The organism is Sunxiuqinia dokdonensis, assembly GCF_001270965.1.
Lineage (GTDB): Bacteria > Bacteroidota > Bacteroidia > Bacteroidales > Prolixibacteraceae > Sunxiuqinia > Sunxiuqinia dokdonensis.
This window is the reverse complement of sequence record NZ_LGIA01000146.1, coordinates 1-57,671: the sequence shown is the minus strand read 5'-3', so window position 1 is coordinate 57,671 and position 57,671 is coordinate 1. Positions and strand designations below refer to the sequence as shown.

Below are 57,671 nucleotides of genomic sequence, written 5' to 3'. Positions count from 1 at the left end.
CATTTTGATGGATCGCCAGTCCATGCACCTTATAATTCCGATTTGGTAGAAGATATTTTGATGATGGAAGCCTATGATATTCCGGTCACCGCTTACTGGATCGACCGCCCGTGGGGGCCTGGCGTACGTGGCTTCGACGATTACCTGGTCGACGAAGAGCGGCTACCCAAATTCGAAGAAATGATTGGCTGGCTTAATGCGAAAAAGGTGGAAGTGATGCTTTGGATTGGACCTTTTGTGATGGGCGACATGGCCGATGTGGCGGAAGAACGTGAATATGATTTGGTGAGCAGCGAATGGAAAAATTCGCGCCAGGTTCTCATGGACTTCACCAACGAAGAAGCCTGTCAATGGTGGGCTGAAAACGGGCCGGCCAAGCTCGCCAAAATGGGCGTGAAAGGCTACAAGCTGGATCGCGCTGATGGCGAAAAGCTACGGGACTCACTTCATCTGAAAACGTCGATCGGAACGACTTATCGCGAAAATTTTAACGATTATCCGCGGCAATATGTAAAAGCGGCTTATGAAGCCATTCAACCTGTTTTGGGCGACGACTTTATTTTGTTTCCCCGGGCGCAGTACACCGGTAGTGCCAAATACGGTGCACTTTGGGCGGGCGATACCGGCAACCCCGCTGAAGGGCTGCGCTCGGCCCTCATCGGTATGCAGCGTTGTGCGGTGATGGGCTATCCCATTTGGGGATCAGACACCGGCGGTTACCCCAAAAGAATGGAGCGCGAGGCCACCATGCGCTGGATGGGATTTGCCTGCTTTTCACCCATCATGGAGGTGGGGCCCACCAACAACCTGGGGTTTTGGGGAATGAATTATGAGCCTTCATTTGATCAGGAACTGCTGGCTATTTGGCGCTTTTATTCGAAACTCCGGATGAGCCTGGTGGATTACACCTACCATTTTGCACAAGTGGCTCATGACACCGGAATGCCGGTTGCCCGTCCGCTGTTTTTGGAGTATCCCGATCAGCCCGAGAGTTGGAACGATTGGGCAACTTACCTGTATGGAGACGACTTGCTGGTTTCGGTGGTCTGGGAAGATGGCAAAAGCTCGCATCGGCTGTATTTGCCAGCCGGTGAAACCTGGATTAACCTTTGGACGAACGAGGAATTGGAGGGCGGCACTTATGTTGAGGTTGAAGCACCTGTTCATCAGACCCCCGTGTTTTTAAAAAAAGGCAGTAACTTGGTGCTGCCGGATTTTAATCAGCTGTATGATGAATCAGTCAGAATTACTTCCGTTAAGTATAAAATGAGTGATTTGGAAGCCGGCGAAGGATGGGTAAATTGAAAATAGTCGTAACAACGTAGTATAGGAAAGAAGAAAAGTTGTGCTGAAAAAAGCAAAGGAACATTAACCGAAAACTGAGCCGGAACCGGGCCAGCTTTCACTAATCAAAATACCATGAAAAAAATCTTGCTCTACTTCACTGCCCTGCTGATCCTGTCCATTTCTAGTCAGGCACAAGATTTGCCGGTTTTGGAAACCGGAGCGCAGCAACCAATGCCAGCGGCCTGGATTGATAGGGATACCGGTCATAAGCTTGTTCACCTCACTGATCGTGAAGGTGACAACCGCAGCTTTTATTTTCACAATAATCCATTTCTTCCGGGCACCAGCACCGAAAACGACAAGATGATTTTTTACGGCATGGTGGACGGTGAACGGCAACTATTTTCAGTCGATTTGAAAACCCGCGAAACAGAACAACTCACCAATAAAAAAGGAGTGTCGGGCGAGATTGTCGGTAAGATGAGTCGCCGTGTTTTTTACCAGTGTGGCGACAGCGTGTTTTCAACCGGGGTGGACGACCGCAAAACCCGGCTGATTTATGTTTTTCCTGATAGCATTCGGGCCAATATTACTACCCTCAATGCCGATGAAACTTTGCTGGCAGGCGCGGTGAGCTCTCCCAAAGAACAGGAGCTTTTTCGGCAAAACCCCAAAAAAAGCGACTATTTCAATGTGATTTACGAAGCACGACTGAGGCGTTCACTGTTTACCATTGAGGTGGCAAGTGGAGAATTCAAAAATATTTATTCTGAAAATGCCTGGCTCAACCACATCCAGTTTTCACCAACTGAACCGGAATTGCTCATGTTTTGTCACGAAGGCCCCTGGCACAAAGTCGATCGCATTTGGACCATCAATATCCATGGTGGCGAGCCAAAACTGATGCACAAGCGAACCATGGACATGGAAATTGCCGGACACGAGTTTTTTAGTCCCGATGGAAAACGCATTTGGTTCGACCTGCAGTTACCGCGCGGAGAAGCTTTCTTTTTGGCCGGAGTGGATGTGAAAACAGGCGAAGAAAAACGCTATTCGCTCACCCGCGACGAATGGTCAATCCACTTCACACTTTCGCCCGATCAAACACTGTTTGCCGGCGATGGTGGCGATCCGGGACAGGTAGCCAAAGCCAGCGATGGCATGTGGATTTATCTGTTTTATCCAGAAGGCGATCGTTTTCGGTCGCAACGGCTGGTGAATATGAAACATCACGACTATCAGCTCGAGCCGAATGTGCATTTTTCTCCTGACATGAAGTGGATCATCTTTCGAGCCAACTTTGAAGGTCAGTCGGATATTTATGCGGTTGAGCTGAAGCGGGCGGTTCAATAAATTGTGGGTATCTTACAGGAAATGAAAAAATAAACATTTATGGCAACACGAATAGGACAAACAAAAGCTTCTTTTTTACTGAATGGCTTCGCCATCTGTTTGCTGATTGCGCTGGTCGGCTGCAGTACCGATAAAAGTGGCGCGGAGGTAGAATGGCCTGAAATTACCAACGAAACCAAGCCCTGGACCCGTTGGTGGTGGCACGATAGCGCGGTGAATCCTACCGATTTGACCGCCAACATGGAAGAACTGGAAGAAGCCGGCTTTGGCGGCTTGGAAATTACACCCATCTACGGGGTGAAAGGCTATGAAGACCAGGCCCTGCTTTTTCAGTCTGACGAATGGATGGATGCACTGGAACATACGCTGAATGAGGGCAAACGCCTGGATTTGGGCATCGACTTGGCTAACGCATCAGGCTGGCCGTTTGGCGGGCCGTGGATTTCAGCTGAGGATGCTTGCCGGAACGTGCAGTTCAAGCAATACAGCCTGAAAACCGGGCAACGGCTGAATGAAAAAGTGACTTACATACAGGAGCCGTTGATTCGTGCTGTGGGTCGCCGCGTTGAGATCTCGGAAGTGAAATTCCCGATTAGCAGCAATACCAATTTAAATGAATTGGCCCTGGACCAGATTCGGTTTGAAAAGCCGCTTCCCTTGCAAACACTGATGGCCTACAGCGATGCCGGCGAAGTGCTTGAGCTCACTTCCCTGGTTGACGGCAATGGTCAACTCGAGTGGCAAGCACCAGAAGGAAACTGGAATTTATACGCTGTTTTTCAAGGTTGGCATGGCAAAATGGTGGAGCGTGCCGGACAAGGTGGCGAAGGCAATGTGATTGATCATTTTTCGGAGGAAGCGACACGCAAATTCCTGAAAGATTACGACGACAAAGCTGAGGGCCGCGATTTATCCGGCTTGCGCGCCTTTTTTAACGACTCCTACGAAGTGGACGATGCCAGTGGCGAATCGAACTGGACACCCCGCTTTTTCGAAGAATTTGAAGCCCGCCGGGGTTACGATTTGAAAAACTATTTGCCAGCCTTGTTTGGTAACGATTCCGAAGAAAAAAACAGCCGGGTGCTTTGCGATTACCGCGAAACAATTTCGGATTTGCTGCTGGACGAATTCACCAGAGTCTGGGCCGGTTGGGCCGAGTCGCACAACGCGGTCATTCGCAACCAGGCACATGGTTCGCCTGCCAATATCCTCGATTTATACGAAGCCAGCCACATTCCCGAAACGGAAGGGCTCAACCCCATGCGCATCAAAATGGCGACCTCGGCCGGGCATGTTTCCGGAAAGGAATTGATTGCCTGCGAGGCTTCCACCTGGCTCGACGAGCATTTTCTGGCCAACCTGGGCGATGCCAAGCAAAACTTCGACCGCTACCTGGCGCATGGCGTCAACCACATCGTGTATCACGGAACACCCTATTCGCCTCAGGGAGAAGAATGGCCGGGCTGGTTGTTTTATGCCGCCGTGCATTTTGCACCGACCAACTCGTGGTGGCCCGACATGAAAGCGCTGAACGATTACGTCACCAATTGCCAGTCGTTCATGCAGAAGTCGATCCCAAACAACGACATTTTACTTTATTTTCCGATATATGACACCTGGTCACAGAAAGGGCGCAGTATGTTGGCGCACTTTGGAAAACCGCAGGAGCCGCTAACCCGTGAACTCAGCGAGCTATTTCTTGCTAAAGGATACTCGTTCGACTATATTTCGGATAGGCAAATCCAGAAACTGACTGCCCAAAACAAACTGATTAAAGCGCCGGGTGCCACGTATAAAACCATTGTTGTACCCAAATGCGAACACATGCCTTTGGCAACCATGGAAAAATTACTGGAGTTGGCCGAAGCCGGCGCCACCATCGTGTTTCAGGAGCAACTGCCGGTTGATGTGCCCGGAATGGGCGATTTGAAAAACCGTCAGCAGGCTTATGAGGGGCTGGTAAAATCCATGGAGTTCAATCCGGTGATGAACCTGTCCGTTTATAGTAGAGGCGATGGAAACTTCCTGATGAGTGACGACATGGATGGGATGCTGGAGATGGTGGATGTTTATCCGGAAGAACTGGCACAGCTTGGCTTGTGGTACAATCGGGTGAAACGCGTGGAAGGCACTTGCTATTTTATCACCAACTGGAGCGATCAGCCGGTTGATCAGTGGGTGACTTTGCAGACTTCGGGAGAACATGCCGCCTGGTTTAACCCGATGAACCGCGCCAAAGGGAAAGCCAGCGTTCAGAAAGTTGATGAAAACCAGTCACAGGTTTATTTGCAGCTGGCGCCGGGCGAAACCCTCATTCTGCAATGGTATCCGTACAAAGTACAATTGGATGATTATCCGATGATGACTGCTGCTTCAGAAAAAAATGAATTGAGTGGCGAATGGACGGTGGCCTTTGAAAAGGGCGGGCCAAGCTTGCCGGCTTCCTACCAAACCACCGAACTAAAATCGTGGACCGAACAATCGGATGAATTGAAGAAGTTCTCGGGAACGGCCAGCTACCAAATTTCATTCGACAAACCACAGGCAGAAGCTTCTGCTTACTTGCTCGATTTGGGAGAAGTGCATGAATCCGCTTCGGTTTACCTGAATGGTGAAAAACTCGGAACCTTGGTCGGGCCAAGCTATCAGTTAAGCATCGATCCAAGTTTGTTGAAAGAAACCAACGAATTGGAAGTGAAGGTGTCGAACCTGATGGCCAACCGCATCATCGACATGGATAAAAACGGCGTGAATTACAAGAAATTTTACAACATCAACTTTGCCGCAAACAAGCGCGAGAACGTGGGTCCCGACGGGGTGTTTACGGCCGCACATTGGGAACCGCTTCCCTCAGGATTGCTTGGGCCGGTAAGTCTGACACCTTTAGAAATAAAAAACCAGTAAGCATGAAGCAACGAATTCTTCTTTTATCAATCCTCTCTGTTATGGTGTTGGCTAGTTGCCAATCGAAAAATGAGCCCGAAAAAATTGACCGGCATAGCGTGGTGACGCGCAGCAATGTGTTGGTTGAAGGCTTCGACTCACTGGCTTCGCTGTCTGTTGGAAATGGTGAGTTCGCCTTTACCACCGACCTGACCGGGCTGCAAACCTTCTACTCTGACTATGAAAATGGCGTACCGCTGGGAACCCAATCCAACTGGGGCTGGCATACCAACCCCAATACCGAAGGCTACGACCGCTCCGAAACGCTCAAATATTTTGAAGTGGAAGGCAGGCAAGTGCCCTACCGTCATCAATTGAAAGATGATCCGAGGGCTGAAGCAGCGTGCAACTATTTCCGCGAAAACCCGCACCGCCTGCATTTGGGAATGATTGGCCTGGTGCTGACCAATTCTGAAGGTGAAACCGCGCGATTGGAAGATATCAAACAGGCTACACATCACCTGGACATGTGGACGGGAAAAATCAGCAGTTCGTTTGAGTTTGACGGGCAGCCGGTAAACGTTGAGGTTTATTGTCATCAGGATCAGGACCAGATTTCAGCTAGAATTGAATCGCCCCTGATTGCTGAAGGAAAACTGGCGGTGCAATGGAAATTCCCGTTTGGAGTGGCCGAAAATACCCACGAAGGCTACGACTTTGATTCACCCGAAAAACACCAGTCGGTTTTAGAAGAAGTCACTTCGAATCAAGTACTCATCAATCGTACGCTGGACAACGATCAATATGAGGTCGCCATCGCGTGGAAAGGTTCCGGTTCGGTGACCAAGGCCGGTGAACATCAGTTTGTCCTTCAGCCCGGAAGTAAAGAAGTTCTTGAATTCAACTGCCTGTTTGCTCCGGAAGTTGGCGAAATGACTTTAGCCGATTTCGAGTCAACCAAAACAAACAACGAACAGGCCTGGCTAAACTATTGGGAAAACGGTGGTATCGTTGATTTCACTGAATGTACCGATCCCCGGGCTCAGGAGTTGGAGCGACGCACAATCTTGTCGCAATATCTGATCAAAATACAAAGTACCGGTTCCTTGCCGCCCGCTGAAACGGGCCTGACCTATAACAGCTGGTACGGCAAATATCACCTGGAAATGCACTGGTGGCACATCGCCCATTTTCCGCAGTGGAACCGGGCACACCTCATCGAAAAACAACTGGACTATTACAACGACTTATACGAGCAGGCCCGGCAAACCGCGCAAGATCAAGGGTACCAAGGCGTGCGTTGGCAGAAAATGCTGGGGCCCGATGGCGAGAACAGTCCTTCGTCGGTTGGTTCCTACCTGGTTTGGCAGCAGCCGCACATCATCTGGTTTGCCGAGCAAATGTATCAGGCTGATCCAACGGAAGAAACCTTGAACAAATACAAAGACCTGGTTTTTGCCACGGCAGCTTTTATGGGCGACTTTCCGGTTTGGAACGAGGAAAAGCAACAGTACGATCTGGCACCGCCGCTTATTCCGGCGCAGGAGCATTGGTCGCGCGAAACCACGACCAACCCGCCATTTGAGCTGCCCTATTGGTACTGGGGACTGACCACCGCCCGGAAGTGGCAGGATCGTTTGCAACTGGAACCGGATGGCCAATGGGAGGATGTCCGGCTTAAACTGGCAGCTCCCGATCAGGCTGATGGGGTTTATTTGGGAATTGAAGGTGCAACCGAATCCTACACCGACATGGAGCTCATGGAGGACCATCCGGTGGTTTTGGGCGCTTACGGAATTTTGCCAGCCTGGGACAAACTGGATCCCGAAGTGATGCGCAACACCATGCATCGCATAGCCGAGCGATGGGACTGGCCTTCGACCTGGGGGTGGGATTACCCGATGGCAGCCATGTCGGCCGTCAGGCTGGGAGAGCCCGAACTGGCCTTGGAGTTTCTGCTGAAAGATGTTCAGAAAAACACTTATCTGCGCAACGGGCACAACTACCAAAGCGAACGCCTGCGGATTTATTTGCCGGGCAACGGCGGCCTGCTGACCACCATCGGCATGATGTGCGCCGGTTACGAAGGTTGCGAAACGGAAAACCCCGGCTTCCCCAAAGATGGCAAGTGGAAGGTGAAATGGGAAGACATTAAACCCGTGTTTTAGAGGCTCCCATGAAGGGAGTCGCAATTATAACTCTAACAACCTCTGCGGACCTCTGTGTGCAACTCTGTGAAACTCCGTGGTTAAATTTCGATATTCTAACCACAGAGTAACACAGAAAAATGGTCACAGACTTGCACTGAGTTTTGCGACACGTTTTCGCGGACCTGTTCGCATAGGAAATCTTGTTGGGAAAATGATTACGCATATTTATCGTCCTGCGAGGGGCTTTAATAATATATTTTGAACTATGAATAAGAACATGGAATTTTGTACAATTGTGAAGATCCCTTCTAGGGGATTTAGGGGGCTTTTTCTGATATTGCTATTTCCCCTTCTAGCTTTTTCCTCTCCCCAACAAAAGGAAATCCAATACCTTTCCGGAACCGACAATGAGAACACGGTGACCTGGGATTTTTATTGTACTTCGGGACGAAACAGCGGCGTGTGGAGCACCATCGAAGTGCCTTCACACTGGGAACAGCAGGGTTTTGGCGAATACGACTATGGCCGCGACTACCGGACCTATGGAAAGAAGCACAAGTTTTCGGATGAAACGGGAATCTACAAACACCGCTTTATGGTTCCGCAGGATTGGAAGGACAAAACCATTTTCATTGTTTTTGAAGGTTCAATGACCGACACCGAAGTGAAAATTAATGGCGAGTTGGCTGGTCCTATTCATCAGGGCTCGTTTTATCGCTTTCGATATGATATTTCCGATAAACTGGAAGCCAGACAGGAAAACGAACTGGAAGTCACCGTTCATAAAATGTCATCCAATCACTCCGTCAACCGGGCCGAGCGTTTTGCCGACTACTGGATTTTTGGCGGAATTTACCGTCCGGTTTATCTTGAGGCCGTGCCCGAATCCTTTATCGACCGCGTTGCTATTAATGCCCAGGCTGACGGTAGCTTTTCGATGGATGTTTTCCCGGTCAGGCTCGAAAAGAAACAAACGATTCTGGCTGAGATATTCGATGTGGCAGGAAACCGCGTGCAGAGCTGCGAAACCAAAGCCGGTACCGGCGATTCGCTGGTCACCATGACTTGCCAGGTAGCTGAGGCCAGGCAGTGGACACCCGAGACGCCCAATCTGTATTCGGTTAAAGTGAGCCTGAAAAACGGAAACAAAACTACTTATGAGCTGAGCGAAAAATTTGGTTTTCGAACCATTGAAATCCGTGAAAGCGATGGTATTTACATCAATGGCACCAAAGTGAAAATGAAAGGCGTCAACCGCCACGTTTTTTGGCCCGAAACCGGTCGCTGTGTTAATGCCACCATCGATTTAAATGATGTTCGGCTGATTAAGGCAATGAACATGAACGCCGTGCGTTGCGCGCACTATCCGCCCGATAAGGCTTTTCTGAATTACTGCGACTCGCTGGGTTTGTTTGTGATGAACGAACTGGCTGGCTGGCAAAATGCCTACGATACCGAGTCGGGTAGCAAACTGGTTCGTGAACTGGTGATCCGCGATGTGAACCATCCGTCCATCATCTTCTGGAGCAACGGAAACGAGGGCGGAACCAACAAGGAGCTGGATGATGATTACGCCATGTATGATCCGTCGAATCGCCCGGTCATTCATGCGCACCACCGGCCCGGGAATGATTTTAATGGGGTGGATTGCAACCACTACGAAACCTATTACAGTTCAAAAAAGATATTGGAAGGCGACTTGATTTACATGCCCACCGAGTTCCTGCATGCCCAGGATGATGGCGGTGGCGCTGCTGCCCTGGCTGATTATTGGGAACTGTTTTGGCATTCGGAACGGGCAGCGGGCGGCTTTTCGTGGGTGCTGGCCGACGAAGGTTTGGTCCGCACCGATTTGGATGGCGTGATCGACGTGAACCGCGTTAATGCGCCCGACGGACTGGTTGGTCCGCACCGCGAAAAGGAAGGCAGCTTTTATGCCATGCGCGAAATTTACAGTCCGGTGAAAATTGCGCTGGACAAACTTCCGGCCGGGTTTGATGGCCGTATTCCGGTTGAAAACCGTCACCATTTTACCAACCTCGCAGACGTTCGCTTTGAGTGGCAGTTGGTGAACTTCAGCTTGCCCGAAGAGCGGGGTGTCTATCAAAAAGTCATGAAAGAAGGGAAAGCCGAAAGCCCGGACGTGCTCCCGGTTGAAAAAGGAGAATTGAAGCTGGAACTGCCCGAAGATTACCAGCAGTACGACGCTTTGTTGTTGCGTGCCTTTGCTCCTTCGGGCGACGAGATTTATTGCTGGAGCTGGAAAACCGATGGCAACACCAATGCCGTGGTGCAACTGGTTGAAAAGGAACTGAGCGAAGCGGAGAAAGAACGGCTGAAGAAGCTGAAGGCCCAGGGAATTGAGGAGGATAACATCCTGCCCATCGAGCAGCAGGCCGGCGATGATAAGCTGAGTTCGAAGGTGGAAGTGACGGAAAAAGACAGCTTGCTGACCATGAAGGCGTCCGGGATTGCGGTGACTTTCAACACGAACAGCGGGCTTTTGGTGTCGGTTCAAAACGATTTTGGACTGCCCATTCCCTTTAATAACGGTCCGGTGCTGGCGAGTGGCGAATCGGAATTGATTCGCGTTACGCATGAGGAAACAGCCCATGCCCATGTCGTGAAAATGACTTATTCGGGCGATTTGAAAGAAGTGAACTGGACGATGTACAACAGTGGCTGGCTGCAAATGGATTACGAATACCAGGTGGATGGGGGCCAATATTTTACTGGCGTCAGCTTCGATTTTCCCGAGTCGGACGTGATTGGTGCCAAGTGGCTGGGCCGCGGCCCAACGCACGTGTGGAAAAACCGGTTACAAGGAGTCACGCTGGATGTGTATGAACGTTTGTACAACAACGTATTGCCGGGTGACAACTCCTGGAACTACCCGCAGTTTAAAGGATATTACGCCGATGTATCGTGGATGGAATTCAACACCGTACATGGCAAGTTTACCGTGGTTGCCCAGGAAGACGATCTGTTTGTCCGCCTGTTCGATTTCTACGGAATCTCCGGCCCCAAAAACTACCCGGCCCTGCCAACCGGCAACATTTCCTTTTTGGATGGCATTCCGCCGATCGGAACCAAGCTGGCCATGGGCATCAGCAACGACACGAAAAGCCTCGGGCCAGCGGGTGAGCTGAACGTCATGGACAAACCCGTCAGTCGAACCTTGTATTTTTATTTCGGACTACGAAACGAGTAGGCGATGCTGAAGTTTTTGATTACCATACTATTTGCTGCATTCGTTTGGAGCGTAGGCGCGCAACCCATCGATCCTGCCCGTTGGTGGCAGGGGAAAGAGCGCGAGCTCAGGTACCAGCCCGACGGCGACGAGTTTGTCATTCACAACGGAGACAAGCGCTTTACCCGGGCGATTTACGGAACCAACACGGGCTTTCGTTTCGAAACGAGTGATTTTCCCGAATTTGGGCTGTACATGCCTTATTTGGGCGGAAGCATTTATCTCGCGATTTCTACACCCAAAGAAACTCGCTGGGTAAAAGACCTGGAATCTGTCGAGTCCCGCTTCAAATCGGGGCAGCGAACTTATATTCTGAAAGACAAGAACTTATTGGGAGAGGGCACGCTCACCATTGAGGCCGTGGCCTTGTCTGACGGTGACGGTTTGGTGGTTAGGCACACAGCCGACAAGCTGCCCGCGGGAACTAGAATCCTTTGGGTTTACGGTGGCGCCAACAACAAGCGGTATAGCCGCGAAGGCGATCTGGGGGCCGATCCGGAAGATAGTTTCTACATCAAACCGGGCAATTGCCAGGGAAATGTGTTCGAAATTACCGATCATCAGGCAACCGTTTGGTACGGACATCGGACCAAGCCGGTTTCCGATGACGAAGCCTATGAGCATCCCGAAAGCCGGAACAAGCAGAACGCTCCGTTATCGCAGGTGTATGCCGAATCAAAAAGTATGACCGGCACCTTTCCCCAGGGAACAAATATTCGCGAAGCCGATGGCAACCAAATTGATGATCTGGAACAATTGCTCCAGTCCGAGAAGTCTTCCCGCCCGGTAATCATTGCCGAATACGAAATGGATGCGGAGCCCTTTTACTTCGAATTGCACAACCCGAAGAGCCGTGCGCCTTTTGTCTACAGCGAACTGGCCGATGCTTTTAACAAAGGCACGGCTTATCGCGAAAAGATTGCTTCGACACTGAAATTACATACTCCCGATCCGTACCTGAATACGCTGGGTGGCATTTTCTCCGGGGCTGAGGATGCGGTGTGGGAAGATCCCGGCTATTTGCACGGAGCCATCGGCTGGCGCATGCCGCTTACCGGCTGGCGGGCGGCCTACCTGGCTGATTTGCTTGGGCTGCACGACCGGGCGCGAACGCACTTCAACGGCTACATCAACTCGCAGGTGACCGATGTGCAGGTGACCTTGCCGCACTTGCAGGACGAAGAGCTGAACCTGGCGCGTGCCGCCAAAACGTGGGGAACACCGATGTACAGCAATGGCTACATCTGCCGGAGCCCCAACCGGACGGATATCATGCACCACTACGACATGAACCTGGTGTTTTTCGACGAGCTGCTGTGGCACCTGAACTGGACCGGCGACATGGATTACGCCCGCGAAATCTTTCCGGCCTTGCGGCGCCACCTGGCCTGGGAGAAGAACACCTTCGACCCCGACAACGATGGCCTTTACGACGGTTATTGCAGCATTTGGGCTTCGGATGCCTTGCAGTACAACGGAGGCAAGGCCACCCACTCGTCGGCTTATAACTACCGGGCCAACAAGATGGCGGCGGAAATTGCCAAAAAATTGGGTGAAGATCCTTCACAATACGAAAAAGAGGCGGAGCTGATTCTCACAGCGATGAACCGCGAGCTTTGGATTCCGGAGAAAGGCTGGTGGGCCGAATTCAAAGATAACATGGGGCACGAAATGCGGCACGACAATGCAGCGGTGTGGACCATTTATCATGCCATTGACTCGGATGTTCACGATCCGTTCAAAGCGTACCAGGCCACACGTTACATCGATACGGAACTGACGCACATCCCGGTTTTGGCCAAAGGGCTCGAAGACACGACCAATCACGTGGTGGCCACGACCAACTGGCAGCCCTACATGTGGTCGATCAACAATGTGGCCTTTGCCGAGATCGTCCACACTTCGTTGGCCTACTGGCAAACAGGCCGGCCGGACGAAGCGTTCAAACTTTACAAAGGGGCGCTGCTCGATGCCATGTACCTGGGTTCCGGGCCGGGCAACATCACCCAGATCTCGTTTTACGATGCCGCCCGCGGAGAAACCTACCGCGATTTTGCCGATCCGGTCTCCATGGGCGTTCGGGCGCTGGTGCAGGGCATGTACGGCATTGTTCCTGACCTGATGAACAAGCGGCTGACCATCCGCCCCGGATTTCCTGCGGATTGGGATTTTGCGGAGATCGAAACCCGGAATATGGCGTATGCCTTCAAACGCGAAGGATATACCGACCGCTATACCATCAAACCAAACCTTCTGAAAAAAGATATCCAGTTATCGCTGGAAGTGAAAGCCCCACGGAGCCAGGTGCAATCCATTCGGGTGAATGGCCGCGAAACGGGCTTTGACTTGCTTGATGAAACGGTTTCGGTTCCGCGAATCCGGATTGATGCCGGCGTGGCGCCAGCTTACGAAATTGAAATCGATTGGGCTGGAGAGGAGCTGAATACCGGGAAAGTAACAGCAAAAATCGCCCGCGGCGAAACGCTTCAGTTGGAATTGCCCTTTGAAGCGGAGAAGATCTACGATCCGCAATCGGTGCTTCAAGGTGCACAAATCCGAAACGGCGTGTTGAGTGGAACGGTCTCCGCAGAAAAAGGCAACAAGACTTTGTTTGTTGAGGCTTCATCGGGCGAAATGCGCTTCTGGCTTCCGGTGGAACTGGAGGTGGTGAACCCTGTTGAAATCGCCAATCATCCGGATTCAGAATCGCTTGTTTTCGATCTGCTCAATCAGACCGATCAGCCCCTTGCCGGTGAACTTTGGGTGAATGGTAACAACATGGGGACTGTAAAAATCCCCGCTCAGGGAAAAACCAAACACGAGTTTTCGTCGCCGGTGGCCACCCTGGGGACCAATAAAATTGAAGTGAAGGTCGGAAAGAAAACGCATGAACTGCGGGCCATCAACTGGAACATCGCCAATCCGGCTGCACAGGCGTATCGTGCCGTTGCGATGGCAGACCGCTTTAACGAAAAGGTGCGCGACATCTTCGCTTACGGCAAATACCTGTCGCCGCGCTGGGAATACACCACCTTGCAGGTGCCCACGCAAGGCATGGGGCAGTGGTGCCATCCCAACGACCTGTCGGCGATTGACGACAGCGGAATCCGCTCGCTGGCTGCGGCCAACAACGGCACTTTTACCATGCCGCAGGGTATTCCGTTCGCCACTCCGGGCAGCAAGAATGCCAACAACATTGCATTCACCACTTTGTGGGATAATTATCCGGCTTCGGTTAGCCTTCCGCTCAGCGGCAAGGCTTCGAAGGCGTATTTCCTGGTGGCCGCGTCCACCTATCACATGCAGGCGTATGTGCTGAACGGCCAAATCCGGGTGGGCTACGCCGATGGTACCGAGGACGTGCTCGACCTGGTTTTGCCCGACAACCTGATTCCGCTCGATCAGGATTTGTTTATCGACAACTGGGCCTTTTACACCCGGCAGCCCCGTCCGTGGCGGGTGCGACTGAAAACCGGCGATGTGAGCAAGTACCACGCCGGCGAGTTGGGCGGACGCATGTCGAACGATCCGATTTATGTGGATGGCGGAATGGCGACTTTGCTCGATCTTCCGCTCGATCCGGACAAAGAACTGGTGTCGTTGACTTTGGAAACCATAGCCAACGAAGTGATTATTGGCTTGATGGGGGTAACCCTTGCACGATAGCATGAAACTGATCGGATGACTTCAAGTCATCCGATCAGTACACCATAGAAATTTTTACATCCTGATGGCGATAAATTTCCATCAGGAAGAAAAAATATTTTCATCGGGAAGAAAATAAATTTACATCAGGATGAAAATTTAAGCGGGTACTGATGAAAAAATTGCCCGTTCATTAAAGAAGGAATTGACCATGCAAACACGACGTCATTTTATACAACAAAGTTTGCTTGCCGGAGGGGCGCTGCTGGTGTCGGGCGGCCCCGGACTGGCAGCTTCCATTCGCGATAAAAACTATAGGGAACAAGATATCTCTGCTTTTTCGAAGCGCTTGAAACCGATGGGGCGCATACTCGAACTCGAAGGGTATTACGTTTGGGGCTGTAGCCCGATTGTGGCACCCGACGGCAAGTTTCACGTGTTTTTTTCGCGTTGGAATGCCGGGAAGGGCATGGGCGGCTGGATCAACAGTTCAGAGATTGCACATGCCGTGGCTGATGAGGCGGCGGGCCCTTACCGCAACGTAGAAACCATTCTGGCCCCGCGTGGTGAAGGTTTTTGGGATGGCACCACTTGTCACAACCCACATATCCAGTTGGTTGACGGCACCTATTGCCTGTTTTATATCGGCAATTCGAATCGGAAAACAAATACCAAGCGTATCGGGCTGGCAACCGCCAACTCGCTCAATGGCCCGTGGAAACGGCCGGACAAACCACTGCTGGAGGCAGGACCGGAAGGGGCCTGGGATGATCATTGCACCTCGAATCCTTCCTTTCTGAAACATCCAAACGGACAATATTGGCTGTATTACAAAGGCTGGAACAACGAAGAATATGAAAATCCGGTGGATCCGGCCATTCGCGGAAACCGCAAATACGGACTGGCGATAGCCGAACAGCTGGAAGGGCCGTACGTTCGCTATGCCGAAAATCCCATCATCGACTATTCGGCCTTGGGCAACAACCGCCAGTTGGAAGATGGCAATGTGTTTCGCGAGAACGGGAAGTTCTACATGCTGGCGCGCGATATGGGGCGTTTCGACCATGAGGTAGGCATCATTCTGGAGTCGGACGATGGGATCCATTGGTCTGAACCCAAAATCAGCTATTTCGGGGTGTCGCATTACATCAACCAGCCACCAAAGCCAAAACATTTGAGTAAGTACGGCCGGTTTGAGCGGCCCCAAGTTTTGATGCAGCATGGAAAACCCACGCACCTGTTTGTCACCACGCAAGGCGGAAAATATTGGACATCCACTCCTTTTGTTTTTGAAATTGAAGCGGATGCACATAAGTAAGATATATTGATCGGATGACTCAAAGTCATCCGATCAATAAAAAGATAAACGAAAACGCTTTTGAAATGATAAAATTGATCAGCTTTTTATTGATGACTTGCCTATTGGCTTTCGGGAAAACAAACGCAAACGCCAAGCCTACCATTTATACGATTGGCGATTCAACCGTAAAAAACGGGCGGGGTGATGGCTCCGGTGGCCTTTGGGGCTGGGGTGATCCCTTGGTGCAGTTTTTTGATACCAGCCGGGTTGAGGTGGAAAACCATGCCCTGGGCGGAACAAGCAGCCGCACCTTTCGCACCAAAGGACTGTGGCAACCTGTGCTGGAAAGGCTTCAGCCGGGCGATTATGTGCTGATGCAGTTCGGCCATAACGATGCCGGCCCAATCAACGACGACTTCCGGGCGCGCGGCACGATCAAGGGCGTTGGCGATGAGTCGGAGGAAATCGACAACCTGCTTACCGGTGAGCACGAGGTGGTGCACAGCTATGGCTGGTACCTCCGTCAGTATATTCAGGAAGCCAAAGCGAAAGGGGCCATTCCGGTGGTCATGTCGCCCATTCCGCGTAACAGTTGGAAGGATGGCCGGGTGCCGCGCAACGATCAAAGTTATGGCTTGTGGGCCAAAGAGGTGGCCTTGGCCGAAGGCGTTGAATTCATCAACTTAAACGAAAAAATGGCCTCGGCCATGGAAAAGCTGGGCGAAGCGCAGGTGACGGGCAATTTGTTCTTTGAGCACGATCACACGCACACTTCGGCAAAAGGAGCGGTGCTGGCGGCTGCGCTGATTGTGGAGGGCCTGCGCGAGGCTGAGAACTGCCCGCTGAAAGACTTCCTGTTGGAAAATCCAACCATCAACTTCCCCGAAAAAAAGAAGGTCTTTTTGATTGGCGATTCGACCGTGGCTGGCGGCAGTGGCGAAATTGTCGGTTGGGGGCGCGAACTGCCAGCCTTTTTTGACAGCAGCCGGGTAGAAACCATCAACAAAGCCCGTGGTGGGCGCAGCAGCCGTACTTTTCTGTACGAAGGTTTGTGGGATGAACTTGTTCCGCAACTGGGCAGGGGCGATTTTGTGCTGATGCAGTTTGGCCACAACGATGGCGGCAATATCGACAAAGCCAAATACCGGGGTTCGCTCCGGGGGACTGGCAATGAAACGCAGGAAGTAACCCGTGAGGATGGCTCCAAGGAAACGGTGCACACTTATGGCTGGTATATGAAAAAGTACATCGCTGATGCGCAGGCCAAAGGGGCGATCCCGATTGTCGTTTCCATGATTCCGCGTAACAGGTGGAAGGACGGGAAAGTGGAACGAGCTTCGGACAGTTACGGCAAATGGGCCAGGGAAGTGGCCGAACAAACCGGTGCTTTCTTTATTGATTTGAATGAAGCCGTGGCTGCCGAATACGAAGCAATGGGAGCGGAGGCAGTCAGCGCGTTCTTCCCGGACGATCATACGCACACCAATTCCGCGGGTGCCCTGCTGAATGCGAAAATCCTGGCGCAGCAAATCGCACGAATCAAGGAATGTCCCTTGCGGGGAGCGGTTAGTGTCAGTGGGCAGTCGCATTGATCAGTATTCAGTCACAGTCCCAGTGAACAGTCCCAGTGATCCAGTATCAAGGATCATCAGCAATCCAGTTAGTAACTAATATCCAATAACCAATGACCAATTTAAAATTATTTCTAATCCTGTTCTTACTCGCTGGCTTAACCGCTTCGGCCCAACGCCAGATGGAGCATCTGTCGCGTGGGCTGGTGGCTGTGCAGGCAGGCAAAGACAGCATTTTTGTAAGCTGGCGCCTGCTGCATTCCGATGCCGAAGACGTGGCTTTCAACGTTTATCGGCAGTCTGAAAATGGTGAAGAAGTTCTGTTGAATGACAAACCTGTAACTGATGCGACCTCGCTGATGGATGTTGCCAGCTTGCCCAATGGGATCTACACCTACCTGGTAAAACCTGTCGGTAGTGGAACTGAATCCGAGCCTGATGGTTCCTATCGACTGGTGAAAACCGACGAAGTGCAGCCCTGGCTCACCATTCCCCTGCAAACACCCGAACGGTACTCGCCCGGCGATATCGCTCCCGGCGACTTGGATGGCGACGGCGATTATGAGTTGGTAGTGCATATGACCGGCCGCGGGCGCGACAACAGCCACAAGGGCATGACCTCTGAGCCGGTTTTTCATGCTTACAAGCAGGACGGCACTTTGTTGTGGAGCATCAATTTGGGCAAGAATATCCGCGAGGGCGCTCATTATACCCAGTTTTTGGTGTATGATTTTGATGGCGATGGCCGCGCCGAAGTGGCCATGAAAACAGCAGACGGCACCGTTGATGGCACCGGGAAAGTGATTGGCGATGCCTCGGCCGACCACCGGAATCAGGACGGGCACATTTTGCGTGGGCCGGAGTTTCTCACCGTGTTTGACGGACTGACCGGAGCGGCATTGACTACCGTGCCTTATCAGGCTGGCCGTCACCCCGAGAAAGAAAATCCAACGCCCGAAGAGTTGAAAGCGACTTGGGGTGACAACTATGGCAATCGCTCGGAGCGTTACCTGGCCTGCGTGGCTTACCTCGACGGCGAGCGTCCGTCAATCGTCATGTGCCGGGGCTACTACACCCGGGCGACTTTGGCTGCCTACGACTGGCGCGACGGAAAACTCACCCAACGCTGGCTGTTCGACAGTGACGACGGCACGCCCGGCAATCGTGCTTATCGAGGGCAAGGCAACCACAGCGTGAGCGTAGGCGATGTAGATGGTGATGGCTGCGATGAGATTATTTATGGAGCTGCGGCCATTGACCACGACGGCACGGGCCTTTATTCAACGGGGCTGGGGCATGGCGATGCGCTGCATCTTTCGGATTTGGACCCTTCGCGCCCCGGTTTGGAGGTTTTTACCATTCAGGAACGCTTTGACGATGCTGGAATGAGCTTTCGCGATGCAGAAACGGGTGAGATTTTGTGGAAAGTTGCATCGGTAAAGGCAGCTGATTCGGGTGGTGACAAAGGAGAAGGGCCCGGCCGCGGAGTTTCTTTCAATATCGATCCGCGCCATCCGGGAAACGAGTGCTGGGTTTTTGGAGCAGGCATCAGTGGTTTGTGGAATGCGCAAGGCGAGAAAATCTCGGAAACCAGGCCGCGCAGTTGCAACTTTGCGGTGTGGTGGGATGGTGACTTGCTTCGCGAGCTGCTTGACAGAAACCGGGTCATGAAGTGGGACTGGCAAAACGAGACCCTCACCAACTTATTGGTAGCCGACGGTTGCCAGAGCAATAACGGCTCCAAGTCAACGCCGGCCTTAAGCGCCGACCTGTTTGGCGACTGGCGGGAGGAAGTGGTCCTGCGTACAGAAGACAACCAATCGTTACGGATTTATACCACCACCATTCCTACGCAGCACCGCTTGGTTACCCTGATGCACGACCCCATTTACCGGTTGAGCATTGCCTGGCAGAATGTGGCCTATAACCAACCACCTCATCCCGGATTTTATATTGGAGAGGATATGGAACAGCCTGAAAAGCCCCGGTTGAACCTGATTAAATTTCATCCGGAATCGATCACCAAGAAGAACTCAAAATGAACTGTTTTTATAAGAAAGAAGCTAATCGGATTTAAAAGAGCAAAATAAGCAGTTAAAAGCAACGCAAAAACAAATTACTTATGAACTGTCAATTCTGGAAACAAATCACATTGAGCAGCCTGGTGTTACTCGGGTTGAACCTTGCCGGGGCACTGGCTCAGAAAGTTACTGACTCAACAACTCCACTACACTTGCTACAGCCTGAATATGATACGCCTTATGGAAAGCCCGATGTGAAGGCAATCGAAGAAGTTCTGGAACGGGTGCATGATTACCTGGAATCCACAACGCCGATGAAACTGATTGATCGGGCGTCAGGAGCGGAGTTGGATGACTTCAATGAAATCGACGAAAATACGATTTTTAAACCAGGCGACTATCGTTTGATCAGTTACGAGTGGGGCGTCACTTATGCCGGGATGCTTCTGGCTGCAGAAAGCACAGGCGACAAGCGCTATGCGGACTACACTCATAACCGCCTGCGATTTTTGGAAAGTATCCGTCCGCATTTTCTGGAATTGGAGAAAGAGCAGGCAGGAGTGAAACATGCCATGTACTCGGTCATTCACCCCCATGCGCTGGATGATGCCGGCGCCATGTGTGCGGCCATGATTAAAGCCAAACGTGCCGGATTGGATGCTGACCTTGATCCGATGATTTCAAATTTCATTGATTACATCAGCAACAAACAATTCCGGTTTGATGATGGCACCATGGCCCGCAACCGGCCGCAACCCAACTCGCTGTGGTTGGACGACTTGTTTATGAGTGTGCCGGCCCTGGCGCAAATGGGTAAGTATACAGGCGAGAATAATTATTACGACGATGCGGTGAAGCAAGTGCTGCAGTTTTCGAAGCGCATGTTCAATTACGAAAAAGGGCTGTACATGCATGGCTGGATCATGGGCATGGAAGAGCATCCCGAATTTTATTGGGGCCGCGCCAACGGCTGGGCGGTGATGACGATGGTGGAACTGCTGGAGGTTTTGCCGGCTGATTACCCTGGTCGCGACCAGGTGCTTGACTTATTGCAACGGCACCTGCGCGGCTTGGCCAATTACCAGTCGGGGCAGGGATTTTGGCACCAACTGCTCGACCGGAATGATTCGTACCTGGAAACATCGGCCACCGCCATTTACACTTATGCCATGGCCCGCGCCATCAACCGCGGTTATGTCGATGGCAAAGTTTATGGGCCTGTGGCTTGTTTGGCCTGGAATGCTGTGGCCACCAAGGTGAATGAAAAAGGACAGGTGGAAGGTACCTGTGTTGGAACTGGCATGGGCTTCGACCCGGCATTCTATTATTACCGTCCGGTGAATGTTTATGCAGCCCATAGTTATGGACCGGTTTTGCTGGCCGGCGCCGAAATGATTGAGCTGGTTAAATCGAATGAAATCAGAATAAACGACAGCTCGCTGCAGTTCTACGATCATCAGAATGAAGAAACAACAGGTTGGAAGTTTGATTTAGGCTCTGGAACTTTAAAAGAAGGGTTTATCCAGGTGGATGAGCACTCGCTTTACAGCGCTGAAAGAGGCTTTGGATTCGTCACTGAAAAGCGTTTGAAATCGGTGAAAAGCGATGGAGAAGATGAGCTGAATAGTGATTTTATCACCAGCGATCGTCCCTTTTACTTTGCGGTTGACGTACCCGAAGGACGGTATAAAATAACGCTGACCTTAGGCGATCCCAGCGGGGAATCTGCCACAACAGTTAAGGCCGAATCGCGCCGGTTGATGCTTGAGAATATTCGAACCCGAAAAGGCGAAGTAGTGACTAAAACCGTGGTGGTGGATGTGCGTACGCCCCGAATCAATGCCACTGAAGAAATTCGCAGGAAATCACGGGAAATGACTTATTTGAATTGGGACGACAAACTCACCCTCGAATTCAACGGACCGAAACCTTGTGTTTCCTCCATTGAGATTGAACCGGCAAACGACTTGCCGGTGATCTTTCTGGCCGGAAACTCAACGGTTGTTGATCAGGAACATGAGCCCTGGGCGTCGTGGGGACAAATGTTTCCACGCTTTTTAAAGCCGGAGATTGTCGTGGCCAATTATGCGGAATCAGGGGAAACACTGAAAGCTTTTCAGCGGGAAAAACGCCTGCAAAAAATACTGAGCGTGATGAAACCGGGCGATTACCTTTTTATGGAGTTTGCCCACAATGATCAGAAACCGGGCGGAAACCATGTGGAGCCGTTCACCACTTACCAGGATGAGCTGAGGAATTTTATCAGCGAAGCCAGAAAGCGCGGTGCGCATCCGGTTTTGGTGACTTCGACCAATCGCCGAAAATTTGACGAGCAGGGAAAAATTGTGAATACGCTTGATGATTATCCCGAAGCCATGCGCCAGTTGGCGAAAGCTGACAACCTTCCGTTAATTGACCTGAATGCCATGAGCAAACAGCTTTATGAGGCACTGGGTGTGGAAGACTCGAAAAAGGCGTTCGTGCATTATCCGGCCAACACCTATCCCGGACAGGATAAGGCCCTTGCCGACAATACGCATTTTAGTACTTACGGGGCGTATGAATTGGCGAAGTGTGTCGTTCAGGGTATTCAGGACAACAAGATGGCGTTGGCCGATTATGTGGTGAGTGATTTTGATGGTTTTGATCCATCAATACCAGATGATTGGAAAAGCTTTTTTTGGCCCGAAAGTCCGTCAGCCGAAGTTGCCAAGCCCGATGGTAATTAATAGTTCCCGGCAGATCGGTTAAAAAAACAGGAGAGATATTAGGAATCGAAATGAATCATAAATGTTCTAAAATCAAAATGATATGAATAAGTTAATTGCGATGTTGCTGTTGGCGTTTGTGGGTTTGTCTGCATGTGCCAATAAACTTCCTTCCAAGGAAGAGATCATGGATAAAATGGTATTGACGAATGCCTATTTGATGAAAAAATGGCCCGACCCGGGCGTGAATGTCATTACCAACCGGGAGCGTCCGAGTAACCTGTGGACCCGTGCGGTCTATTACGAAGGCTTGATGGCTTTGTATGCGCTAAATCCGGATCAGAAGTATTACGATTACGCCGTTACCTGGGGAGAAGCACACAACTGGGGATTACGCAATGGGGTAGAAACCCGCCACGCGGATAACCATTGTGCCGGCCAAACTTACCTCGATTTGTACGAAATGGATGCCCAACCCGAGCGGATCCGGGATATTAAGGCTTCGATCGATTTGATGATGGAAACCGAAAAGATTGATGATTGGGACTGGATTGACGCCCTGCAAATGGCGATGCCGGTTTTTGCCAAACTGAGTGTGATAACCGGCGATCAAAGCTATTCGCAGCGCATGTACGATATGTACATGGATACGAAAGTCGCCCAGGGCTTGTGGAATCCCGAAGACCAGCTTTGGTGGCGCGATAAGGACTTTTTGCCACCGTATCAGGAACCGAATGGTGAAGATTGCTATTGGTCGCGTGGGAATGGCTGGGTGGTTGCTGCACTGGTGCGTGTGCTCGAAATTCTGCCTGAAGATGACCCTCATCGCGACGAATATCAAAACACTTTGTTACAAATGCTCGAAGCACTGGTTCCGCTGCAGCGCGAAGATGGTTTTTGGAGCGTTAGTCTGCACGATCCCAGCCATTTTGAAGGCCCTGAGACTTCAGGAACAGCTTTGTTTGTATACGGCATGGCCTGGTGCGTCAATCAAGGGCTGCTGAAGGAAAAGAAGTATAAGCCCATCATCACCAAAGCCTGGAATGCCATGGTAAACGATGCCGTTCACCCCAACGGGTTTTTAGGCTACTTGCAGGGAACCGGGAAAGAGCCCAAGGATGGGCAGCCGGTGACTTACACCTCCAAACCCGATTTTGAAGACTACGGCCTCGGCTGTTTCTTACTGGCTGGAAGCGAAGTGTACCGAATGGCGAAATAGTCGCAAATAGCACAAAGTTAAAGGAAACTCCGGGGGCTTTTATTCCCGGAGTTTCTTACCTTTCGTTTACGATTGGTCGATCGTAGTTGATTGATGGCTGTAAGGAATGTTTGAGAGTATTGGGGTTGAACAGGAGTGACCATCGTGGTTTTTGAAATTGATTGTGATGAAGCAGGACGAAAAATACCTATTTTCTCAACTGAGATCCGGAAACGAAAAGGCTTTCGAGTACTTTTTCAAAACCTATTTTGAGCAGCTTTATCAATATGCCTTTCAAATAACCAAGGAGCAATTTCAGTCCGAGGAAATTGTAGAAGATACCTTTGTCATGCTTTGGGAAAAGCGCCGGAAAATAGATTTGCATGGCACACCAAAATCTTACCTGTTCCAAATGGTTTATAACCAATGCCTCAATTATTTCAAGCACAAAAAAGTAGGCGATAAATACAGAGAGTTGTTCTTGTATCACCAGCCGGTTTCCGACCTTTCGGGTTCTCAGTCCGGCTATCCTCTGGAGACTTTGATCAATCAAGAATTTCAGGAGGTAGTGGAAAAATCTATCCAGAAGTTGCCCCCGCAGTGCCGCCAAATATTTATCATGAGCCGACTGGAAGGAAGAAAAAATAAGGAAATCGCGGTGATTTTAGGAATCTCAGTAAATACCGTTAAGACGCAGTTGTTGAGGGGATTGAAGTCTGTTCGATCTGATTTGATAGATTTGGTTATTCTTTTTTTTCTGAAAAAGTAAGTTTTCTTGTCACCCTTTTTTTTGCTCAAGTTGTCCTAGTTTACATACGCAAGAAATGTCTGATTGCTGACCAATGGATGAACTGATTTTAAAATGTTTGCAAGATGAAGCTTCCGCAGAGGAACAACGGGAAGTTTGGACTTGGTTGAAAGATCGCAATAACTTTGATCGATACCAACGCTTGCGTGATTCGTGGCTGGCAAGCGGGATGATTCAAAAAAATTCTGCTTTTGACCTCGAGCAGCGATATAAAAAAGTACAGGTACGTATTCACTCCAGGAATCAGGTTGCTCACTATTTTAGACTGAAACCATTAAACTCAATATGGAAAGTTGCTGCCCTTTTTATTTTTGCTTTTCTGCTTGGTTTTTCCATTACCCAACTTACCTCCAGCAATGATTTTGTTGGTTTGGCCGAAAACCAGTACCATATTGAAGTTCCACGAGGAGCCAAAATTAGCCTGGACCTGGCCGACGGCACCAGCGTATGGTTAAATGCCGGGAGCCGCCTTAGTTACTCCAATGCATTCAACCTGGAAGACCGCACGGTTCATCTGGTGGGTGAAGGCTATTTTGAAGTGGCAGAAAATAAGCAAATTCCTTTTCTGGTGAAGGCTGACGGCGTCGTGGTAAAAGCCATCGGAACAGCCTTTAATGTCAAGGCCTATCCCGATGAGGCGTTGGTAGAAGCTACCCTGGTGGAGGGAATTATCGACGTGTCAGAAGGCCGGCAAACCATCCGGCTCGAACCCAATCAAAAAGTGTCCTTTATTCGGAATTCAGCCCATTTAGTTGATCAGACCAATGCTCAGGGAGAAAATGAACAGCTTGCAGCAGATTCGCAAAGCATCCGAACGGTAAATATTATTCACACCAGAAACATCAATCCCAATTTATATACCTCGTGGCGGAGCCAGCGCTGGATTTTTGAGCGTGCGAAACTGGCTGAATTTACCAAAATACTGGAACGCCGCTACGATGTGAAGGTGTATGTGATGGACAACGAACTGAACGACTATAAAATTTCCGGATCCATTCATCAACAAACATTGGATCAACTGTTAAATGCCGTTCGACTTACAGTTCCGATCAACTATAAAATCATCAACAATGAAGTGCTTTTGACATTGGACGAACGACTGGAAAAAGAATATAAAATGCTTATGAATAAATCTACGAACTAAATAAAAAGAGATGGGAGAACGAATTCTCCCATCTCCGGCATGTTTTAATTAAACCCTTTGGGAGTTTCTTGGCAGTTGGTCCCAAAGTAGTTGTTTAACTATTAACGAAGTAAAACTATGAAAAAAAAACAAATGAACGCTTCTCTATGGATAAAGAGAAGGTTAAAAACACTGTTGCTGACTATGAAGCTTACAAGTTTATTTCTTTTACTGGCGGTTATTCATGTTAGTGCGAGCACTTACTCCCAAAACACCAAGTTTAGTCTTAAACTTACAGAAAAGACCGTGAAGGATGTTTTGTTGGAAATTGAAAACCAGAGTAAATTTCATTTTTTGTACAATGATGAGTTTACGGATCTGAGTCGGAGAGTTTCCATTGACGTTGACGATGTCCAGGTTGATGATATTTTGGATGAGCTGTTTTCCGGGGCTGACCTGACCTATAAGCTAATGGATAACAACTTGATTGTGATTACGCCCTCCAATACAGAGTTGGCTCAGCCATCGCGTGTTACCGGGCGGGTAGTCGATCAGTCTGGTACTCCGTTGCCGGGGGTTACGGTGGTTGAAAAAGGAACAACCAATGGTACGGTCACTAATCTGGATGGGAATTATACCATCAATGTTTCCGAAGGTGCCGTGTTGCATTTTTCGTTTGTTGGCATGGTGCCAGTCGAAGTGGCAGTTGCAAACCAAGGCGAAATCAATATCACCCTCGAAGAAGACATGATGGGCATTGATGAAGTTGTGGTGGTTGGTTATGGAACCCAAAAGAAAGCTGATATTATCAACTCGGTGGCCTCCATGGATGCTGAAAAGCTCAATGAACGACCGGTGAATAAAGTAGACCAAGCGTTGATCGGTCAAATGTCGGGGGTACGTGTAAAGCAAACCAGTGGTTTGCCCGGCCAGGGATTTAGCATCCAGGTTCGTGGTACCGGATCCATTACAGCCAATAATGAACCGCTTTATGTGGTTGACGGTTTTCCAATGGAAGTATCTCCTCAATCATCAAGCGGTAGCTTCTCCGGAGGTAACCCGCTGACCAATTTGAACCCCAATGACATTGAGTCGATCCAGGTGTTGAAAGATGCTGCTGCCGCTTCCATTTATGGATCACGCGGATCAAACGGGGTAGTGATCATCACGACCAAAACCGGGAAGAGCGGAAAGCCGCAAATCTCTTTTAATTCGTATTTTGGATGGAACGAGACCGTGAAAAAGCTGGATGTGCTTTCGGCTGAAGAATTTGCCGAACGTCAGATTGAGCACATGAACTATTTTTGGGTTCGTGATCATGCCGCTGATCTGGGAGCAACCTCATCACAATCAAATGCCGAAAGGCGAGCACTTTTAGGACTCGACGCAGGGGAATACAACACCAAATACATGTGGGACGATCGTTGGCTTCAGGATGGCCACCCCGGACTGGATTATGTCGATTGGCAGGATCTGTTCTTCCGGAAGGGGTTGGTTCAAAGTTACCAGCTCTCGGCTACCGGTGGAAATGAAACCGTGAATTACTATGTCTCCGGCGATTATCTCGATCAGGATGGAATTGCCATTGGCGTGAATTACAAACGATACAGCGCCCGAGCCAATGTGGAGGTCAGCCCGAACGATAACCTGCGTTTTGGTTTAAATATTGCGCCTTCGTACAGCGAAGAACTCGACCCAAATGTGGAAGGAAAAGATGCCATTACACACATTGTGGTTGGGATGAACCCCATTGTAGAATCATCAACCGGAGCCGAGGGAACCAATGTTGGCGAAAATACCAGCTACGCCTGGGGAACCTCTCGCGTGAGCCCGATTGCCGAAGCCAAGAATGTGGACCGCATGAGTCAGACGTTCCGGAACATTACCACCACTTTTGTGGAATACCAGCTGATTGACGGATTGAAATTCAAAACGAATATCAATTTTGACGTGCATAACAACGAAGCCAAGCGTTTTACGCCGGCTTTTATTACCCGAAATCGTACTGCAAGTGCCAGTCGGTCAGGTTATAATCGGGTCAACTTTGTCAATGAGAACACATTGAATTATAACAAGTCAATTGGCGATCATAATTTTGATTTGCTGGCCGGTTATTCTTATAGTACGTTCAAACTTGAAACTTACAGCATTAGCGGAACGGGCTTTGCCTCGGATGCTATTCCAACTTTGAATGCTGCCTCCAGCACCAGTGGAACATCTTTTGAAACAAAGAATACATTGATTTCCTATTTTGGTAGAGCACAATACAATTACAAGAGCAAATATTTGGCGCAGGTCAGTCTTCGTCGTGATGGTTCGTCCAAATTTGGAGCCAACACCAAGTGGGGGGTGTTCCCCTCAGCTTCAATCGGATGGCGTGTTTCTGAAGAAAGTTTTATGGATGATGTCACTTTCTTCGATAACCTGAAACTTCGTGCCAGCTGGGGACTTGCGGGTAACAATGGTGTAGGCGATTACGACCAGATTGCCCGGTTGACTTTTGCCAACTACAGCAATGGAGGAAACCTGGTCAATGGTATGGTTCCATCAAATTTTGCCAACCCCGATTTGAGTTGGGAAACCTCAGAAACCTTCGATGTAGGGCTTGATTTTAGCATCCTTTCCAATCGGGTGAATGGTTCGTTCGATTATTACACAAAACGCAATACCGACCTGCTGTTGAATATTCCGGTGCCCACGGCCAGTGGATTTGGAACCGCTTTGACCAATATCGGAGAAGTGCTGAACAAAGGTTGGGAGTTTGAAGTAACAACCCGAAATATGGTGGGCGACTTTAAATGGCAAACGATGATCAATTTGAGCCACAACACCAATGAAGTGAAAAAACTGGGACCAAACAATACCCCGATTTTTGGCGGTGGATGGGATATAACGCACAATGTTCTGGAGGTTGGACGCCCGATGTACACGCTATATGTGGTTCAGCAAAATGGGCTGCTGACAACCGCTGACATTGAAAATGGCTATCCCGTTTACGGAAACCAGCAAGCCGGTGATCCAAAATATGTTGATCAGCTGACAGTTGACACCAACGGAGATGGCGTCCCAGATCAGGCTGATGGCATCATTGACGCCGACGACCGTACTTATTCGGGGCAGCCCAACCCGGACTATGTGTGGGGGATCACCAACAATTTTGCTTACAAGGGCTTTGATCTTTCCGTGCTGGTACAAGGACAGTGGGGTGGCGTACTCTACTCGACCTTTGGACGGGCCATGTACCGAACGGGTATGGGAGCCAATGAAAATACCCTTGGAATTACCCGCGAGAGGGTAAGATGGGAAGAAGACAAAGTTTATACCGAAGCCGACTTGGCCGGAAAAACAAGGAAGTCACCCTCTGTATTCGGGCGGATCAAAAATACCGACTGGCTTTATCCAAACGATTACTGGCGGATTAGGAACATTACTTTAGGTTATGATTTAGGCCGTCACATTCGCTCGCATGTGATTAGTGGCGCCCGAATCTATGTCACTGCTGAAAACTGGTTTGGAGCCGACAAATACGATGGTGGTTTTAACCCGGAAGCCGTAAATAACAGCGGTGATGACTATGGTGCTTTCCCGCTGTCTAAATCGATGGTGTTTGGGGTAAACTTGAAATTTTAACTGCTAGAATTAAATCGTTATGAAAAAAATATGTTTATTACTGATCAGTTTGGTACTCGTTTTCACTGCTTGTGAGGATGACCTTGACCTGGCTCCGATTTCAGAGCCTAGTGCTGCCAACTTTTATAACAATACCGAAGACTTTGAATTGGCTATCAACGGAGTTTACAATGCCTTGGGCGATTATCCGGCCAATCATTTGTACCTGTCCGAAGTTCGAAGCGACAATATTTATTCGCCCGGAACCGGAGTGAGGGAATGGAACCCGGTGAATAATTTTGAAAGAACCTTACAGACAAATCCGCTGATGGCTACAGCATGGAATTCATCCTATCGCGGAATTTTTCTGGCGAACATGGTATTGGACCAAATCAGCGAAGAGAAGGTGGAAGATACTGCTACCCGTTCGAGATTGATAGGCGAAGCCAAGTTCCTTCGCGCTTTACTCTACCTTGATCTGGTTCGCTTTTTTGGTAAAGTGCCCATTTATGATAAAGCCTATTCGCCTACCGAAGCGCTTGAAATACCGCGCTCACCGGTGTCCGAGGTATATACGCTGATTACGCAGGATTTGCAGGATGCAATTGGCAGTTTACCTGCTTCATACAATACACCGGGCAAAGCAACTTCGCACGCAGCTCGCGCTTTGCTGGCCCGCACCTATCTGACTATGTCGGGTCCTGACTATGGAATTGAAGGTCCTGGATTGGGAGAAGATCATTATAGTGAAGCACTCACGCTGCTCAACGAAGTAATTTCGAGCGGACAATACGGTTGGGTGACTGATTATGCTTCCATTTTCAGCTATACCAACGAAAATAATCCAGACATTGTCTTCGATATTCAGTTCATCAACGATGGAGCAACTGGTGATCGTGGTATTGGTACTATCTTACCAACCTTAATGTATCTCGAAAGCTACGCACGTATTACGCTGCCCTTTGCGGGTGGGGTTCCCAACGATGGAACCGGTGGTCTGGATCCTTCAGACGATTTGGTTAACTCCTTCGACGAGGCCGATGTGCGGGATGATGCCTCCATTTTGATGTCATTTATCGATCAAAACAGCAACCCGGTTAATCACCCGCAGTACGTTAAATTTTTAAGTTTGAACCATATTCCCGCTGACCGCTTTAACTGGGGAATTAACTTCCCGGTGATTCGCTACACCGATGTACTGATGATGAAAGCCGAAGCCTTGCTGCAAACTGGCGGAAGTCAAACTGACATTGATGATATTGTGAATGATGTCCGCGAACGAGCCGGGTTGACTCCCGTGTCCAACGTCGATTTGGACATGCTCCTCGAAGAGCGCCGCAAAGAGTTCATGGCCGAAGGCTTACGATGGCATGACTTGGTTCGTACAGGAAAAGCGATTGACGTGATGAATGCTTTTGCTGCCAGTGACGACGATGCTGATAAAATTAGTACAGTAGTGGCTAATGACTTGATTTATGCCATCCACCAAGATCAGTTGGAAGTAAAGAGAGGCTTGTACGAGCAAAATCCGGGATATTAAAAAAATGACCCTGCTTTAGTTCGACCAGAGCTTAGGTTTGATGAGGAAGACCCCGGCAATTTTGTCGGGGTCTTTCGATTGTTCAATTACCGGCTCAAAGTCACACTTACCTTTTCAATCTGCCCACCCATAGGCGGGTTCATCTTCGATATTTTGACTGAAGCCTTGTCAATAGCCGGAAGTTCAGCAAAAAGCTGATCCAGAATACGGGTGGCCACGTGCTCCAGCAAATCCGAAGGAATGGCCATTTCCTGCTTAATCAAGCTGTACACTTTTTGGTAGTCCAGCGCATCTTCCAGCCGGTCCGACTTTCCTGCAGTAGCACAATCCGTTTGAATGCTGACATTCAGAATAAATTTGTTGCCTACTTCTTTTTCAATCGGATAATGTCCGTGGTATGCAAAAAACTCCAGTCCTTCCAAATCAATTTGTCCCATTTTTGCTTGCTTTTAGTGTGAAATGAAAGGGTCAAAATTAATTTTTCTTTTTCAGAAATGGATTTTATTGAACTTAAAACCCTTTGTGCAGAATCATTTTATATTTTTGTGGGCTATACATTAATTTAAAACTTCTATGAGCGATAAAACTCCTGAAAAAGAACCGGTAGTGAAAAAGAATTTCATTCATCAAATTATTGAAGAAGAACTGAAAGAAGGGAAAAATGACGGAAGGGTGCATACGCGTTTTCCGCCCGAGCCGAACGGCTACCTGCACATTGGGCATGCCAAATCCATTTGCCTGAATTTTGGGACCGCTCAGAAGTACAATGGGTTGACAAACCTGCGTTTTGATGATACCAATCCATCGAAAGAAGAGACCGAATATGTTGAGTCGATCAAGGCCGATGTTCACTGGCTGGGCTTCGACTGGGGCGATCGCGAGTTTTATGCTTCCGATTATTTTGACCAGCTGTTTGAGTTTGCCGTGAAACTAATCCGCGAGGGGAAAGCTTATGTGGATGATCAGGATGCAGAAACCATCAGTAGTCAAAAAGGAACACCGACCCGCCCGGGGACAGAAAGCCCGTTTCGAAACCGGATACCGGACGAAAACCTGGATTTGTTTATGCGCATGAAAGCCGGTGAATTTAAGGAAGGAGAGCATGTGTTGCGTGCCAAGATTGACATGGCTTCACCCAATATGCACATGCGCGATCCCATCATTTACCGGGTGATGCATGCCCCGCACCATCGCACGGGTAACAAGTGGTGCGTGTATCCGATGTACGATTTTGCGCACGGACAAAGCGACTATTGGGAGGGAATCACCCACTCGATTTGCACTTTGGAATTTGAAGTGCACCGGCCACTGTACAACTGGTTTATCGATCAGTTGAAAGATGGCGAATACCGCCCGCGCCAGGTGGAGTTTGCCCGCCTGAACTTGACTTATACCGTGATGAGCAAGCGTAAGCTGCTCGAACTGGTGAAAGACAAGCATGTGAATGGATGGGACGACCCGCGGATGCCGACCATCTCCGGCTTGCGTCGCCGGGGATACACGCCCGAATCGATCCGAAACTTTGCCGAGCGTATTGGCGTGACCAAAGTGGATGGGATGATTGACGTGGCTTTGCTGGAGCACAGCGTTCGCGAAGACCTGAACAAACGGGCGCAGCGCGTGATGGGCGTTTTGAATCCGCTGAAAGTGGTGATCACCAATTATCCGGAAGGACAGGTGGAAATGATGAGCGCCATCAACAATCCCGAAGATCCGGAGGCCGGACGAAGAGACGTTCCATTCACCAAAGAAATATACATTGAGCGCGACGATTTTATGGAAGATCCGCCGCGCAAGTTTTTCCGAATGGCGCCCGGACGCGAAGTTCGTTTGCGCTACGCCTATTACGTGACTTGCACCGATGTGGTGAAAGATGAAAACGGCGAAATTACCGAGCTGCATTGCAACTACGACCCCGAAACCAAAGGTGGCAACTCAGCCGACGGCCGCAAAGTGAAAGCAACCATGCACTGGGTTTCGGCCACCGAAAATGTGGAAGCCGAAGTTCGGTTATACGACCGCTTGTTCTTGGATGAAGATCCGCTGGGTCACAAGGAACGGGATTTCAAGGAATTTATGAATCCGGATTCGTTGACTATTCTCGATAAATGCTACATCGAACCTTTTGTGAAGCAAGCCAAACCGCTCGACTCATTTCAGTTTGAACGGCTGGGCTATTTCAATGTCGACCTGGATAGTTCGGATGAAAAACTCGTGTTCAACCGCACCGCTCAGCTGCGCGACGATTGGGCCAAATTCAAAGGAAAATAAGGAACTGAATAACGATTTGAAAAGGCAAAGCTCTGGTAGTTTTGCCTTTTTTCTTGTTTGATTCTTGCTTCTTACCGATAATTCACCCGTATTAACCGATCCTTTTTTCACTGCCGTTTTGGTAATGCCTAGCTTTATCCCGAAAATCAACAGGAGGCTGAGATGGAAAATCGATATGAAAATCAGAATTGCCGCCCCGCGCATGAACGAAAATCGGGTGGCTCATTTTTAGGCACCATTTTAATTGTTATTGGTGTGCTTTGGATTTTGAAGGAAATTGGTTGGCACGTCGGCTTGCCCGGCTGGCAAAGTATGCAACAGGCCGGATCAAACCTGATGAACCTCTTTCATTTTGGAGCCATCAGCATAAGTTGGCCGGTTATTATTTTGATTGCAGGTTTACTGGTGCTTGCTGGCCGGCGGGTGATTGGCGGCTTGTTGGTTTGCCTGGCCGTCTTCTTAATTCTTCCACACTTTGTCATTATCCCCGGCATTTTGGCCTTGCTGTTTTTTCCCGTCATCTTGCTGGTGTTGGGTATTATCCTGATCAGTAAAATTCTGTAAAAGGGAGGATTGCGGCAGTTCTTTTTTGAGGAATGCGGTTTTGAGGATTGGTATGAAATGAATTTGACTATTTTAGTTGCGATAAACACAGAATATTATGGAGAACAAGGGGAATAAACGATTTTATTTTGGGATTACACTGATAGCGATTGGTGGAATCCTGATTCTTGAGCGGTTGAATTTGATACCCTGGAGTTTGGCTGATCTGCTCATCTCGTGGCAGATGTTGTTAATAGCCATTGGCGTATTTTCATTGATTGGCGGTAACCGGACCGGCGGCACCATTCTGATTGTGATTGGTGGCTTTTTTCTGGTGCCTGAAATGATTGATGTACCCAACGAAATCAGGCGTTTGTACTGGCCCATGATTCTTGTGGCTATTGGAGCTGCGTTACTTTTCAGGCACAATGGCTGCCAATCGCGCATGGAGCGGGGAACAGGGGGTGAAGATATCAATCAGTTCGATGATTTTGTGATTTTTGGCGGCCGCGAAATTTTTATCAATGCCCAGGAATTGAAAGGCGGTCGCGCAACTTCTATTTTTGGTGGAATTGAATATGATTTTCGCCAGGCCAAACTTTCTCCTCAGGGTGCGTTTGTCGATACGATTTCGGTTTTTGGCGGTTGCGGCATTAAAGTTCCGCTCGACTGGAATGTACGCAATGAAGTAACGACCGTATTTGGCGCCTTTACCGACAAGCGAGGCGATACCTTTCAGCACAGCCAGTACGATCCGTCCAAGACCATTGTCATCCGCGGGTTTACCATTTTTGGCGGTTTCGAGGTTAAGCACGTCTAACGCTATTTTATGAAGCATCCGTTTCTCAATAACAAGAAAATACTACTTTACTACGGTTTATTCTGGTTGGTTATTGGCGTGGCCAATGCCTTGGTACAGTACCTCTGGTATGGAACCGATTTGAGCGCGGCCTTTCTTTCAGCCCTTACTTTCTTTGTGCTATATCCGGTTTTGGGTGGTAGTATTTGGTTCATTATCAAATACAATAGTTTGGAAGAAAACGACTTGTTGTGGGTGATGCTTTATCATTTAATTGGAGCGAGTATTCTGAATGGAATCTGGATTTATGTCACCTTTATTCTCACAAAGATTATTGCTCCTCCCCATTTGCAGGAACTATACGATACCCTGCCCGGGAAAGTTTTTTCCGGTTATGTGCTTTATGTGCTTTACGTGCTGTTTTTCTATTCAATCAACTATTACCAAACACTGAAGGAAAAAATTCAGAAAGAATCGGAGCTTAAGGCCCTGATTCGCGAAGCGGAGCTCAGCGCGCTAAAATCACAAATCAACCCACATTTCCTTTTCAACAGTCTCAACTCGATTGCTTCGCTCACCATCAGCTCACCCGAAAAAGCCCAGGAAATGGTGATTAACTTATCACGGTTTATGCGCTACTCGCTGCAACATGATCAGGATGAAACCGTTTCGTTAAAAGATGAGCTGGAAAATATCAAGTTGTATTTGAGCATCGAGAAAGTGCGGTTTGGCCGGAAGTTGAATCCCGTTTTCAATATTGAAGAAAGCTGCCAGGGGGTTCAAATTCCGAACATGATATTGCAACCTTTATTCGAAAATGCCATTAAATATGGTGTGTACGAAGCGACGGAGCCTGTGAGTATCACCACAAAATGCAAGAATGAAAAAGGGCATGTAACCATTTGCATTGAAAATGATTATGATGGCGAATCGTCGCGAAACCGGGGCGAAGGCATTGGCTTGCGAAACATCCGGCAGCGTCTGGAGTTGATTTACGGGTCGGCTGAACTCCTTCGCATCACCGATCAAAAAACGAGTTTTAAAGTTGAATTATTACTTCCAAAAACAATACCGGCATGAAAAAAAGTTTAAAAGCATTAATCATTGAAGACGAAGAGTTGGCCCGCAACTTGCTTAAGTCGTACCTGAAAGATCACCCGGTGCTTGAAATCATTGGCGAATGTGAAAATGGCTTTGAAGGCGTTCAGAAAATTAATGAGCTGAAGCCGGATGTTGTTTTTCTGGATATTCAGATGCCGAAAATTACCGGCTTCGAAATGCTCGAACTATTGGAGCACAAACCCGAAATCATCTTTACCACGGCATACGACCAGTACGCCTTGAAGGCCTTTGATTACAATGCAGTGGACTATTTGCTCAAACCGTTTTCGAAGGAACGCATGCTCGAAGCGGTTGAAAAAGTGGTGGACCGAATCGGAAACAATGAAAATACGCACAACAAGCTGGAGCAACTCAGCAGCTATGCCGTGAATGAATACCTCAACCGGATTGTGGTGAAAGACCGGCACAAAATCAATATCATCCCGGTTGAACGTGTCCGGTACATCGAGTCGCTCGATGATTACGTATTGATTTACACGCCCGACGGCCGGCACATGAAGCAAAAAACCATGAAGTACCTGGAGTCTCACCTCAATCCCAAGGACTTCATTCGTATTCATCGTTCCTATATCGTTCATGTGGATCACATTGCCGAAATTCAGCAATACGAAAAAGAATCCTATGTGGTGATTTTGAAAGACAGAACGAAACTCAAAGTGAGTAAAACGGGCTATAAGAAAATCAAGGATGTGCTGCATTTTTGAGTGGTGAATCCAACGAATAAGTAAAAACTCCCAAGTCCTGTTTTATTGCAGGACTTTCTTATTTTTACCAACTCAACGCTGTACCATGAAGAGAGTCGTTTTCCTTTTTCTATCGCTTGTTCCACTGGGTGTTGCTGCCCAAAACGAAGTTGCCCCCGAAGGTTATAAACTGCTTTGGGTGGTTGTGATTTCGGTAGCCATTCCCGTGGTTTACTATTTCATCAAAAAAATCCTGCAAAAACCCGGAAGCCGGAAAGGTAAACCTGTTTCCGTTTCAAGGAGAAAACTAAAAATTGACCTGCTGAAAGACCGGACCTATCGCCCCAACGTGCTGACCCTGAATATTACCAACAATAGTAAAAAAGACATCGATCTGGAAGCCCCGGTTCTCTGTTTCCGGAAAATTTGGAGCAAACGCAAATTCAAACTGAAGGGAATTAACCGTTACGAAATTTATCCGCTTTATCTTGAAGCTGGCAAAACACATGAACTACGCATCGATCTGGGTGTTTTCTTTAATCATGACCGGACACTCAAACGTTTTTACTGGGCCAAGATCCGGGTTTGGGACACCAAAGGAAAGAAATATTCATCCTCGTATATCACCCTGCGAAAAAGCTTGTTTTCATAAATGAGAAACTGGCAATTTAATCATATCGATTTTTCAACTTACCCCTATTACGGGGGAAATGATTTGGGCGTGCAATATCATCCGGAGGGCTTGCAGGTGAAAGTGTGGGCGCCGACAGCCGAAGCGGTTGAACTGAAAATTTACCAGCGAAGTACCGGAGGAAAGGCCATTCGGGTCGAACAGTTTAATGCACTTGCTGACGGCGTTTGGCAAGTTCAGCTTAAGGGCGACTTCAAAGGATTGTATTATACCATCCGGGTGAATGACGGGGAGTGGCTGAATGAAACGCCAGGTGTGGATGCCCGGGCGGTTGGAGCCAACGGCAAACGCGCCCTGATTTTTGATCCGAAGGAAACCGAGCCCGAAGGCTGGGAAAATGATCAGCCCATGGTGTTGGACAGTCCGGTGGAAGCGGTTTTGTATGAATTGCATGTCCGCGATTTCTCCATTTCGCCGGCGTCGGGAATGAAACACAAGGGCAAATTTTTGGCTTTTACCGAACCGGACACCAAAACCCAAGCGGGACTGGCTTCCGGAATCAGCCATTTGAAAGAGCTGGGCATTACGCATGTTCATCTGTTGCCGGTGTTCGATTTTTATACGGTGGATGAAAATCATCCGGACGAAAAATACAACTGGGGCTACGACCCGCTCAACTACAACACCCCCGAAGGGAGTTATGCCAGCAATCCGGATGATACCTCGCGGATTACGGAGTTCAAACAGCTGGTGCAAAGTCTGCACAGTGCGGGCATTGGCGTGGTGATGGATGTGGTGTACAATCACACCGGCTACACGCGCCGGTCGTATTTCAACCAAACCGTGCCGGGATATTATTACCGGCAAAATCGCAACGGCAACTTTTCGAATGCCAGTGGTTGTGGCAACGAAATTGCTTCGGAACGGGCGATGGTGCGCAAATACATGATTGACTCACTGAAATATTGGGCTTCGGAATTTCACCTCGATGGCTTTCGTTTCGACTTGATGGGCATTCATGACCTGGAAACCATGAATGCCATCCGGCACGAGCTCGATCAGTTGCGGCCGGGCATCTTGTTGTATGGTGAAGGCTGGGTCGCCGACTACAGTCCGATGGACGAAAAATACCGGGCGGTGAAAACGAATGTTCAGAGATTGAATGGGATCGGCTGTTTTAATGACGACATGCGCGATGCCATTAAAGGCAATAACTTTGACGCGAAAAACCGCGGCTTTGTCAATGGGCGAACCTTGAACGAGGAAGCCGTTAAATTTGGCGTGGTGGCTGCCTGTCATCATCCGAAGATTGTGTACAGCTATGTGGAGAGTTCGCACGAAGCCTGGGCCAAAGAGCCCTGGCAGTGTGTCAACTATGTGTCGTGTCACGATAATTTTACCCTGTTCGATAAGTTGAAGCGAAGCTGTCCGAAAGCGACCGGAGACCAACTGCGAAAAATGCAGAAGCTGGCACTGGCCTTGATTTTAACCTCGCAGGGGATTCCGTTTCTGCACGCGGGCAGCGAGTTTTGCCGGACAAAGCAGGGTGAGCACAATTCGTACAAATCGCCCGACCACATCAACCAAATTGACTGGACGTTGAAGTCGGCGTACCAGGATGTGTATGATTATAGCCGAAAACTGATCAGGCTTCGGAAAGAAGTGGCAGCTTTTTGCATGCACTCGGCCGATGAGATTCGCAGGCACCTGCATTTTTCTGAAAACTATGAGCCGGGCGTGTTAGCCTATTCCATTTTAGATTTTCCCAATTCTTTTGGATGGAAGACCATTCAGCTGGTTTTTAATGCCCGTCAGGAAGCGACCACGATGCAGCTTGACGAGCACAACTGGCAAGTGGTTGCCCGTGATGATGAAATTGAACTTAATGGGATTGATTGTCTGCTGGATAAGAATGTCACCGTTCCTCCGCTATCCATGATGATTTTGGTGAAGAATGACTAAAAAATGGCCAGCAACAGGTCAATGTCTTTACAGGGCAGGTTCAGCTTTTCACCTAAATCCTTGTTGGTCAAAATGCCATTGTAAATATACACGCCACGCCGGATTCCGGTCGAGCTTTTGATGTAATTCTGAATACCTCCAATTTCGCCTACCGAAATAATAATGGGTGTCAAGACGTTGCTTAGGGCAATGGAAGCGGTGCGCGAAACCATCGAAGCCATGTTGTGTACGCAGTAGTGGATTACCCCGTGCTTGATGTACGACGGATTTTTGAGATCGGTCGGTTTGCTGGTTTCAAAGCAGCCGCCCTGGTCAATGTTCAGATCAATAATCACCGATCCGTCCTTCATGTCTTGCACCATTTCTTCGGAAACCTGGAACTTGGTGTTTGAGTTAAACGACATGGCGCCCAATACCACGTCAGCCGATTTGAGTGCTTTTTTCAACACGTTGGGATAAAGTACTGAAGTAAAAATCCGCTGACCCAGCTTGTCTTCCAGCGCCTGCAAGTTAAACATGTTGTCGTCAAAAATTTTCACCGTCACGCCCAGACCGAGGGCGGCACGTGCGGCATATTCGGCAGCTGTTTTCGCTCCCAAAATCACCAGTTCAGTCGGCGAAATACCGGTGACACTGCCCAGCAGAACCCCTTTCCCGTTTCTGGAGTTACTTAAATATTCGCTGGCAATGGTGATGGCTGTCGAGCCGGCAATCTGGCTCATCAGGTGAACAACGGGCAAATGCTTTTCTTCATTTTCCATGTACTCATAAGCAATGGTAGTCACCTTCTTTTTCATCAGTTTCTGAACCGTTTCCTGGCAGTGGTTGCTCAGGTGCATGTTCGAGATCAGGGTTTGGTGCCCCCGCAGCAGATCCACTTCGTCGGCATCAAAAGGCGCCACGCGGATAATCACATCGCATTGGAACACTTCTTCGCGCTTTTCAACAACCACAGCACCGGCCTCGCGGTATTCTTTGTCGGAGTAGCTGGCTGCCTTGCCGGCATCTTTTTCAATGTAAATTTCGTGACCGTAGGAGACCAACAATTCAACAGCTTCGGGGGTCAATGGAATCCGGTATTCAATTTTGGAGAAATCGGAAGGAATGCCAATGGTAATTTTCTTGCCGCGGCGGCGAATTTCCAGCATTTCTTCTTTCGGCAGAAGCAGGGATTTAATTTCCGATTGTTGCTCTTTTTCAGTCATTCAGCAAAAATTAATTGGTCAATTTACTTTTTATATCGATTCTTTCAAAAAGAATCACACGATATTTGCGGTAATCCTGCGTGCCGAACTGTCCAACACCTCAATTTCGACCTTCACAATTTTTTCAGGAAGCAGGTCTTCAATATTTTCCGGCCACTCCATCATGCAGTACTTTCCGCTGTATACATAGTCGTCAAAGCCAATATCCAGCGCTTCTTCGATATTTTTAATCCGGTAGAAATCGAAATGAAAAATCCGTTCGTTGCCGGCGGTGCTGTATTCGTTGACCAGGGCAAAGGTGGGGCTGGTAATGGGGTCGGTTGATCCCAGCGCGCGGCATAAGGCCTTGATGAGGGTGGTTTTACCGGCTCCCATTTTTCCGTAGAAGGCAAAAATGCGCTCGTTTTGAAAATGCCTGAGAAATGCTTCGGCTGCCTGCGGCAGCTCCTCAATGGTGTTGATCTGAATTGAAAACATGTTTTTTACCGTCTTGGTTGCTGCAAATTTAGGTAAAGTTCATTTTAAAAAACACAAAGGCTGCGCTTTGTTCGATTTCTGTTTTCGAAAAATGTATTACTTTTGAAGAAATCACAACTCAAGCTATCATTATGAATTTGCCAGAAAACTTAAAGTACACCAAAGAACACGAATGGGTTCGTGTTGAAGAAAATATTGCATCCGTTGGAATCACCGATTTTGCGCAAGGCGAATTGGGCGATATCGTGTTTGTTGAAATTGAAACGGAAGGCGAAGAGCTGGACAAAGGCGAAACCTTTGGAACGGTTGAAGCCGTGAAAACGGTATCCGACTTGTTTATGCCCGTTGGCGGGAAAGTGCTCGAATTCAACACCGCACTGGAAGACGAGCCGGAACTGATTAACAAAGATCCCTACGGAAAAGGCTGGATGATTAAAATTGAAATGAGCGATGCCGCCGATTTGGACGACCTGATGGACGCCGCCGCTTACCAGGCCATGCTCGAAGCATAATTTGAAAGCTTGATCCTTTGTCTGCCAGCCGAATAGGCCAATGCCTCCTGTACTTTCATTGATCGAAAAGCCATTGGTTGTCATTCAATAGTCATTTGTTGTCATTCAGTTGGGCCACTCACGATCAAATGATCTGAAACAACAAGCATTACGGCTTAATAGAGAATAGATAGTCAGCAAATAAACAACTAAAATAAATACGATCCCCGGAGAATGATTTCTTCGGGGATTTTTTTTGATTGGATATATTGGTGGAGGTGATGGATTAGGTTTGTTACCCCAACGATTGGCTCGCAGACCTAATGAAATAGGTTCCGGATCGAAGGGAATAGTCTCCAGACTTATGTGAATAGGTCGCGAACCTAAAAAAATTGGTAAAAGACCGGGTGAAATTGGTGTCGAACCTATTAGAATCAATCCAGGACCTGTCAGAATGGGTTTTGCACCTAAGTGAATAGATCCGGAACCTATTTGAATAGGTTGGGAACCTACTGGATTACGTTAAGTAACGAAGCGATTAGTAAGGCCCACATGGTATTGAAACCGAATATCGGGATCCGTCATAGGCCGGGCAATCAAAATAACCGGCGACTGGCAAGTTCTGACCCACCCTGCCGTGGCGAGCCACGGCTTCCCTCCCTTGAAAAGGGAGGGCCAGGGTGGGTCAGGCATTTATGGGTTGAAGAAACAACCAAGGGTGGTGAAATTTTACAATTCGTTATATCGTAATACAAAAGGGCCATCCCCAACGCCGGGAATGGCCCTTATATATGGCGAAAGAGAGTCATTGGATTATTTCCCGTATGGAAATAATTTCTTCATATCATTGTAAATCGTAATGGCGCTGCTATCCTGCTCCATGGCGTGGTAACGTACCGAACGGTAAAAGGCCAGTACATCCTGATAGTTGTCGTAGTCGAGCAGGATTTTGATGTCGCTAAGCTGGCGTTGCAGGTCGGTAATACCGATTAAGGTCTCGCCAATGTGCAGGCGTGCCTGGTAGTCGCGCTCAAATTCCTCTGCATCCACAAAAGCCGGCACAAAAGCTGGATATTCAGCCATGTAAGTACGTCCTTTGTCGATTTTTAATTTGTTTAGTTCGGCAACAGAACCGTATTCACGGCGTTCGTCGGTGGAGAGGTTGGGTGCTTTCGGTTTGATAATATCCTGAATTGTTTTCATGGCATCTTTCAGGCTTGTTTTTTCTTCTTCGGAAAAAACGATTTGGATTAAATCATTGTTGATCATAGGTTTTTGTTTTATTAGTTTGTAATTTTTTAAACGTTAGTGACGAAACTGCCGGATCAACTGGCTGTTTATTAGAGAGAGCCTTTACCCTGGCAGTAGTATGATTCAGCCATATGTTTGTATATTCCGATTTCATAAAAAAGGTAACCTTGAAAAGTAATAATTATTGATCAATAATTTATATTGTATCTTCGAATCCGATCAATTAAACTTATGGCAGGAATGGTTTTCGCCGTGGCGGGCTCATTTCGAAGTTTGGGAGCCAGGGAAAGTAGGCCCGGCCTATTTGTAAAAATGATCGTCTTTCCCTGTCCTGATCACCAGGTACATTCCCTGTCGCCATATTTTGTATTTCCCGTCATACTCGATCCGGATGACATCCCTTTCCGGGCATCCTCTACGTGTACACATAGCAGGCCCGTCGATCTGTACGGTATCTTTCGACACAAACTCATAAGGTGTCGAACAGCCATTGCAATCAATGGCAAACCGGAGACGCCCATCCCGGAATTCCAGGTAATGGTATTCGTCGATAAATTGAGTTCTTTTGGTTTCCAGATTTGTGATTTTGTCCAAAACCCATTGTTTGTTTTCTATGCGGGGGTTTTGGGAAAATACCTGCGCTGTTAGTAGCGAAAATGTGAAAATCAAAAAGAAGCGGATGATTGGGTTCATGGTTTTTTCTGCAAGATAAGTAAAATCCGACTGCAATTTGATATGCTTTTTCTGAACCGAAGTATTGACTTTGCAAAGAGGATTCGCACCTTTCCTGTCGAGATGGGTTCCTGCCAGGCTATGATTGACTATTCGTTATTTTTGAGCTGTAACCCTGATGATCCACACATCCTGCTGTGGTTTGCCATTTTTTACTTCACCGGGAACATGCTCCAGAATTTCATGCGTATCGATTAATTTTTTAACAAACGAAACTGGTTGAAAAGCACTAAAGGTACGATGTCCTTCTTTGCTCTTTGACCTAACAACCAAATTTCCGCTATCAAAATGTTTTTTCTCAATCTCTGTTAATTTATTTCTGAAACCATTTCCCTGTAAGGTTAAAAAAAGAATACCGCCTTGTTTAAGCACCCTAATAAGCTCGTTAAACCAAGCAAAATGCATTTCTTTTGAGAGATGGGTAAATATTGAAATACCATATACGATATCAAAGGTTTCGTTTTTATAATTTAAAGGCGGTGCAAGTTTGTTTGTAGTGAAAGAAACATTGGAAATGTTTTTGATACACCAATCAATGTATTTTTCATTGTAATCTGTGCCGTAGAACTGACAAGAATTATCCATAAACGAGGGTAGATGTCTTATAACCCTTCCGGGTCCACAACCCCAATCCAATACTTTTAAATTTTCCAGTTCCTTATACTTTCTGAAATAAGAAACTAGCCATTCAGCGGTTTCTATGCTCTTGTTGTAAAAGCTAAAGTAGTTGAGGTTAAAAGTCTCATAGATGAAATATGGCGGAGGTAGTTTCACATTTGGGTTTTCGATGTAGAACGCTCGTCTCAGTTTATACGATTTTGCATAGCTAGCGTAGTATTGTATTTTATCCAAAAACTTCATAAGTCTTAATCTACGTAAGGCGGAGATAATGGAGTACTTGTTCATAATCAAAAGTGGTTGCGTATGCAAAGAAACATGGACTAGTTTGATATGCAAAACTAAGAATTAAACAGTTGGATGAACGTTTTCAGTATTTTGGGAATGAATAATTATTCCTATTACAGCATTATTGAGTATTGTGGATAGGATCAAAAAGGAGGGAAGTCATTATAAAAATTTTGCCGGGTGCCAAATTTTAGAAATTCAACAGCTCCTTTGTCGATATATACCCCAAAACGGTATTGTCCGTGTTTGATCTTGAAAAATTTACCCCTGCTTTGAAGCGGTTCACAATGAGGAATGTCGCTAATTGTGTCAGCCTGTTCGCAAGCTTCAATAATCGTTTTTATCAGGGATTTAATTGTGGCTTGTTTTACTTTCTTGACATCCTTTAAGAACGAATTGCGGAATTCGAGTTTCATTTCAAGGCATTTAGCACTTGTTCTTTGCTGACCTTTCTGGTTTTGCGGCCTGCTTTCAATGCCTTTAACATGGAGATATTCTCCAATTCTTCGTCCGTAGCAATTGTTGCATTTTCAACCCCTTTCAAAAGCCGGACCGCTTCGAGTATTCGTTTTGCATTGGATCCTTCTTCGATATTGATTACAATTGTTTTCATTTCTATTTTGTTTGCAACAAACTTACAAATTTTAACCCGAAAAAGCTGAAATTCCATGGTTGCAAATGTGTTATGGCTTTCAGCACCGAGAATAATTTTGGACAGCAAGAGGCGTGAGAATCGCTGATTTTTATTTTTATCCCAGCATCACCACCAACTTTTTCAGGGCGACAATAAACTGGTCAATTTCGTCGAAGGTGTTGTACACGGCGAAGGAAACCCGGATGGTCGCCTGAACGCCGTAGTGATCCATCACCGGGTCGGCACACAGGCGGCCGGTGCGCACGGCAATGCCCATTTTATCGAGCATGGTCCCCAGGTCAAACGGGTGAATCCCTTCGATATTGAAGGTAATCACGCCCGATTTTTCGGGCTGCGTGCCGTAAATGACCAGGTTCGGAATTTCCAGCATCTTTTGGGTGGCATAGGCCAATAACTCGTTTTCATAGGCCGCAATTCTATCAATTCCTAATTTTTGCAGGTAACGAATCGCTTCGCCAAAAGCGATGACGCCGGTAATGTGTGGGGTTCCGGCTTCAAACTTATAAGGCACTTCGTTGAAGGTCGTGTTTTCAAAAGTCACTTCCGAAATCATTTCGCCGCCGCCCTGGTACGGAGGCATTTGATCCAGCAATTCTTTCTTGCCATACAAAATACCAACCCCGTTTGGGCCGTACATTTTGTGCGCCGAGAACACATAAAAATCGGCATCCAGCGCTTGTACATCTACCGGAAGATGTTTTACGGCCTGTGCTCCATCAACCAAAACCTTGACTTCCTTTGCATGCGCTTTGGCAATAATCTCCCCAACCGGATTGATGGTTCCCAGGGTATTGGAGACATGAGCCACGGCCATCAGCCGGGTTTTCTCGTTGATCAGCGCATCCAGCTTTTCGACTTCCAGCCGGCCATCGTCGGTAAATGGCAGCTTGACAATTCGTGCGCCTTTGCGTTTGGCCATCAACTGCCAGGGAACAATATTGGCGTGATGCTCCATCTCCGAAACGATGATTTCATCGCCTGGCTTCACAAAGGCTTCGCCAAATGAGAAAGCCACCAGGTTAATGCTTTCGGTCGTTCCTTTGGTGAAGATGATTTCTTCGCGAGACCCGGCGTGAATGAAATCTTTTACCAAGTCGCGCACGGCTTCAAACTCGCCGGTTGCCTGATCGGCCAGGAAGTGTGCTCCGCGGTGTATGTTGCCGTAGTACTCCAGGTGCAGCTGCTCTTCCTTCTTTAAAACCGATAAGGTTTTTTGCGATGATGCAGCACTGTCCAGGTAAACCAGCGGCTTGTTGTAAACCTGTTGATCCAAAATGGGAAAATCTTTGCGTATGCGGGCTATATCGAGTGTCATGGGCTATCTGTTTTTTAATGAGAGTTTCATTTCAAGTGAGACGCTCATTAATTTCAACACAAAACTAATCTTTTTGATTGGACTTTTTAAAATGAATAATGCCGTTGGCTTGAGCCAACGGGGTTAAATGCAGGCAATCAGCTTGGCCTGCGGACATGCTGCCCGTCGGATTTATCCGACGGCAATAAATAGAAAGAGCCTCACAAAAGTGAAGCTCTCTGAATTTATTCGATATTGATTTAATGTCGATCACAAGAATGGCAGTAGGCCAGTTCGCCGCGGAGGCGTTTTTCAACCAACTCATCAATGCGGTCGCGAAGGGGTTCCACCCGGATGTTTTGCACCACTTCGTGTGCAAAGGCATTCATCAACATCATGCGGGCGTCGGCTTCACCAATTCCGCGTGCACGAAGGTAGAATAAGGCCTCTTCATCGATTTGACCAATGGTTGCTCCGTGACTACATTTTACATCGTCGGCGTCTATGATCAACTGCGGCTTGGTGTTCATTTTGGCCGAATCCGTCAGCAACACGTTGTTGTTGCGCTGGAAGGCGTTGGTTTTCTGCGCATCGCGCACCACATGAATCCGCCCGGCAAAAGCACCTACGGAATCTTCATCCAACACATATTTGTAAACCTGGTTACTGAGGCAATTGGGCTGTGCGTGTTCAATGTTGGTGAAGTTATCAACATGCTGTTTCTTGTCGGTAAACGACATGCCGTACAAATTGGCTTCGGCATGTTCGCCGGCCATCTCCACTTTCAGGTTATTGCGGATCAATCCGCCATGCAGGGTCGCCACGCTCGAAAGCAAATTTGAATTGGCTTCCTGTTTAAAGAAGGAGGAGTTGACCGAATTGGCCTGGTTATTTTGATTCTGAACCGTGTAAATATCAACCACAGCATCTTGTCCCACAAAGACTTCGGTGACATTGTTGGTCAGAAAATCGCGGGAACTCATGGTGTGGTCGCAGAAAATCACTTTGGCTTGACTGTTTTTTCCCACCACGATCAGGTTGCGCTGGGTCGCAAAAATCGCGTCTTGCGAACGCATGATGTTAATTACCTGAACTGGCTTTTCAAAAACCACATGATCCGGTACATGCATAAAGAAACCATCTTGGGCAAAAGCGGTATTCAACGCCACGATTGGATCGTCAGATAATGCGGCCTGGCGGTTTAAGTATTCCTGTACCAGTTCTGGCTGTTCGTTGGCCACTTGTTTCAAGCTACCCACAACTACTCCTTTGGGAAGATTCTGCAAGGGTTGGTTTTTTGCATAGTACCAGCCATTCACCAGCAATACCACGTGCGTATCGAGTTGGGGTACATCGCAACGAAATGCTTCGTTCAAATCGACATCAACCTGCTCATATTCGAGGATGTGCCTGTAGTCTTTGTCGAAGACCCGTTCGAGGTTGGTGTATTTGTAGTTCTCGTTTTTGAAGCCGGGGATGCCGGTCTTCTCAAAACGTTTGATGGCAATGTCACGCATCCGGTTTAGCAGGCTGGATGATCCGGCATCCAGCATACTCCGGTGAGCATGAAAAAGCTCGGTATATTTTTCGCTTAACGCGATTTTATTCGCTGTTAATGTCATAAACTATGAGTTTTAAGCCAGTCGTACCCTTTTTCTTCCAATTCGAGCGCCAGTTCTTTTCCGGCTGATTTGACAATCTTTCCTTGATACAACACGTGAACACAGTCGGGAACAATATACTCCAGCAAGCGCTGGTAGTGGGTGATGACGATGGTTGAACGTTCCGGGTGTTTTAAGGCATTTACACCGTCCGAAACGATACGCAGCGCATCAATATCCAAGCCTGAATCAGTTTCATCAAGAATGGCTAGCTTGGGTTCGAGCATGGCCATTTGAAATATCTCGTTCTTCTTTTTTTCACCACCGGAGAAACCTTCGTTGACCGAGCGGTTTGTCAGTTGCGAATCCAGATGAACCAGCTCCTTTTTCTCGCGCATCAGTTTCAGAAATTCACCGGCAGTGAGTGGCTCCAGACCTTTGAATTTACGATGTTCGTTGACTGATGTTTTGATGAAATTGACCATGGGTACCCCCGGAATTTCTACCGGATACTGGAAACCCAGGAACAAGCCTTTACGAGCCCGGTCTTCTGCCGAAAGCTCGAGCAAATCTTCGCCTTCGTACCAAATTTCACCGTCCAGTATTTCGTATTCTTCTTTACCGGCCAAAACATTGCCCAAGGTACTTTTTCCGGAACCGTTGGGTCCCATGATGGCATGTACTTCGCCCGCTTTAATTTCAAGGTTGATACCTTTCAGGATTTCCTTCCCTTCAATGGCAACTCTTAAATTCTTTATTGTCAGCATATTTGTTTATTATTTCGGATTTTGAGTTTCCGCATCGGAACCAACTCAAACGTTCGTATTTATGTTCAATTTATCCAACACTTCCTTCCAGGCTAATTGCCAGTAATTTTTGCGCCTCAACGGCAAATTCCATCGGCAGCTTATTCAGTACTTCCTTGGCATAACCATTCACAATCATACCGATGGCATCTTCGGTTGAAATTCCGCGTTGATTGCAGTAGAAAATCTGGTCTTCACCAATTTTTGAAGTCGTTGCTTCATGTTCCACAATCGATGATTTGTTTCCCACTTCGATATAAGGAAAGGTGTGTGCACCACAAGTTGATCCCAACAACAGCGAGTCGCACTGCGAAAAGTTCCGCGAGTTAACCGCTCCGGGCAGTACTTTGACTAATCCACGGTAGGAGTTGTCGCTCAAGCCGGCAGAGATCCCTTTGGACACAATGGTGCTTTTGGTGTTTTTACCGATGTGGATCATCTTGGTTCCGGTGTCGGCTTGCTGGTGATTGTTGGTGACGGCAACCGAGTTAAACTCGCCCACCGAGTTGTCGCCCATCATAATCACGCTGGGGTATTTCCAGGTGATGGCCGATCCGGTTTCAACCTGTGTCCAGCTTATTTTTGAGGATTCGCCACGGCAAATGCCGCGTTTGGTCACGAAGTTGTATACGCCACCTTTTCCTTCTTTATTTCCCGGGTACCAGTTCTGTACGGTTGAATATTTTACTTCGGCCCGGTCCATGGCAATAATTTCAACCACGGCAGCGTGTAGCTGATTCTCGTCGCGCATGGGGGCGGTACATCCTTCCAGGTAGCTCACGTAACTGTCGTCTTCAGCAACAATCAAGGTTCGCTCAAACTGTCCGGTTCCGGCAGCATTAATCCGGAAGTAGGTCGACAGCTCCATCGGACAACGGACACCCTTGGGAATGTAGCAAAACGATCCGTCGGAAAATACCGCCGAATTGAGGGCTGCAAAGAAATTGTCGGAAGTTGGAACCGACATGCCCAAATATTTTTTTACCAAATCAGGATGTTCTTTGACGGCCTCACTGAACGAGCAAAAAATAACGCCTTTCTCAGCCAATGTTTCCTTGAAGGTTGTTTTCACGGACACACTGTCAATCACCGCATCAACCGCAACTCCGGCCAGCACTTTCTGCTCTTCCAATGGAATTCCTAGCTTGTTGAATGTCTCAATTAGATCAGGATCAACTTCATCCAGACTTTCATACTGTGGCTTCTTTTTAGGAGCTGAATAATAAATGATGTCCTGGAAATCGATTGGCGGAATCTTCAGATAGGCCCAATCAGGAATGGGCATTTTCAGCCATTTCCGGTAGGCATCCAATCGGAATTGAAGCATAAATTCCGGTTCGTTCTTTTTGGCCGAAATCGTCCGAATCACATCCTCATTGAGTCCCTTGGGAATCGAGTCCGATTCAAAATCAGACACAAACCCAAATTTATATTCTTGTGAAGTAACCTCTTGTAATATCTTGTCTTGTTCTTCCATATCCCACTTTTTTATCGTTTCTCTTACCGCATGTAATAACAAACTTCAAAATAGACTGTTTAAAAATAATTGCAAAGATAAGGAAGTAAAGCTATTTTTGCGACTGAAAACGATTAATCCACACCTGCAGGTCTGATATTTAAAACATGGATAATACAAAAAATCAAACAACACTGGCAACATTGGGGGAATTTGGCCTCATTGAGCGCCTGACAAAAAATATTCAAATTCAACACAAAAGCACGGTAAAAGGTGTTGGCGATGATGCTGCGGTGCTTGGTTTTGAAGGGAAACAGGTGGTTGTGACAACCGACTTGCTGACGGAAGGAATTCATTTCAACCTGATGTATGTTCCGCTGAAGCATTTGGGATACAAAGCGGTGGTGGTGAATTTGTCGGATGTATTTGCCATGAATGCCCAGCCCCGGCAGATTACGGTTTCGCTGGCTATTTCAAGTAAGTTTTCGGTGGAAGCGATTGATGAACTCTATTCCGGAATTCATTTGGCCTGTGAAAAATATGGAGTGGATTTGGTTGGTGGTGACACGACCAGTTCGTTGACCGGACTGACCATCAGTGTGACAGCCATTGGCGAGGCGAATCAGGAAGACCTGGTTTATCGCAGTGGGGCTCAGCTCAACGATTTAATTTGTGTGACAGGCGATTTGGGCGGTGCCTACATGGGGCTTCAGCTGTTGGAACGCGAGAATGAAGTTTTTAAAGTGAACCCGAAAGAGCAGCCCAAGTTGGAAGGCTACGATTATATTCTGGAGCGGCAACTTAAACCGGAAGCTCGGGGTGACGTGGTCAGCGCGTTGAAAAATCTGGGTGTCAAACCGACAGCCATGATCGATATTTCGGATGGCTTGTCGTCCGAGATTATGCATATTTGTAAAGCTTCGAAGGTGGGCTGTAGTATCTATGAAGAAAAAATTCCCATGGACTTTCAAACCCGTAAGTTTGCCGACGAGCTGAGCATCAATCCGCTTGTTGCTGCGCTGAATGGCGGCGAAGATTACGAACTGCTATTTACTGTTCCGCTGGCCGATCACGACAAAATTAAGCAGGATCCGGATATCACCATCATTGGACATATTACAGAGGAAAGCACCGGGACCAATATGATTACCGGCGCGGGAACAGCCGTCGCGCTTCAGGCACAGGGCTGGAACCCGCTGGGGTAGTTTCTTAGAAGTAGAAGGTATTTCGGATGGTTCGTTTCCCTTTGTATTCGCCTTTTTTCACCACCTTCACAATGTTGCGGTTGTTGGCTTGGTATTCTGATTCCGGGCAATCCACACCATCGTCGCACTTGTTGAGCAGCCGGGTTTCTCCGTAGCCTTCGTAAGCCACACGCAGCGGATCAATTCCTTTCCAGCAGATGTAATCGAAAATGGCTTTTGCCCGCTGTTTTGACAGGAGCAGGTTTTTTTCGTCATCACCCCGCGAATCGGTGTGCGTTTCAATGCGAATTTCCATGTCAGGGAACTGGATCAAATACTGAATCAGTTCATTGATGGTATGGGCAACCTCTGAATTAACCACCCAATCACCCACGTAAAAATCAACGTCTCTAATTTCATGTACCTGAAGTGGTTCGCCATTTTCCTCTTCCATATACAGTGGTTCGGGCGATCCATCGTCAATCGCTTCTTCCATTTCAAGCAAAAGCTGGACAAAAGTTTCATCGCCGGCCCGCAATTTTTTGGTCGGAACCAGCGTGTCGTTGCCCAGATAAAACGCTTTGATGGCATGAATAAAATAGTTTTGTCCTTTATGAACTTCAAACTCAAATTCTCCGGTGCGTTTGGTTATCTGGGTTGAAAGGGTGTCGGCAAATTCATTGACCAGGCTGATGGTTGCTCCAGCCAAAGGTTTTCCCGTGACAAAATCGTTGGCCACACCGCGGATAAACACCGGAACATGCGTAAGCCGGACAAAATAAATATCGTCGTTTCCGCGTCCGCCATTTCGGTTTGATGAGAAATAGCCGGCTGTTCCGGTTTCGTCGAGCACAAAGCTGAAGTCATCTTTAGGACTGTTCAAAGGGTAGCCCATGTTTTCGACCTGGTTGAAAAGGCCATCTTCAGGAATCGCGGAGTAAATGTCTAATCCACCAAGCCCCGGGTGCCCGTTTGACGAAAAATACAGTGTTCCGTCGTAGCTGATGAACGGGAACATTTCATTTTCCGACGTATTGATTTTCGGGCCCAGGTTAACCGGCGTGGTCCAATACCCTTGATTGAAAATACTGTAGTAAATGTCGGTTCCTCCGTAGCCGCCGGGCATGTCGGAAGCAAAGTACATTACCTGGCCGGTTGTGTCGATGGATGGGTGTCCGGTGGAGTAGTCATCGCTGTTGTACGAAAACTCGCCCCGGTATTCCCACTCGTCTTTTTCTTTTCCACCAAACAGAATTTTCAGGTTAATTTCGCCCTGGCTTCCTCTGGCAGCGCTACCATTTTTTCCAACGTTGTTTCGGGTAATATACACCCTGTCGTTTTTCGGGTCGAAAGCTACCGGCCCGTCGTGGTAGCTTGTCTGTAATTTGGGTGCAAATTGTTTCGTGTTGATGATGTCTCCATTGGGAGCCTGATCGCCAATAAACAGGCTGAAATAAGGCAATTCATTCCATTTGTATTTTGGGCTGGGTGTTCCGTTTGTGAGTTTGGTTGATGAAAAGACAAGTTTTTTGCGGTAAAAGGTAACGCCCAGCTCTGAGCCATTGGTGTTCAGCGACACCGGACGAACTTTGTAACGGTCGGGGTTGTGGTGTAAAAGCTGGATGTATTCAAGCAATGAGCTTTGAGCATTCACCCGGCTGTCGTCGGGACGAAGCTCGGCGTAACTGTTGAGCCACTTTTCGGCGTCGGGATATTTCCCATTGCTTTTTAGCGCTTGTGAGTAGTTGAACAGGTCATCGGGCTGCGCGTCTCCTTTTGAAATCAGAAGCTCCAGCCACTTCTCCATGGCCTCAGTATTTCCAATGTGGCGGTTTGCATCGGCTAGCCGGCGGATGACATAGGCGTTGGCCGAGTCTTTGCCGTAGGCAAATTCATACAAGCCGATGGCTTCCATAAAAGCAAAGTTGTCGAAGCTTTTGTCGGCCATGCGAATGGTGACTTTTTGAGCATCAGCCAGCGAGTGTAGCAGAAAAGTAAAAATGAAAATGAGGAAGATCTTACCTGTAGCGCGTCTCATCAGTCAGCCGTTTCAAATTAAAAATAGCGTGGCGACCTCACCTTGTCGCGTCCGAAGTCAAAATCATAACTCACCAAAATTTCGTGCGTTCCGTTATTGTATGATCCCAATTCGGTGGCCGTTACGTCATAAGCGTAGCCGACTTTCAGTTGGTTGGAAATTTGTATTTGGAACATGGCACCCACGGCATCGCCAACCCGGTACATCGCGCCCAGCCACAATCGTTCATAAAACAGAAATTGGGCGGTTAAGTCGACGGCCAGGGGCGAGTTCTGGCTGTATTTTGTTAGAAAGTACGGTTTAAATTTAAGAATTCGGTTGACATCAAAAACGTAGCCCGCCATAAAAAACAGATGAATATTTTCCTTGCTCACATATTCTGAAGAAAAATCGTTGCTGTTGATTTGGTTCTGAATGAGTTTGGGGATCGAAAGCCCGGTCATGAAACGTTCAGAATTGAAGTAAAGTCCGATGCCCACATTGGGTAGGAAATTCCGGTTGATGTCGCTGGCAAAGACAGGATCATTCGAGTCAACGGTCTCCAATTTCGAGAGGCCCGCCTCAAAAAAATTAACGCCACCTTTCAACCCAAACGATAAATACCGGCCGTGGGCAAAATCAATGCTGTACGAATAATCGACATAGGCGCCGGTTTGCGAGATGGGTCCAAGCTGGTCTTTCAGGAGCGAAAAACCCAGACCCATATGGTGCTTGGTAATGGGGGTGTGGATGATAAACGACTGTGTTGCGGGAGCCCCTTCAATAGAAACCCATTGGTTACGCGACATGACCATCATGCTAAGTGCGTCGCCCGATCCGGCATAAGCCGGATTAACCGAAAGGATGTTGTTCATGTATTGCGTATACATGGGGTCTTGCTGTGCGCTGGCTTTGTTGATCTGAAAAAAAACAAATGCTACGCACAGGTAAAGGAATGTGAAAATTCGCATCATGTTATCGCCGTCATCTATCGTTTGTGTGTAAAACACACTCAATTTCAGCGACAAACATAGCAACACTGCCTGTCTGTAAAAATAAACAGTTAGCAAACCCATCTAAGCGAATAGCGAAAGGGGTATTGTAATTATCCGCACTGGATGGCAGGCGGGTAAAATGGGGATGACTTGATTTTTTTGTGCTGGAATTCGAAAAATAAGTTGGTTATGGACAAATGAAATCCCAGGATTTGTTGTTCAATCATTTTTGGAACTGAAAAGAGGGTGCTTGGTAGTCAAAGGTTTTAGCTTGGTGATGGAAATTTGTTGCCTGTTATTGACATGTTCCGGCTTGGTGATAAAAAGTTGGAGCTTGGTATCGAGAAATTCGAGCTTGGTATCCAAAAGTTGGAGCTTGGTATCGAAAAATTGGAGCTTGGTATCCAAAAATTGGAGCTTGTTATTGAAAAATTGGTGCTTGGTATCCAAAAATTAGAGCTTGGTATTGAAAAGTTAGAGCTTGGTATTGAAAAGTTGGAGCTTGGTATCGAAAAAATCGTGCTTGATATCGAAAAGTTGGAGCTTGGTATCCAAAAACGGAGCTTGGTATCGAAAAATTAACGGTAGAAAAGGAGGGCGCAACTAAAAGAAACAAAAAAATGAAGGAGTTACGAAGTCCTGATAATCAATGAGCGGGAAATGGGGATCGAACCCACGACCCTCAGCTTGGGAAGCTGATGCTCTTAAAACATTCAAAGGCTGCGCCTTTAAATGCATACCACTGAGCTTCACTCGCTTATCTCTTTAAATCTTCAGCTTAAAACTGATCCTCTCTTTTCCGGTTTACGATATGGTTTACATGCAAGTATTCCGAAAAAAGTTAATAAATTATGTACTTTAAAAATAGTTATTTCACTTGTAAGTATAAGAAAATAATTGACAGCGCGATATCCTAAGTTTCTATTTTATTGCTTCATGATTCTGTTTTATAAGTTGTTGCAAATAGAATCTGTGATATTGTATTTCTGCTATTTTGACTTTGTTTTTGTTTGATTCTATATAGTGATTTTGGAAAGGGGATCAATTCGAAAGTCTCTTTCCCATTTTTTTGGGTAGGGGGTAAATTGGGAAACAGTCCGTAAGCAGGTGCCACAAAAAATTAAATTTTCATTCGATTAAAATTACAACAATGAAAAGGAACAAATAGCATGTCTGCACCGTTACAGACTGTTAGTTTCGTGATTCAATTGGATGGGGTTGTAGTTTTTCGTTTGACTTTACCCATAAAATAAAAATTCCTTCGTACACTAAGAATGAGAAAAGTAAACTTCCACTATCTAACCAAATTAGGGGAGTTGTCAACACTTCAATCCACGTGGCTTGCACCTCAGGAAACAAGTAGGATTGGAAAAATAAAAAAGATGCAATGATCGAACTTAGAATTGGGATTAGTATTGACGTTAATAATAAAGTCCCCACGTTCTTCATGTTTATTGATTTCCTTTCCATCCATGCTAGTAGAATATTCCAGAGGGTAGTAGCGACGGGAAAAGCAATTGCAGCAGCCACGCCACGCAAAAAGATTGGATCGGCGTATGATAATTCATAAATCGAAATGTCTGATAGGGCTTTCATTGTCAACGCAGACAAAAGGGTAAAACAGCCAATATATGTAAGAAACAAAATCGGATATCCTACAACATGCTTTAGAAAATGGAGTTTACCGTTTACCCAAATTATCCATAAAAAAAAGCCTAAGGCTATTATTGTAAAACCAGCACCAGCGTAACGCAAATGTATTGTCCAAGCGAGAACCTCCCACTCTCTTAGCAAGGTTAATGAGAACCACAGCAACATGCTGGCAAAGGCTAATAAGATTAAATAAATAAAATGATTCCTGTTTAATTTGCCAATTCTATCTATTATCTTGCATATATATAATAATCTCATTTGGTAAAGTTCTCTTTCTTAGAGTTATTCATGATAGCGATCTATGTTCATTTTGCTTTACCCAGTAGTTTTAGGTCGGAAAATTCGAAAGCCATTATTTGCTCACCCTTTCCGATGTCTATTCTTGTGTCGGGAAAATAAAGTTGAACACTAACTTTTGGTATGGTAACCATTTGAACGATTACATGCTCATCATTATCATTCAACATTTTCAATTGAATGGGATTTTCCTTTAATAGCTCTATCATCCTCAGTCGCTCGGAAATTCTAAAGTCGCTGGTACGGGATCCACAGTAAACGACAATTAAACTATCAGGAATATTCAAATATATGAAACCCTCATCAGCCGAATAGGGTACGCTTTTGGAGTCTTTAGAAAGTGCTGTCTCGTTCTTAGGAACAACTTCTATCATGTTCAAAATTCGACTTTTATATGCCAATTCAGTTGGCAAAAATTCAGTTGGGGTTTGACCTGAAATTGTTATCGAAAGTCCTATGAAGAGTAGTGTGGGAAGATAGAAAAATGCTTTCATAATCCTTGTTTTTGGTAATTGTATCGACTAGTTTTTTAGTTTAAAAGTCCACAATAGCGACCTGTGCATATTTTCCACTCACGACCTTCTTGATCCTTCCCTTTTATTTCAATTACCATATTTCGAAGATTCTCTTTGTCTATTCGAGTTCCATATGAAAGTATCGGCGTTGACAACTCTATTACTGAGGCTTGGTTTTCTCCCCAAAATATTATTCCGTAATTTGAAGTAACGGAGTAATTGTAAGAGTTTGTTGCTTTGTTTAACTCAGAACCATGTATGAACGTGACTTCAACTGAGTATTTCTTTGACCATTCTCCTCTAGAGGTATATTGGACAACAGATTCCAATTTAACTGATGGACTTTCTGATTGTGTTGCATTCTGGGTTTGACCCATATATGGGGTGAAAGTTGCAAACCCTTGAGAGAAAAGCTGAGTACTAATCCCAAGCGAAACCAATAGAAGCAGAATTCTAGTCATAATAATCCAATTTATTTTGATGTTCAATTATTTTCCACCAAACAAAGCGACAAGGATAATAAAAACTAAGTAAACTCCGAGAATGATGAAGCCTACTTTTAGTAAGAAAAACATGATAGAAACTAAACCGTGGGCAGCTTCCTCAGCAGCATCACAGCTGACTAATAGCAAGCCAAATATTAAAGCTATAATTAAGGTTTTTAACTTCATGAGGAATGAGTTTGTCATGTGTTATGGTAATTTCCGATAAATATTAGTTGCTCTGATGCAAGTGAAATGAAACCTCTGATTAAGCCAAATAATTTTCATCCTACTCACTATTGTTTTTATATTCATTTTTCAGAACCTTCTCCTTTTTATAATCTTCGTATGCCTTTAATTCATTTTTGTATTTTTCAAGATCCTTCGTTTTTACATAATCAATACTATTGATTCCTGTCCGAGAATATAAGGCTGTATAACCCTCAGGAACACCGTCAGCGTTTTTAGGATGGTACTTTAATTCCTCTGAACTGTATGTAGTAGGAAATCTGGGATGTTTGGGCTCACAACTTATAAGAAACAATAAAAAAGACAGAACAAAAATAATCCTAAAGCTCCCTAGCAAATAATTTCTATTTTTTTTCATTTTAAAAACTATTAGGTTCCCCTCCCGTTCCCTAGGATCAGAGTTGTACGAATAAAAAAGCGTGGGAACTGAAAGCCTATCCGGTCTCAAGGTATCGCCAAACATCCTCAACTCAAATAGACAACAGCCCCACGCCCAAAGAAATGAGCGTGAGCGCTATTGCTATTATTCTTGAGTTGATTTGAAATTTGGCGATTTCTGAGACCAAGAATAATACCTTACGCTTACGTTATTTTTTAAAAATAGAGGTTAACTTATCAACCTATTCAAATATATTAAAAAAAACCGTACGGTTAATCTGAATTATTTTAAAAAGTAAAAATATCCCTTTGTATTCCTTTCCCTACGACTCCAACAAATTTCAATAGAGTATATGTTGACGGTTTTACGCTGTTATCTGGGGAAGCTTCAAAGTATTCAGTTATTGTTTTCTGAGTGACGGTGGTGCTAATTCCGTACCTTGCATAAATATCTTTAAGCTCCTCTTTATAAGTGTTTTTGTCTTGTTTTATCCCGAGCGTAAACGTTTCCGATATTTCTAATAAGATGGGTGCGCAAAATCTCTTTTTCTCACTTTCTGACTTTTGTAA

The 57,671-nt window shown here is 47.2% G+C and carries 45 protein-coding genes and 1 tRNA gene (1 of these 46 running past the window's edge); 25 read left to right on the top strand and 21 right to left on the bottom strand.

Translation table 11 applies throughout. The annotated features are described in order from the left end of the window. From NC99_RS08730 to NC99_RS08660, 15 genes are all read left to right on the top strand, one after another. Positions 1 to 1,305 carry the 3' portion of a TIM-barrel domain-containing protein gene (locus NC99_RS08730; RefSeq protein ID WP_053182394.1) on the top strand. Its footprint begins 810 nt before the window's first position, so 1,305 of the gene's 2,115 nt are visible here — the last part of the coding sequence; the start codon falls outside the window, past its left edge; the stop codon is at positions 1,303 to 1,305. Between the two features lie 114 nt (positions 1,306 to 1,419). Further along, positions 1,420 to 2,640: an oligogalacturonate lyase family protein gene (locus NC99_RS08725; protein ID WP_053182391.1), complete on the top strand. Its 1,221-nt coding sequence runs from the start codon at positions 1,420 to 1,422 to the stop codon at positions 2,638 to 2,640. A 39-nt stretch (positions 2,641 to 2,679) separates the two neighbouring features. After that, positions 2,680 to 5,544 carry a glycosyl hydrolase gene (locus tag NC99_RS08720; protein ID WP_082326390.1) on the top strand — a complete coding sequence of 955 codons (2,865 nt, stop codon included), beginning with the start codon at positions 2,680 to 2,682 and terminating at the stop codon, positions 5,542 to 5,544. 2 nt (positions 5,545 to 5,546) lie between these two features. Beyond that, entirely contained in the window at positions 5,547 to 7,691 is a 2,145-nt protein-coding gene (locus NC99_RS08715; protein ID WP_053182389.1) for a hypothetical protein, read from the top strand. A 247-nt stretch (positions 7,692 to 7,938) separates the two neighbouring features. Continuing rightward, complete coding sequence (locus NC99_RS08710) at positions 7,939 to 10,884, top strand: glycoside hydrolase family 2 (RefSeq protein ID WP_053182387.1); 2,946 nt, start codon at positions 7,939 to 7,941, stop codon at positions 10,882 to 10,884. Between the two features lie 3 nt (positions 10,885 to 10,887). Beyond that, complete coding sequence (locus NC99_RS08705; RefSeq protein WP_082326389.1) at positions 10,888 to 14,589, top strand: DUF4450 domain-containing protein; 3,702 nt, start codon at positions 10,888 to 10,890, stop codon at positions 14,587 to 14,589. A 190-nt stretch (positions 14,590 to 14,779) separates the two neighbouring features. Next, on the top strand, positions 14,780 to 15,886 hold the full coding sequence (locus NC99_RS08700) for a glycoside hydrolase family protein (protein ID WP_082326388.1): 1,107 nt from the start codon (positions 14,780 to 14,782) through the stop codon (positions 15,884 to 15,886). Between the two features lie 65 nt (positions 15,887 to 15,951). Further along, positions 15,952 to 17,460: a rhamnogalacturonan acetylesterase gene (locus tag NC99_RS08695; RefSeq protein ID WP_053182412.1), complete on the top strand. Its 1,509-nt coding sequence runs from the start codon at positions 15,952 to 15,954 to the stop codon at positions 17,458 to 17,460. 92 nt (positions 17,461 to 17,552) lie between these two features. Further along, positions 17,553 to 19,481: a rhamnogalacturonan lyase gene (locus NC99_RS08690; protein WP_053182385.1), complete on the top strand. Its 1,929-nt coding sequence runs from the start codon at positions 17,553 to 17,555 to the stop codon at positions 19,479 to 19,481. A gap of 80 nt (positions 19,482 to 19,561) precedes the next feature. Continuing rightward, positions 19,562 to 22,189: a glycoside hydrolase family 88 protein gene (locus NC99_RS22325; protein WP_082326387.1), complete on the top strand. Its 2,628-nt coding sequence runs from the start codon at positions 19,562 to 19,564 to the stop codon at positions 22,187 to 22,189. Between the two features lie 82 nt (positions 22,190 to 22,271). Continuing rightward, positions 22,272 to 23,387, top strand: a complete 1,116-nt coding sequence (locus NC99_RS08680) for a glycoside hydrolase family 88/105 protein (RefSeq protein WP_053182382.1) — start codon at positions 22,272 to 22,274, stop codon at positions 23,385 to 23,387. Between the two features lie 166 nt (positions 23,388 to 23,553). Continuing rightward, positions 23,554 to 24,135 carry an RNA polymerase sigma-70 factor gene (locus NC99_RS08675; RefSeq protein WP_157624718.1) on the top strand — a complete coding sequence of 194 codons (582 nt, stop codon included), beginning with the start codon at positions 23,554 to 23,556 and terminating at the stop codon, positions 24,133 to 24,135. 73 nt (positions 24,136 to 24,208) lie between these two features. Beyond that, entirely contained in the window at positions 24,209 to 25,318 is a 1,110-nt protein-coding gene (locus NC99_RS08670; RefSeq protein ID WP_053182376.1) for a FecR family protein, read from the top strand. A gap of 183 nt (positions 25,319 to 25,501) precedes the next feature. Next, a complete protein-coding gene (locus NC99_RS08665; protein WP_053182373.1) occupies positions 25,502 to 28,927 on the top strand; it encodes a SusC/RagA family TonB-linked outer membrane protein in 3,426 nt (1,141 codons plus the stop codon). Between the two features lie 19 nt (positions 28,928 to 28,946). Next, entirely contained in the window at positions 28,947 to 30,446 is a 1,500-nt protein-coding gene (locus tag NC99_RS08660) for a RagB/SusD family nutrient uptake outer membrane protein (protein ID WP_053182370.1), read from the top strand. Positions 30,447 to 30,532: 86 nt separating this feature from the next. Here NC99_RS08660 and folB read toward each other — a convergent pair whose 3' ends face one another. Continuing rightward, positions 30,533 to 30,883, bottom strand: coding sequence for a dihydroneopterin aldolase (folB, locus tag NC99_RS08655; RefSeq protein WP_053182367.1), 351 nt, complete (start codon positions 30,881 to 30,883; stop codon positions 30,533 to 30,535). A gap of 136 nt (positions 30,884 to 31,019) precedes the next feature. Here folB and NC99_RS08650 point away from each other — a divergent pair, with 136 nt between their 5' ends. From NC99_RS08650 to pulA, 7 genes are all read left to right on the top strand, one after another. After that, positions 31,020 to 32,717 (top strand): glutamine--tRNA ligase/YqeY domain fusion protein, encoded by a 1,698-nt coding sequence (locus tag NC99_RS08650; RefSeq protein ID WP_053182364.1) that lies wholly within the window; start codon positions 31,020 to 31,022, stop codon positions 32,715 to 32,717. A gap of 162 nt (positions 32,718 to 32,879) precedes the next feature. Beyond that, complete coding sequence (locus NC99_RS08645) at positions 32,880 to 33,281, top strand: hypothetical protein (protein ID WP_053182361.1); 402 nt, start codon at positions 32,880 to 32,882, stop codon at positions 33,279 to 33,281. Between the two features lie 97 nt (positions 33,282 to 33,378). Beyond that, positions 33,379 to 34,080 carry a LiaI-LiaF-like domain-containing protein gene (locus NC99_RS08640; RefSeq protein WP_053182359.1) on the top strand — a complete coding sequence of 234 codons (702 nt, stop codon included), beginning with the start codon at positions 33,379 to 33,381 and terminating at the stop codon, positions 34,078 to 34,080. Positions 34,081 to 34,089: 9 nt separating this feature from the next. Further along, on the top strand, positions 34,090 to 35,139 hold the full coding sequence (locus NC99_RS08635; RefSeq protein ID WP_053182354.1) for a sensor histidine kinase: 1,050 nt from the start codon (positions 34,090 to 34,092) through the stop codon (positions 35,137 to 35,139). After that, entirely contained in the window at positions 35,136 to 35,885 is a 750-nt protein-coding gene (locus tag NC99_RS08630; RefSeq protein WP_053182351.1) for a LytR/AlgR family response regulator transcription factor, read from the top strand. Before NC99_RS08635 ends, NC99_RS08630 begins: the two co-directional genes overlap by 4 nt. Positions 35,886 to 35,970: 85 nt before the next feature. Then, positions 35,971 to 36,516, top strand: coding sequence for a hypothetical protein (locus NC99_RS08625; protein ID WP_053182347.1), 546 nt, complete (start codon positions 35,971 to 35,973; stop codon positions 36,514 to 36,516). Next, on the top strand, positions 36,517 to 38,457 hold the full coding sequence (gene pulA / locus NC99_RS08620; protein WP_053182344.1) for a type I pullulanase: 1,941 nt from the start codon (positions 36,517 to 36,519) through the stop codon (positions 38,455 to 38,457). Here pulA and NC99_RS08615 read toward each other — a convergent pair. Continuing rightward, positions 38,454 to 39,662: an alanine dehydrogenase gene (locus NC99_RS08615; RefSeq protein ID WP_053182341.1), complete on the bottom strand. Its 1,209-nt coding sequence runs from the start codon at positions 39,660 to 39,662 to the stop codon at positions 38,454 to 38,456. The genes pulA and NC99_RS08615 overlap by 4 nt on opposite strands. Positions 39,663 to 39,716: 54 nt before the next feature. Then, the gene (gene tsaE / locus NC99_RS08610) at positions 39,717 to 40,139 is read right to left on the bottom strand and encodes a tRNA (adenosine(37)-N6)-threonylcarbamoyltransferase complex ATPase subunit type 1 TsaE (protein WP_053182338.1); all 423 of its coding nucleotides are present in this window, start codon (positions 40,137 to 40,139) and stop codon (positions 39,717 to 39,719) included. A gap of 131 nt (positions 40,140 to 40,270) precedes the next feature. On the opposite strand from tsaE, the gene gcvH reads away from it, so the two are divergent. Further along, positions 40,271 to 40,651 (top strand): glycine cleavage system protein GcvH, encoded by a 381-nt coding sequence (gene gcvH, locus NC99_RS08605; protein WP_053182336.1) that lies wholly within the window; start codon positions 40,271 to 40,273, stop codon positions 40,649 to 40,651. 792 nt (positions 40,652 to 41,443) lie between these two features. Here gcvH and NC99_RS08600 read toward each other — a convergent pair. From NC99_RS08600 to sufB, 9 genes are all read right to left on the bottom strand, one after another. After that, complete coding sequence (locus NC99_RS08600) at positions 41,444 to 41,899, bottom strand: hypothetical protein (protein WP_053182333.1); 456 nt, start codon at positions 41,897 to 41,899, stop codon at positions 41,444 to 41,446. Between the two features lie 282 nt (positions 41,900 to 42,181). Next, positions 42,182 to 42,475 carry a hypothetical protein gene (locus NC99_RS08595; protein ID WP_162231184.1) on the bottom strand — a complete coding sequence of 98 codons (294 nt, stop codon included), beginning with the start codon at positions 42,473 to 42,475 and terminating at the stop codon, positions 42,182 to 42,184. A 234-nt stretch (positions 42,476 to 42,709) separates the two neighbouring features. Then, positions 42,710 to 43,387, bottom strand: a complete 678-nt coding sequence (locus tag NC99_RS08590; RefSeq protein WP_162231183.1) for a class I SAM-dependent methyltransferase — start codon at positions 43,385 to 43,387, stop codon at positions 42,710 to 42,712. A 275-nt stretch (positions 43,388 to 43,662) separates the two neighbouring features. Then, complete coding sequence (locus NC99_RS08585) at positions 43,663 to 43,935, bottom strand: type II toxin-antitoxin system RelE family toxin (RefSeq protein ID WP_053182323.1); 273 nt, start codon at positions 43,933 to 43,935, stop codon at positions 43,663 to 43,665. Further along, positions 43,932 to 44,132 carry a hypothetical protein gene (locus NC99_RS08580; protein WP_157624716.1) on the bottom strand — a complete coding sequence of 67 codons (201 nt, stop codon included), beginning with the start codon at positions 44,130 to 44,132 and terminating at the stop codon, positions 43,932 to 43,934. The genes NC99_RS08585 and NC99_RS08580 overlap by 4 nt, the downstream gene beginning before the upstream one ends. Positions 44,133 to 44,268: 136 nt before the next feature. Next, positions 44,269 to 45,489 (bottom strand): aminotransferase class V-fold PLP-dependent enzyme, encoded by a 1,221-nt coding sequence (locus tag NC99_RS08575; RefSeq protein WP_053182316.1) that lies wholly within the window; start codon positions 45,487 to 45,489, stop codon positions 44,269 to 44,271. Between the two features lie 239 nt (positions 45,490 to 45,728). Further along, positions 45,729 to 47,090: a Fe-S cluster assembly protein SufD gene (gene sufD, locus NC99_RS08570; RefSeq protein WP_053182312.1), complete on the bottom strand. Its 1,362-nt coding sequence runs from the start codon at positions 47,088 to 47,090 to the stop codon at positions 45,729 to 45,731. Then, the gene (gene sufC, locus NC99_RS08565; RefSeq protein ID WP_053182309.1) at positions 47,087 to 47,836 is read right to left on the bottom strand and encodes a Fe-S cluster assembly ATPase SufC; all 750 of its coding nucleotides are present in this window, start codon (positions 47,834 to 47,836) and stop codon (positions 47,087 to 47,089) included. The genes sufD and sufC overlap by 4 nt, the downstream gene beginning before the upstream one ends. A 70-nt stretch (positions 47,837 to 47,906) precedes the next feature. Beyond that, entirely contained in the window at positions 47,907 to 49,352 is a 1,446-nt protein-coding gene (gene sufB / locus NC99_RS08560; protein WP_053182306.1) for a Fe-S cluster assembly protein SufB, read from the bottom strand. 146 nt (positions 49,353 to 49,498) lie between these two features. Between sufB and thiL the strand changes: the two genes are divergently transcribed. Next, on the top strand, positions 49,499 to 50,536 hold the full coding sequence (gene thiL / locus NC99_RS08555; protein WP_053182303.1) for a thiamine-phosphate kinase: 1,038 nt from the start codon (positions 49,499 to 49,501) through the stop codon (positions 50,534 to 50,536). A 4-nt stretch (positions 50,537 to 50,540) separates the two neighbouring features. Here the strand turns inward: thiL and NC99_RS08550 are convergent, their stop codons facing one another. Continuing rightward, positions 50,541 to 52,553 carry an OmpA family protein gene (locus NC99_RS08550; RefSeq protein WP_053182301.1) on the bottom strand — a complete coding sequence of 671 codons (2,013 nt, stop codon included), beginning with the start codon at positions 52,551 to 52,553 and terminating at the stop codon, positions 50,541 to 50,543. A gap of 17 nt (positions 52,554 to 52,570) precedes the next feature. Further along, on the bottom strand, positions 52,571 to 53,506 hold the full coding sequence (locus tag NC99_RS08545; RefSeq protein ID WP_162231182.1) for a PorP/SprF family type IX secretion system membrane protein: 936 nt from the start codon (positions 53,504 to 53,506) through the stop codon (positions 52,571 to 52,573). Positions 53,507 to 53,815: 309 nt separating this feature from the next. Here NC99_RS08545 and NC99_RS08540 point away from each other — a divergent pair, with 309 nt between their 5' ends. Further along, a complete protein-coding gene (locus NC99_RS08540; RefSeq protein WP_157624714.1) occupies positions 53,816 to 54,109 on the top strand; it encodes a hypothetical protein in 294 nt (97 codons plus the stop codon). Between the two features lie 70 nt (positions 54,110 to 54,179). On the opposite strand, the gene NC99_RS21860 is transcribed toward NC99_RS08540, so the two are convergent. The 7 genes from NC99_RS21860 to NC99_RS22320 form a co-directional block, all read right to left on the bottom strand. After that, positions 54,180 to 54,284 (bottom strand) — tRNA-Gly (locus tag NC99_RS21860). Between the two features lie 434 nt (positions 54,285 to 54,718). After that, positions 54,719 to 55,438 carry a hypothetical protein gene (locus NC99_RS08535; RefSeq protein WP_157624712.1) on the bottom strand — a complete coding sequence of 240 codons (720 nt, stop codon included), beginning with the start codon at positions 55,436 to 55,438 and terminating at the stop codon, positions 54,719 to 54,721. Positions 55,439 to 55,485: 47 nt separating this feature from the next. Continuing rightward, positions 55,486 to 55,971 (bottom strand): hypothetical protein, encoded by a 486-nt coding sequence (locus NC99_RS08530; RefSeq protein WP_157624710.1) that lies wholly within the window; start codon positions 55,969 to 55,971, stop codon positions 55,486 to 55,488. A 35-nt stretch (positions 55,972 to 56,006) separates the two neighbouring features. After that, positions 56,007 to 56,453, bottom strand: a complete 447-nt coding sequence (locus NC99_RS08525; RefSeq protein ID WP_157624708.1) for a hypothetical protein — start codon at positions 56,451 to 56,453, stop codon at positions 56,007 to 56,009. A gap of 27 nt (positions 56,454 to 56,480) precedes the next feature. Next, positions 56,481 to 56,663, bottom strand: coding sequence for a hypothetical protein (locus NC99_RS08520; RefSeq protein WP_157624706.1), 183 nt, complete (start codon positions 56,661 to 56,663; stop codon positions 56,481 to 56,483). Positions 56,664 to 56,763: 100 nt separating this feature from the next. Further along, the gene (locus tag NC99_RS08515; RefSeq protein ID WP_157624704.1) at positions 56,764 to 57,081 is read right to left on the bottom strand and encodes a hypothetical protein; all 318 of its coding nucleotides are present in this window, start codon (positions 57,079 to 57,081) and stop codon (positions 56,764 to 56,766) included. Positions 57,082 to 57,389: 308 nt separating this feature from the next. Next, the coding region (locus tag NC99_RS22320) for a hypothetical protein (RefSeq protein ID WP_204374950.1) at positions 57,390 to 57,671 on the bottom strand (282 nt) is incomplete at its 5' end.

Bases quoted from the DNA above. Each gene is read 5' to 3' on its own strand.
- folB (WP_053182367.1), bottom strand. From the start codon at position 30,883: ATGGGACAAATTGATTTGGAAGGACTGGAGTTTTTTGCATACCACGGA.
- NC99_RS08585 (WP_053182323.1), bottom strand. From the start codon at position 43,935: ATGAAACTCGAATTCCGCAATTCGTTCTTAAAGGATGTCAAGAAAGTA.
- tsaE (WP_053182338.1), bottom strand. From the start codon at position 40,139: ATGTTTTCAATTCAGATCAACACCATTGAGGAGCTGCCGCAGGCAGCC.
- NC99_RS08710 (WP_053182387.1), top strand. From the start codon at position 7,939: ATGAATAAGAACATGGAATTTTGTACAATTGTGAAGATCCCTTCTAGG.
- NC99_RS08600 (WP_053182333.1), bottom strand. From the start codon at position 41,899: ATGATCAACAATGATTTAATCCAAATCGTTTTTTCCGAAGAAGAAAAA.
- NC99_RS08635 (WP_053182354.1), top strand. From the start codon at position 34,090: ATGAAGCATCCGTTTCTCAATAACAAGAAAATACTACTTTACTACGGT.
- NC99_RS08660 (WP_053182370.1), top strand. From the start codon at position 28,947: ATGAAAAAAATATGTTTATTACTGATCAGTTTGGTACTCGTTTTCACT.
- NC99_RS08515 (WP_157624704.1), bottom strand. From the start codon at position 57,081: ATGAAAAAAAATAGAAATTATTTGCTAGGGAGCTTTAGGATTATTTTT.
- NC99_RS08665 (WP_053182373.1), top strand. From the start codon at position 25,502: ATGAAGCTTACAAGTTTATTTCTTTTACTGGCGGTTATTCATGTTAGT.
- NC99_RS08545 (WP_162231182.1), bottom strand. From the start codon at position 53,506: ATGATGCGAATTTTCACATTCCTTTACCTGTGCGTAGCATTTGTTTTT.
- gcvH (WP_053182336.1), top strand. From the start codon at position 40,271: ATGAATTTGCCAGAAAACTTAAAGTACACCAAAGAACACGAATGGGTT.
- NC99_RS08680 (WP_053182382.1), top strand. From the start codon at position 22,272: ATGAATAAGTTAATTGCGATGTTGCTGTTGGCGTTTGTGGGTTTGTCT.
- NC99_RS08615 (WP_053182341.1), bottom strand. From the start codon at position 39,662: ATGACTGAAAAAGAGCAACAATCGGAAATTAAATCCCTGCTTCTGCCG.
- pulA (WP_053182344.1), top strand. From the start codon at position 36,517: ATGAGAAACTGGCAATTTAATCATATCGATTTTTCAACTTACCCCTAT.
- thiL (WP_053182303.1), top strand. From the start codon at position 49,499: ATGGATAATACAAAAAATCAAACAACACTGGCAACATTGGGGGAATTT.
- NC99_RS08650 (WP_053182364.1), top strand. From the start codon at position 31,020: ATGAGCGATAAAACTCCTGAAAAAGAACCGGTAGTGAAAAAGAATTTC.
- sufD (WP_053182312.1), bottom strand. From the start codon at position 47,090: ATGACATTAACAGCGAATAAAATCGCGTTAAGCGAAAAATATACCGAG.
- NC99_RS08580 (WP_157624716.1), bottom strand. From the start codon at position 44,132: ATGAAAACAATTGTAATCAATATCGAAGAAGGATCCAATGCAAAACGA.
- NC99_RS08640 (WP_053182359.1), top strand. From the start codon at position 33,379: ATGGAGAACAAGGGGAATAAACGATTTTATTTTGGGATTACACTGATA.
- NC99_RS08705 (WP_082326389.1), top strand. From the start codon at position 10,888: ATGCTGAAGTTTTTGATTACCATACTATTTGCTGCATTCGTTTGGAGC.
- NC99_RS08630 (WP_053182351.1), top strand. From the start codon at position 35,136: ATGAAAAAAAGTTTAAAAGCATTAATCATTGAAGACGAAGAGTTGGCC.
- NC99_RS08725 (WP_053182391.1), top strand. From the start codon at position 1,420: ATGAAAAAAATCTTGCTCTACTTCACTGCCCTGCTGATCCTGTCCATT.
- sufC (WP_053182309.1), bottom strand. From the start codon at position 47,836: ATGCTGACAATAAAGAATTTAAGAGTTGCCATTGAAGGGAAGGAAATC.
- NC99_RS08690 (WP_053182385.1), top strand. From the start codon at position 17,553: ATGACCAATTTAAAATTATTTCTAATCCTGTTCTTACTCGCTGGCTTA.
- sufB (WP_053182306.1), bottom strand. From the start codon at position 49,352: ATGGAAGAACAAGACAAGATATTACAAGAGGTTACTTCACAAGAATAT.
- NC99_RS08675 (WP_157624718.1), top strand. From the start codon at position 23,554: ATGAAGCAGGACGAAAAATACCTATTTTCTCAACTGAGATCCGGAAAC.
- NC99_RS08670 (WP_053182376.1), top strand. From the start codon at position 24,209: ATGGATGAACTGATTTTAAAATGTTTGCAAGATGAAGCTTCCGCAGAG.
- NC99_RS08645 (WP_053182361.1), top strand. From the start codon at position 32,880: ATGGAAAATCGATATGAAAATCAGAATTGCCGCCCCGCGCATGAACGA.
- NC99_RS08700 (WP_082326388.1), top strand. From the start codon at position 14,780: ATGCAAACACGACGTCATTTTATACAACAAAGTTTGCTTGCCGGAGGG.
- NC99_RS08525 (WP_157624708.1), bottom strand. From the start codon at position 56,453: ATGACTAGAATTCTGCTTCTATTGGTTTCGCTTGGGATTAGTACTCAG.
- NC99_RS08715 (WP_053182389.1), top strand. From the start codon at position 5,547: ATGAAGCAACGAATTCTTCTTTTATCAATCCTCTCTGTTATGGTGTTG.
- NC99_RS08530 (WP_157624710.1), bottom strand. From the start codon at position 55,971: ATGAAAGCATTTTTCTATCTTCCCACACTACTCTTCATAGGACTTTCG.
- NC99_RS08625 (WP_053182347.1), top strand. From the start codon at position 35,971: ATGAAGAGAGTCGTTTTCCTTTTTCTATCGCTTGTTCCACTGGGTGTT.
- NC99_RS08695 (WP_053182412.1), top strand. From the start codon at position 15,952: ATGATAAAATTGATCAGCTTTTTATTGATGACTTGCCTATTGGCTTTC.
- NC99_RS08520 (WP_157624706.1), bottom strand. From the start codon at position 56,663: ATGAAGTTAAAAACCTTAATTATAGCTTTAATATTTGGCTTGCTATTA.
- NC99_RS08720 (WP_082326390.1), top strand. From the start codon at position 2,680: ATGGCAACACGAATAGGACAAACAAAAGCTTCTTTTTTACTGAATGGC.
- NC99_RS08535 (WP_157624712.1), bottom strand. From the start codon at position 55,438: ATGAGATTATTATATATATGCAAGATAATAGATAGAATTGGCAAATTA.
- NC99_RS08550 (WP_053182301.1), bottom strand. From the start codon at position 52,553: ATGAGACGCGCTACAGGTAAGATCTTCCTCATTTTCATTTTTACTTTT.
- NC99_RS08575 (WP_053182316.1), bottom strand. From the start codon at position 45,489: ATGACACTCGATATAGCCCGCATACGCAAAGATTTTCCCATTTTGGAT.
- NC99_RS22325 (WP_082326387.1), top strand. From the start codon at position 19,562: ATGAACTGTCAATTCTGGAAACAAATCACATTGAGCAGCCTGGTGTTA.